Annotated in this window: 53 protein-coding genes and 1 pseudogene (1 of these 54 running past the window's edge); 35 read left to right on the forward strand and 19 right to left on the reverse strand. The window is 45.2% G+C overall.

The genetic code is table 11. The annotated features are described in order from the left end of the window. Positions 1 to 987: an IS110 family transposase gene (locus tag ACED41_RS15395; protein ID WP_371725231.1), complete on the reverse strand. Its 987-nt coding sequence runs from the start codon at positions 985 to 987 to the stop codon at positions 1 to 3. A gap of 492 nt (positions 988 to 1,479) precedes the next feature. Here ACED41_RS15395 and ACED41_RS15400 point away from each other — a divergent pair, with 492 nt between their 5' ends. The 7 genes from ACED41_RS15400 to folM all read left to right on the forward strand — a co-directional run bounded on the left by ACED41_RS15400 (position 1,480) and on the right by folM (position 5,964). After that, complete coding sequence (locus ACED41_RS15400) at positions 1,480 to 1,992, forward strand: hypothetical protein (RefSeq protein ID WP_371708895.1); 513 nt, start codon at positions 1,480 to 1,482, stop codon at positions 1,990 to 1,992. A 99-nt stretch (positions 1,993 to 2,091) separates the two neighbouring features. Further along, positions 2,092 to 2,559, forward strand: coding sequence for a hypothetical protein (locus ACED41_RS15405; protein ID WP_371725232.1), 468 nt, complete (start codon positions 2,092 to 2,094; stop codon positions 2,557 to 2,559). Between the two features lie 124 nt (positions 2,560 to 2,683). After that, on the forward strand, positions 2,684 to 3,208 hold the full coding sequence (locus ACED41_RS15410) for a hypothetical protein (RefSeq protein ID WP_371725233.1): 525 nt from the start codon (positions 2,684 to 2,686) through the stop codon (positions 3,206 to 3,208). Between the two features lie 419 nt (positions 3,209 to 3,627). Beyond that, entirely contained in the window at positions 3,628 to 4,125 is a 498-nt protein-coding gene (folK, locus tag ACED41_RS15415; protein ID WP_102320872.1) for a 2-amino-4-hydroxy-6-hydroxymethyldihydropteridine diphosphokinase, read from the forward strand. Positions 4,126 to 4,222: 97 nt separating this feature from the next. After that, positions 4,223 to 4,594, forward strand: a complete 372-nt coding sequence (folX, locus tag ACED41_RS15420; RefSeq protein ID WP_017067658.1) for a dihydroneopterin triphosphate 2'-epimerase — start codon at positions 4,223 to 4,225, stop codon at positions 4,592 to 4,594. An 18-nt stretch (positions 4,595 to 4,612) separates the two neighbouring features. Then, positions 4,613 to 5,251 (forward strand): GTP cyclohydrolase I FolE, encoded by a 639-nt coding sequence (folE, locus tag ACED41_RS15425; protein WP_048611743.1) that lies wholly within the window; start codon positions 4,613 to 4,615, stop codon positions 5,249 to 5,251. Then, positions 5,248 to 5,964: a dihydromonapterin reductase gene (gene folM / locus ACED41_RS15430; protein ID WP_371725234.1), complete on the forward strand. Its 717-nt coding sequence runs from the start codon at positions 5,248 to 5,250 to the stop codon at positions 5,962 to 5,964. The genes folE and folM overlap by 4 nt, the downstream gene beginning before the upstream one ends. Positions 5,965 to 6,068: 104 nt before the next feature. On the opposite strand, the gene ACED41_RS15435 is transcribed toward folM, so the two are convergent. Continuing rightward, on the reverse strand, positions 6,069 to 6,989 hold the full coding sequence (locus ACED41_RS15435; protein WP_017067657.1) for a helix-turn-helix domain-containing protein: 921 nt from the start codon (positions 6,987 to 6,989) through the stop codon (positions 6,069 to 6,071). A 200-nt stretch (positions 6,990 to 7,189) separates the two neighbouring features. Here ACED41_RS15435 and ACED41_RS15440 point away from each other — a divergent pair, with 200 nt between their 5' ends. Genes ACED41_RS15440 through eat form a run of 3 tightly spaced genes read left to right on the forward strand, consistent with a single transcriptional unit; the run spans position 7,190 to position 10,886 of the window. Then, positions 7,190 to 8,602 carry an ethanolamine ammonia-lyase subunit EutB gene (locus tag ACED41_RS15440; protein ID WP_017061645.1) on the forward strand — a complete coding sequence of 471 codons (1,413 nt, stop codon included), beginning with the start codon at positions 7,190 to 7,192 and terminating at the stop codon, positions 8,600 to 8,602. Next, on the forward strand, positions 8,595 to 9,464 hold the full coding sequence (gene eutC / locus ACED41_RS15445) for an ethanolamine ammonia-lyase subunit EutC (protein ID WP_017067008.1): 870 nt from the start codon (positions 8,595 to 8,597) through the stop codon (positions 9,462 to 9,464). Before ACED41_RS15440 ends, eutC begins: the two co-directional genes overlap by 8 nt. Positions 9,465 to 9,488: 24 nt before the next feature. Continuing rightward, positions 9,489 to 10,886 (forward strand): ethanolamine permease, encoded by a 1,398-nt coding sequence (eat, locus tag ACED41_RS15450; RefSeq protein ID WP_017061647.1) that lies wholly within the window; start codon positions 9,489 to 9,491, stop codon positions 10,884 to 10,886. 408 nt (positions 10,887 to 11,294) lie between these two features. On the opposite strand, the gene mpaA is transcribed toward eat, so the two are convergent. After that, complete coding sequence (mpaA, locus tag ACED41_RS15455; RefSeq protein ID WP_371725235.1) at positions 11,295 to 12,002, reverse strand: murein tripeptide amidase MpaA; 708 nt, start codon at positions 12,000 to 12,002, stop codon at positions 11,295 to 11,297. Between the two features lie 144 nt (positions 12,003 to 12,146). Between mpaA and ACED41_RS15460 the strand changes: the two genes are divergently transcribed. The 8 genes from ACED41_RS15460 (at position 12,147) to ACED41_RS15495 (ending at position 21,634) form a co-directional block, all read left to right on the forward strand. Then, a complete protein-coding gene (locus ACED41_RS15460; RefSeq protein ID WP_371725236.1) occupies positions 12,147 to 13,772 on the forward strand; it encodes an ABC transporter substrate-binding protein in 1,626 nt (541 codons plus the stop codon). A gap of 172 nt (positions 13,773 to 13,944) precedes the next feature. Next, the gene (locus tag ACED41_RS15465) at positions 13,945 to 14,847 is read left to right on the forward strand and encodes a LysR substrate-binding domain-containing protein (RefSeq protein ID WP_371725237.1); all 903 of its coding nucleotides are present in this window, start codon (positions 13,945 to 13,947) and stop codon (positions 14,845 to 14,847) included. Positions 14,848 to 14,931: 84 nt separating this feature from the next. Then, positions 14,932 to 15,816: a carbohydrate ABC transporter permease gene (locus ACED41_RS15470; protein ID WP_239962038.1), complete on the forward strand. Its 885-nt coding sequence runs from the start codon at positions 14,932 to 14,934 to the stop codon at positions 15,814 to 15,816. A gap of 23 nt (positions 15,817 to 15,839) precedes the next feature. After that, positions 15,840 to 16,787, forward strand: coding sequence for a carbohydrate ABC transporter permease (locus ACED41_RS15475; RefSeq protein WP_371725238.1), 948 nt, complete (start codon positions 15,840 to 15,842; stop codon positions 16,785 to 16,787). 6 nt (positions 16,788 to 16,793) lie between these two features. Continuing rightward, positions 16,794 to 18,074 carry an extracellular solute-binding protein gene (locus ACED41_RS15480; RefSeq protein WP_050653228.1) on the forward strand — a complete coding sequence of 427 codons (1,281 nt, stop codon included), beginning with the start codon at positions 16,794 to 16,796 and terminating at the stop codon, positions 18,072 to 18,074. 169 nt (positions 18,075 to 18,243) lie between these two features. Beyond that, positions 18,244 to 19,716, forward strand: a complete 1,473-nt coding sequence (locus ACED41_RS15485; RefSeq protein WP_371725239.1) for a CehA/McbA family metallohydrolase — start codon at positions 18,244 to 18,246, stop codon at positions 19,714 to 19,716. Further along, positions 19,706 to 20,440, forward strand: coding sequence for an HAD family hydrolase (locus tag ACED41_RS15490; protein WP_371725262.1), 735 nt, complete (start codon positions 19,706 to 19,708; stop codon positions 20,438 to 20,440). The genes ACED41_RS15485 and ACED41_RS15490 overlap by 11 nt, the downstream gene beginning before the upstream one ends. Before the next feature lie 57 nt (positions 20,441 to 20,497). Further along, a complete protein-coding gene (locus ACED41_RS15495; protein ID WP_017064948.1) occupies positions 20,498 to 21,634 on the forward strand; it encodes an ABC transporter ATP-binding protein in 1,137 nt (378 codons plus the stop codon). 130 nt (positions 21,635 to 21,764) lie between these two features. Here the strand turns inward: ACED41_RS15495 and ACED41_RS15500 are convergent, their stop codons facing one another. The 4 genes from ACED41_RS15500 to ACED41_RS15515 form a co-directional block, all read right to left on the reverse strand. Next, positions 21,765 to 23,189, reverse strand: a complete 1,425-nt coding sequence (locus tag ACED41_RS15500) for a fructose-specific PTS transporter subunit EIIC (RefSeq protein ID WP_371725240.1) — start codon at positions 23,187 to 23,189, stop codon at positions 21,765 to 21,767. Positions 23,190 to 23,202: 13 nt separating this feature from the next. Further along, the gene (locus ACED41_RS15505; protein WP_102421523.1) at positions 23,203 to 23,643 is read right to left on the reverse strand and encodes a PTS sugar transporter subunit IIA; all 441 of its coding nucleotides are present in this window, start codon (positions 23,641 to 23,643) and stop codon (positions 23,203 to 23,205) included. A gap of 259 nt (positions 23,644 to 23,902) precedes the next feature. After that, complete coding sequence (gene manA / locus ACED41_RS15510; RefSeq protein ID WP_371725241.1) at positions 23,903 to 25,120, reverse strand: mannose-6-phosphate isomerase, class I; 1,218 nt, start codon at positions 25,118 to 25,120, stop codon at positions 23,903 to 23,905. A gap of 93 nt (positions 25,121 to 25,213) precedes the next feature. After that, the gene (locus tag ACED41_RS15515; RefSeq protein ID WP_371725242.1) at positions 25,214 to 27,118 is read right to left on the reverse strand and encodes a fructose-specific PTS transporter subunit EIIC; all 1,905 of its coding nucleotides are present in this window, start codon (positions 27,116 to 27,118) and stop codon (positions 25,214 to 25,216) included. Positions 27,119 to 27,497: 379 nt separating this feature from the next. Here ACED41_RS15515 and ACED41_RS15520 point away from each other — a divergent pair, with 379 nt between their 5' ends. After that, positions 27,498 to 28,337 carry a helix-turn-helix transcriptional regulator gene (locus ACED41_RS15520; protein ID WP_371725243.1) on the forward strand — a complete coding sequence of 280 codons (840 nt, stop codon included), beginning with the start codon at positions 27,498 to 27,500 and terminating at the stop codon, positions 28,335 to 28,337. 564 nt (positions 28,338 to 28,901) lie between these two features. Beyond that, positions 28,902 to 30,680, forward strand: a complete 1,779-nt coding sequence (locus tag ACED41_RS15525) for a transporter (protein WP_371725244.1) — start codon at positions 28,902 to 28,904, stop codon at positions 30,678 to 30,680. Positions 30,681 to 30,829: 149 nt separating this feature from the next. Here ACED41_RS15525 and ACED41_RS15530 read toward each other — a convergent pair whose 3' ends face one another. Next, entirely contained in the window at positions 30,830 to 31,603 is a 774-nt protein-coding gene (locus ACED41_RS15530; protein ID WP_371725263.1) for a PTS sugar transporter subunit IIA, read from the reverse strand. A 7-nt stretch (positions 31,604 to 31,610) separates the two neighbouring features. After that, positions 31,611 to 31,913, reverse strand: coding sequence for a PTS fructose transporter subunit IIB (locus ACED41_RS15535; protein ID WP_371725245.1), 303 nt, complete (start codon positions 31,911 to 31,913; stop codon positions 31,611 to 31,613). Between the two features lie 366 nt (positions 31,914 to 32,279). Here ACED41_RS15535 and ACED41_RS15540 point away from each other — a divergent pair, with 366 nt between their 5' ends. After that, positions 32,280 to 34,145 (forward strand): fructose-specific PTS transporter subunit EIIC, encoded by a 1,866-nt coding sequence (locus ACED41_RS15540; protein ID WP_371725246.1) that lies wholly within the window; start codon positions 32,280 to 32,282, stop codon positions 34,143 to 34,145. Between the two features lie 125 nt (positions 34,146 to 34,270). On the opposite strand, the gene ACED41_RS15545 is transcribed toward ACED41_RS15540, so the two are convergent. Together ACED41_RS15545 and ACED41_RS15550 are read right to left on the reverse strand one after the other, a co-directional pair. Beyond that, positions 34,271 to 34,855 (reverse strand): TetR/AcrR family transcriptional regulator, encoded by a 585-nt coding sequence (locus ACED41_RS15545; RefSeq protein ID WP_017064940.1) that lies wholly within the window; start codon positions 34,853 to 34,855, stop codon positions 34,271 to 34,273. 139 nt (positions 34,856 to 34,994) lie between these two features. Continuing rightward, a complete protein-coding gene (locus ACED41_RS15550) occupies positions 34,995 to 35,168 on the reverse strand; it encodes a hypothetical protein (RefSeq protein WP_017061661.1) in 174 nt (57 codons plus the stop codon). A 495-nt stretch (positions 35,169 to 35,663) separates the two neighbouring features. Here ACED41_RS15550 and ACED41_RS15555 point away from each other — a divergent pair, with 495 nt between their 5' ends. Next, on the forward strand, positions 35,664 to 37,643 hold the full coding sequence (locus ACED41_RS15555; protein WP_017061662.1) for a methyl-accepting chemotaxis protein: 1,980 nt from the start codon (positions 35,664 to 35,666) through the stop codon (positions 37,641 to 37,643). 120 nt (positions 37,644 to 37,763) lie between these two features. On the opposite strand, the gene ACED41_RS15560 is transcribed toward ACED41_RS15555, so the two are convergent. Next, the gene (locus ACED41_RS15560; RefSeq protein ID WP_371725265.1) at positions 37,764 to 38,927 is read right to left on the reverse strand and encodes an amino acid permease; all 1,164 of its coding nucleotides are present in this window, start codon (positions 38,925 to 38,927) and stop codon (positions 37,764 to 37,766) included. Between the two features lie 490 nt (positions 38,928 to 39,417). On the opposite strand from ACED41_RS15560, the gene ACED41_RS15565 reads away from it, so the two are divergent. From ACED41_RS15565 to ACED41_RS15575, 3 genes are all read left to right on the forward strand, one after another. Further along, positions 39,418 to 40,653 carry a MerR family transcriptional regulator gene (locus tag ACED41_RS15565; protein WP_371725247.1) on the forward strand — a complete coding sequence of 412 codons (1,236 nt, stop codon included), beginning with the start codon at positions 39,418 to 39,420 and terminating at the stop codon, positions 40,651 to 40,653. Next, positions 40,654 to 41,223 carry a GNAT family N-acetyltransferase gene (locus tag ACED41_RS15570; RefSeq protein ID WP_371725248.1) on the forward strand — a complete coding sequence of 190 codons (570 nt, stop codon included), beginning with the start codon at positions 40,654 to 40,656 and terminating at the stop codon, positions 41,221 to 41,223. Positions 41,224 to 41,459: 236 nt separating this feature from the next. Further along, positions 41,460 to 42,008, forward strand: a complete 549-nt coding sequence (locus ACED41_RS15575; RefSeq protein ID WP_371725249.1) for a carboxymuconolactone decarboxylase family protein — start codon at positions 41,460 to 41,462, stop codon at positions 42,006 to 42,008. A 114-nt stretch (positions 42,009 to 42,122) separates the two neighbouring features. Here ACED41_RS15575 and ACED41_RS15580 read toward each other — a convergent pair whose 3' ends face one another. Further along, the gene (locus ACED41_RS15580) at positions 42,123 to 43,550 is read right to left on the reverse strand and encodes an aminotransferase class I/II-fold pyridoxal phosphate-dependent enzyme (RefSeq protein WP_171732861.1); all 1,428 of its coding nucleotides are present in this window, start codon (positions 43,548 to 43,550) and stop codon (positions 42,123 to 42,125) included. Between the two features lie 124 nt (positions 43,551 to 43,674). On the opposite strand from ACED41_RS15580, the gene ACED41_RS15585 reads away from it, so the two are divergent. Then, positions 43,675 to 44,574 carry a DMT family transporter gene (locus ACED41_RS15585; RefSeq protein WP_371725250.1) on the forward strand — a complete coding sequence of 300 codons (900 nt, stop codon included), beginning with the start codon at positions 43,675 to 43,677 and terminating at the stop codon, positions 44,572 to 44,574. 104 nt (positions 44,575 to 44,678) lie between these two features. Here the strand turns inward: ACED41_RS15585 and ACED41_RS15590 are convergent, their stop codons facing one another. Continuing rightward, entirely contained in the window at positions 44,679 to 45,104 is a 426-nt protein-coding gene (locus ACED41_RS15590) for a DUF3010 family protein (RefSeq protein WP_017061669.1), read from the reverse strand. 260 nt (positions 45,105 to 45,364) lie between these two features. Between ACED41_RS15590 and ACED41_RS15595 the strand changes: the two genes are divergently transcribed. After that, a complete protein-coding gene (locus ACED41_RS15595; protein WP_371725251.1) occupies positions 45,365 to 47,002 on the forward strand; it encodes a methyl-accepting chemotaxis protein in 1,638 nt (545 codons plus the stop codon). 173 nt (positions 47,003 to 47,175) lie between these two features. Here the strand turns inward: ACED41_RS15595 and ACED41_RS15600 are convergent, their stop codons facing one another. After that, positions 47,176 to 47,523 carry a DUF3316 domain-containing protein gene (locus ACED41_RS15600; protein WP_371725252.1) on the reverse strand — a complete coding sequence of 116 codons (348 nt, stop codon included), beginning with the start codon at positions 47,521 to 47,523 and terminating at the stop codon, positions 47,176 to 47,178. 209 nt (positions 47,524 to 47,732) lie between these two features. On the opposite strand from ACED41_RS15600, the gene ACED41_RS15605 reads away from it, so the two are divergent. Beyond that, positions 47,733 to 48,602 carry a LysR family transcriptional regulator gene (locus ACED41_RS15605; protein WP_017064933.1) on the forward strand — a complete coding sequence of 290 codons (870 nt, stop codon included), beginning with the start codon at positions 47,733 to 47,735 and terminating at the stop codon, positions 48,600 to 48,602. Positions 48,603 to 48,716: 114 nt separating this feature from the next. Here the strand turns inward: ACED41_RS15605 and ACED41_RS15610 are convergent, their stop codons facing one another. Next, a complete protein-coding gene (locus tag ACED41_RS15610) occupies positions 48,717 to 50,378 on the reverse strand; it encodes a methyl-accepting chemotaxis protein (protein ID WP_371725253.1) in 1,662 nt (553 codons plus the stop codon). A gap of 275 nt (positions 50,379 to 50,653) precedes the next feature. Here ACED41_RS15610 and ACED41_RS15615 point away from each other — a divergent pair, with 275 nt between their 5' ends. The 5 genes from ACED41_RS15615 (at position 50,654) to dgcA (ending at position 55,219) form a co-directional block, all read left to right on the forward strand. Then, the gene (locus tag ACED41_RS15615; RefSeq protein ID WP_017061674.1) at positions 50,654 to 51,166 is read left to right on the forward strand and encodes an RNA methyltransferase; all 513 of its coding nucleotides are present in this window, start codon (positions 50,654 to 50,656) and stop codon (positions 51,164 to 51,166) included. Positions 51,167 to 51,253: 87 nt separating this feature from the next. Further along, positions 51,254 to 52,090 carry an SGNH/GDSL hydrolase family protein gene (locus ACED41_RS15620; protein WP_371725254.1) on the forward strand — a complete coding sequence of 279 codons (837 nt, stop codon included), beginning with the start codon at positions 51,254 to 51,256 and terminating at the stop codon, positions 52,088 to 52,090. A 95-nt stretch (positions 52,091 to 52,185) separates the two neighbouring features. Further along, on the forward strand, positions 52,186 to 53,076 hold the full coding sequence (locus tag ACED41_RS15625) for a LysR family transcriptional regulator (protein ID WP_371725255.1): 891 nt from the start codon (positions 52,186 to 52,188) through the stop codon (positions 53,074 to 53,076). Between the two features lie 91 nt (positions 53,077 to 53,167). After that, complete coding sequence (gene dgcN, locus ACED41_RS15630; protein WP_017061677.1) at positions 53,168 to 54,175, forward strand: N-acetyltransferase DgcN; 1,008 nt, start codon at positions 53,168 to 53,170, stop codon at positions 54,173 to 54,175. A gap of 57 nt (positions 54,176 to 54,232) precedes the next feature. Continuing rightward, positions 54,233 to 55,219: an N-acetyl-D-Glu racemase DgcA gene (dgcA, locus tag ACED41_RS15635; protein ID WP_371725256.1), complete on the forward strand. Its 987-nt coding sequence runs from the start codon at positions 54,233 to 54,235 to the stop codon at positions 55,217 to 55,219. Between the two features lie 162 nt (positions 55,220 to 55,381). Here dgcA and ACED41_RS15640 read toward each other — a convergent pair whose 3' ends face one another. The 3 genes from ACED41_RS15640 to ACED41_RS15650 form a co-directional block, all read right to left on the reverse strand. Then, entirely contained in the window at positions 55,382 to 55,537 is a 156-nt protein-coding gene (locus ACED41_RS15640) for a DUF3012 domain-containing protein (protein WP_017061679.1), read from the reverse strand. A 240-nt stretch (positions 55,538 to 55,777) separates the two neighbouring features. Further along, positions 55,778 to 56,134, reverse strand: coding sequence for a ribosome hibernation-promoting factor, HPF/YfiA family (gene hpf / locus ACED41_RS15645; protein ID WP_017061680.1), 357 nt, complete (start codon positions 56,132 to 56,134; stop codon positions 55,778 to 55,780). Positions 56,135 to 56,471: 337 nt separating this feature from the next. After that, positions 56,472 to 56,729 (reverse strand): hypothetical protein, encoded by a 258-nt coding sequence (locus ACED41_RS15650; RefSeq protein ID WP_229648214.1) that lies wholly within the window; start codon positions 56,727 to 56,729, stop codon positions 56,472 to 56,474. Positions 56,730 to 56,786: 57 nt separating this feature from the next. Between ACED41_RS15650 and ACED41_RS15655 the strand changes: the two are divergent. Together ACED41_RS15655 and ACED41_RS15660 are read left to right on the forward strand one after the other, a co-directional pair. Next, positions 56,787 to 57,014: pseudogene (locus tag ACED41_RS15655) on the forward strand (hypothetical protein); the annotation flags it as partial. 414 nt (positions 57,015 to 57,428) lie between these two features. Continuing rightward, a protein-coding gene (locus ACED41_RS15660) for a YfcC family protein (RefSeq protein WP_102320897.1) crosses the window boundary here: on the forward strand, positions 57,429 to 57,671 show its beginning. Its footprint extends 1,188 nt past the window's final position; 243 of the gene's 1,431 nt are visible here — the first part of the coding sequence; the start codon lies at positions 57,429 to 57,431; the stop codon falls past the right edge of the window.

Raw genomic sequence — 57,671 nt, forward strand, 5'->3', positions numbered from 1 at the left:
TCACTTACTACCGTTTTTGTTTTTAGTTCCCGCTAATCCGCGATGAACCTTTTTAAAACCAATACGTTCAATTATTTTTTTAAGCCAAGCATCTTTTTGAGTTATCGGTATTTCAGGCAACCTTCCAACATAAGACATGGCACCGAGATAAAGTAGAGAGCGTAGCTCTTTGACGCCACCACACTTATCAATGCCGATCATGAACACTTTGCCACCAGAACTATGTTGTTTAGGAGTGAGACCAACGAATGCAGAAGCTTGTCTACCGTTCTTGAACTGCTTTCCATCACCAAGGGTTGTATAAAGCATTGCAGCTGTAACTTCGCCAACTCCTTCGATTGCCATCAATCTCTGGCATGGCTCTATTTGGCGAGTTAACGCATTCTTTTCTTTTTCGAATGCTATGAGCTTCGATTTTAGCTGTTTGTACTGCTCCCACAGCATAGATAAAACAGACACTACATTAGCGGGTATTTCTGTCTCTCCATCTAAAACAGTTTGAACAGAAGCCTTCAAACCTTTTTCACCTTTTGGATTAGCAACACCGTATCCTAAAATTGTTCCTCTAATGTGCTGTCCTAAAGAAACAACACTGCGAGATAAGAAACGACGACTACTCTCTAAAGATTGCATAGATTGTTGTTCAAGCGATTTTGGGCGACTGCATTTGATACCTATTTGTATCGCGGCATTAGCAATGGCCAGAGCGTCGTTGTGATCAGTTTTATGACCTTCAAGGTATCCTTTTACTTTTTTGGGATTGATGATCCGTACTTCATGTCCAAATCTTTCAGCTAACTGTCCCCAATAATGACAACCACAACAACCTTCCATGGCGACAATAGAAGGTTTTGCCTTAGCAAGAAATTCCTTCATTTTTTGTCGGCTTAGCGGTTTGTTGGAAAGCAATTCACCATGAACACTGATATGGCAGGCTTGAAGCACATTTTTTGCTAGGTCGATAGCGATAACATTCTTAGTCAGCATATTGGAATCCTCGTTTAGGGTCTCACTTTGCTAAGTGTAGATTGGCAAAGGAGGGAGTGGATTCCATACATCAAGTTAGAAATGCTTATTTCGTTAAAGTGTCCTGACTCTGTTAGCCCTACTTTTGCTTATGCCAGTAATCGTGATGAAGCTCTTGATATCCGTACCTAGCTAGGTACTGATTTTACGTGCAGCTTATTGAGCTGCGAGGAGCGAAAAACGATGAAAATGAGTGTAATCGAGGTATTCAAGAGAGCTCGGCTTGTCAGAGAATCAACACTATGTGACCAAAATCAATGTGTTATCAATAGCAATGGCTCGGTCTTGTGGGCACGGTATATTGAAAATCCGAGCCGACTCGTTTTATCGATAGTTTTGAATGGCCTAATCTTTTTTTCTGTGTGATTATTTAGCTACTTACAAAGGTTTATGGCCGGTAGGGCGCGTCTAGAAAAATGAGCCCGCCTACTAATAAAATGTTAGAGGTTTTCTATGGATTTCGACTTCGACTCAATGGATCGAATAGAAAAGGATTTTTCAGGTCTATTCGTAACTCTCTCCATGACTCAGACAAAAATCAGAGAACTGCTTGCTGAGCACGCTGATGGGAAAGTGCTCAAAGGAGATGAGCTAGTCGGATGGCTAGGTGAAATCTATACGAAAATTGCTGTAGGCGGTTACCTTGTAGATGACAGCTTCGAGCATGATGTTGAGACAACTACTGGAATGGCCATCTCGGTTAAAACTCGCCGTGGTACAAATAGTGGATGGACTCGAACTAGCGCAATCCCAAAAATTGAAGGAGAGGAAGTCCCTACGCACTTGATGTTTGTGCATCTTAATGGGGATTATGTTGTTTCTGAAATGTGGCTATATCCGTGGCAAGATTTGATCGAGCAAGAGCGTTTTAGGAAGCACATAGTTCGTGGGAATTTCCGGTCTTACTATATGTCGGTAAATCCAACCAAGGATCAGAGGTACAAGGTCTATACCAGCAACCTCTAACAAGCGCATTTTTTCGGACTGGTTTTCCGCTGAGCTACAAGCCAGTTGCAAATGCAGACTTTATTCTAAGTATATGATTTGCTGAAGGAATGTTGAATTATGTTAATTGTAGATGTGCTTGAGAAAGTTCAGAAAAAGCAACTCTCAAATACACGATTTTATGATAAGGACTGGAAACCTGATCGTACATCCGAAGTTCCGGTTAGAACTCAAAGCTATGAAAACCACAAACGATTTGATTTGTATTGTGAAATATTCGAAGCAGTGGGAGATGGTTACTTACAAGGTGAAAAGGTGATTGTCGACGAGTCAACCCATTACGATGATCTACGATTGACTAAAGAAGGCAAAGAATATCTAAAACTAATGAATACTCCTATAAATAACATACTAAAGCCGTCACTCGCTGAAGTTGTTACGAAGAGTGTTCTTGGACGTCTTATAGCCGTATTACTAGTGCCGGTTATCATCTATTCTTTTAGTTATCTATTTCCGGACTTTAGTGAGTCGGCATGGAGTTGTTTAAATGCGACTCTTAGCTATATAAAAAACAACTGGCAGTCATAACTTGAACACAACAAAAACATCAAGGTGACTCATTACACTCGGCGGTTTTGTATGGCACCCGGTGCACTTGGTGAGTTTACCGTGGCGCACCTTATGTTCGGCGTTAGGCATTTCGAGGATTATTGTGGAATATTGGAAAGATTTAGCTTCTATTTTGGGTGGTTTAGGGCAATTAGCACTAGGTTCGATTGCTTTGCTAATTACTATGGCAACGTTTTTTACCAAAAGGCAAGATGTCTTCAAAACTGAGTTGTCAAAGGCACAGTTTGAAGAAATCGGAAACCTAAGGATGATGCTTCAGCAGGTTTGGGTTGATCTATATTATGTGTCTCAGTTTAAAGGGCAGCTAGATGTCATAGGATGGGGCATTGAAGATATGAAAACTAACATGCCAGAAGAGTACGCACAATACGAGAGGTATAAAGCTAATTCATTTTCAGTCTATTATAAACTTGCAATGCCTACCTATTACCTTTTTCCTAAATGGTTATGTGAAAAAAAAGTTACGACGCATCATCAAGCAATGCAAAAATTTGCTCCGTTCACGTTAACATCTACAGCTCGAAATAAAGACCTCATTGAGGAGTATGCTAATCAAACTATTGAGTTTATAAAGTTTCTTGATGAGGCACTTAGAAAAAATGCCTAACACACATAAGTCCCAAGCCTGTCATTAGGGAATATCTATCCTTGGCTGCGTGTTAGCAGCCAACATAATCGAACAACAAAGCTGAATACTTCACGCTGTCGATGGGGTCGTTAATCGTTAATTACGACTATAGTGGATAAGTTGATTTGGCCAAGCGGTACGAGGTTTTGCAATACCTCAGATTATCCGTCAAATGCTAATTTAGCACTTTCACTAACTCGAAATTGTCCAGAACCTTCATAAGCTGAATTTTCGCCCGTGGCATTTTCTAGTTCAAAAGTCCTCCTTTCCGACTCAGAACCGAACTCTATATGAGTTGTCGGGAGATTTTCATTTACCCTCCCGACATCAAACGGATACATAGCTGATCTTCCTAGCGACTTACAACGTAAGAGGTTAGCTAAAAGGGAGAAAACAATATGTCCACCGTCTATGTCAGCATCGGAAGCAACATTAACCGCGAACATCACATCACAGAATCTCTCAAAGCGTTGAATAGTCACTTTGCACCTCTGAACATTTCTAATTTCTACGATTGTGAGCCTGTTGGTTTTGAAGGGGACAACTTCCTAAACCTAGTCGCAGGGTTTGAATGTGACCTTTCTATCGCTGAACTGGCTAAGGTTCTGCATCAAATCGAATTAGAAAATGACCGCAAGCGAGAAACTAAAGAATATGCCTCGCGCACGATGGATATCGATATCCTTCTTTACGGTAACGAAGTAGGCATTATTGATGGAGTAGAGCTGCCTCGAGGTGAAATCACCGAGTACGCTTTTGTGCTTCGACCGTTAGTTGATGTTGCCGCGCAAGAACTTCATCCCACTCTAGATATCTCTTTTCAGCATCTCTGGAACAACTTCGATCAGCTGAGTCAGAAAACCGAACTTATACCGTTCGAGGTCAGCTTCACTTAGTCCCTGTAACTGCTTTAAACAGAACGCTTGAGCTTTATTGATCTTTTCTTCTAACAGGCACGTAACTCACTCTACCTTCTAAGGTTCGGAAACTGTTATGAATCACAATGCGATTATCACCATCACAAATCTCAGATTAAGAACCTTCATCGGCTTCAACGAAGAAGAAAAAACCAAGCAGCAAGACATCGTCATAAATGCGGAGATCCATTATCCCGCGAACAACCTTTGCCTCTCTGATGATGTGGAGAACGCACTTAACTACAAAAATATCTGCAAAAAAATTATTGAACATGTTGAATCTGGACGGTTTCTGCTTTTAGAAAAGTTAACCAGCGACGTACTCGGTATTTGTATCGACCATTCATGGGTTCGATACGCTCAGGTGAGAATTGACAAGCCTCATGCTCTACGTTTCGCCGATTCCGTCTCGCTCACCCTGAGCTATGAAGCAGAACTTGAAGATTAACTCATAAGGAGCGACTCAATGCTAACCACAGAAGCTGAAAAAGTAAGAGAAGCTTTGCTCGAAAAGGGGCTTGAAACCCCGATGACATCGAGCGAAATGAACCCCGACCAGAAGTACAACCGCATCAAAGGGCTTTTGACGGAAGTTGTCAGTACGCTCGGGCTGGATTTAACCGATGACAGTCTCGCTGAAACACCTCATCGCATTGCAAAGATGTACGTTCACGAGATATTTTCAGGGCTCGACTACAATAACTTCCCCAAAATTAGTGTTATCGACAACAAAATGTCAGTTGATGAAATGGTTAAGGTATCGGATATAGATTTAACTTCGACGTGCGAACATCACTTCATCACCATCGATGGTTTAGCACAAGTGGCTTATATCCCAGAATCCAAGATTCTTGGGCTATCTAAAATAAACCGTATTGTTCGATTCTTTGCTCAGCGTCCGCAGGTTCAAGAACGCCTTACACAGCAAATCCTGGTCGCGATACAGGCTCTGGTTGAAACAGAAAATGTGGCTGTGACGATTAAAGCAACTCACTACTGCGTTAAATCGAGAGGCGTTATGGACGCTAACTCTGAAACCACCACAACCGCGCTTGGTGGCAGTTTCAAAACTAACCCTCAAACTAGAGCTGAGTTTTTACGATGAGTGAAACGATTCTAATAACTGGAGTGGGGAAGCGTTTAGGATTCGCTCTGGCGCAGCAACTTATATCTGACGGATACAAAGTCGTTGGCACTTACCGAAGCGACTATCCCCAGCTGAAAATACTGCGCGACAGTGGAGCCGACTTACAACAGGTAGACTTTTATCAACAAAGCAGCCTAGAGGGCTTTCTTCATTACGTTGGTCAAGAATATAAGACACTTCGTGCCATCATACATAACGCTTCCGACTGGAAGCCTGAGAACAAGACAAACCCCAGTGAAAATGCATCACAAATCATGCACCAGATGATGACGATTCACGCCACCGTGCCTTATCTGGTTAATTTAATGCTCAAAGACCAACTAATGTCTGGCGATAAAACGTCGGACATCATCCACATCAGTGATTACGTTGCGGAAAAAGGCAGTAAAAAACACATCGCTTACGCGGCCAGTAAAGCCGCACTCAACAACTTGACGCTGTCGTTCTCAGCGATGCTGGCTCCCAAGGTGAAAGTCAATACTCTCTCTCCTGCCATGATCAAATTCAACGAACATGACGACGAGGCGTACAAAACTAAAGCTCTTAAAAAAGCACTGATTCCCGCAGAGGCAGGCTTTGAAGAAGTGATAGATGGCATTAAGTTTGTTTTGGCTAGTCACTATATGACAGGAAGGACTTTGCACCTTGATGGCGGCAGGCACTTGAAGTGAAGTTCATGTGTTGTGATCTTGAGGCAGGATAGTCAACTAATCTATTCGTCTTTCATATCGTCTAACTACATTTTTTTAAGTTGTCCCTCGACACTTTTTGGGTTTTAGACATTAGAACGTGTTTGCATGGGCGACTCACCAAACAACTGCTTGTAGCTTTGGCAAAAATATCCCAGATGAAAAAAACCAAAGTCAAAGGCGATTTCATTGATGCACCGTTGTTCGCTCGGATTTTGCAGAATGCGCCGTACCTGGTTGAGACGTACATTTTGTATAAATTGTTTTGGTGATATGTCACAACAGGACTCAAAGGTGTATTGCAGCGTACGGCGACTGACATAAACCGCATCGCACAGTTCAGACACGGTGACGGGTTTACGGTACTGCGAGTTATCTAGGTACTGCCTAATTCGACGCATTGTGTTCTCACGCTGTGAGGCATTGGTTTTTTGCATATTTTGATTAGACGATTGAGCGAACAATTCGACCAACATATCTTGAACAATGGATTGATGAGTTTGAAAAGACCAGCGAGATTGACTCGGGGAGAGTAGTAAGCTCAAGTAAGCTTTTATTTGTTGGGTGTAGTGTTGAGAGCAACCAAGAAAGTGGCTCTTGCTGTTTAATGATTCAATCTCTAGCTGTTGCTGAATCATTTCAACCAGTGAAGGGCTTATGACTAACCCATAAATAGAAAAGGTTTCTGGCGTAAGTAGCTCAAAATCCGCCCCAGCCTCACGGATCAAAATACTATCAGGATTACCTTGTGCGTAATTGATGTGTAAAGGTCTATCGTTAGCACTGATCCCTAACCAAATCCCTTCATTAATACGACATTGCTGCTTGAGTTTTCGGTTGCTGTCTTCTCGAAATAGGTGCACGTGAGAAAATTTTCGTTCACGGATCTGACCTAGAAAACTTCCTTGACTCAGTTGGTCATATTCTTGCTGCCAGTTAAAGAGGCTGGCTGCCTGCTGATTTGCATCAAATGTGTTGAATGTGCACAAATTAGGTGCATAACGCATCAATTCTTCATCCTTTCTCATCATTCCATGACCTACCCATGTGACCCATATTAGTACAGTGTGTCTTTAAGTTTATGTTTATTAATGCTTTTTTATGTTTGCCGATTCTTGATATTCATTCGGTTCAAAAATCGCTTAATTACTCATATATACAAAAGGTTATTGAGCAAGAACTGAACCAGTTTATGAAGAGGGAATTTATGACAGCAGCTTATCGCCGACAACAAGGGCACCTGGTTTTTAACTTTGAGTCGTTAGCAGATCTGATGGCAAAGGCTACGCCAGAGCGTTCAGGGGATGTTTTGGCTGGTGTATCTGCGACTTCTGCTGCAGAGCGTGTTGTAGCTCAGATGACACTGGCAGACTTGCCCCTAAAGACGTTTTTAAATGAAGCGGTGATCCCTTATGAAAGTGATGAAGTTACTCGTTTAATCATTGATAGCCATGATAGAGAGGCGTTTAAAGCGATTGATCACCTTACAGTGGGAGACTTTCGGAACTGGCTGCTAAGTGATGAAGCCGATAGTCTCACGCTTGCAAAGCTGCGTCCTGGTTTAACTCCAGAAATGGTGGCTGCAGTGAGTAAGATCATGCGTAATCAGGATTTGATCCAAGTCGCCAAAAAATGTCGGGTAGTGACTGCGTTTCGTAACACCATTGGCTTGCCTAGTCGTTTATCCACCCGTTTACAGCCCAATCATCCAACCGATTCTCTCAATGGCATTGCCGCCAGTATTTTTGATGGTTTGATGTATGGCAATGGTGATGCTGTGATCGGCATTAATCCCGCAACAGATAATGTACCACAGGCAATTAAGTTGATGAATCTGATGGAAGAGGTCATTCAACACTACCAGATCCCGACCCAATCTTGCGTATTAACCCATGTTACAAACACGATTGAAGCGATTGAGATGGGCGCTCCGGTGGATCTCGTCTTTCAATCTATTGGTGGCACTCAAGGTACGAACGACACCTTTGGTATTAACCTTTCGATCCTTAAAGAAGCAAACGAAGCGGCGCTTTCGCTGAACCGAGGCACCGTTGGAAGTAACGTCATGTACTTTGAGACAGGGCAAGGAACATCTCTCTCTGCCAATGCTTTTCATGGTGTGGACCAACAAACTTGTGAGACACGGGCTTATGCCGTAGCGCGTCATTTTAATCCATTGTTGGTTAATACCGTGGTCGGCTTTATCGGCCCTGAATATCTCTTTGATGGAAAACAGATTATTCGAGCAGGGCTTGAGGACCATTTTTGTGGCAAATTGCTTGGCCTGCCGATGGGGTGTGATATCTGCTATACCAACCATGCCTATGCCGATCAAAATGATATGGATAACTTACTGACATTGCTCGGTGTCGCTGAGTGCTCGTTCATTATGGGGATTCCGGGTTCCGATGACATCATGCTCAATTATCAAACAACCTCGTTTCATGATGCACTTTATGCACGCAAGGTGTTGGGTTTAAAACCTGCGCCGGAGTTTGAGGAGTGGCTAACTCAGATGCAGATTTTTGATGATGTAAAAGATGTGCGCCTAAATGAACGACTCTCCGGCTCATTTGCTGGCGCTCTAGCACAACTTAATGGAGGCCCCGCACATGGGTAAGGTGGTCTCTATGGCAAAACATTCTGCTTCTAAGTTGGTAACTCAAAACCCTTGGCACGAGCTTAAAGGTTTTACATCGGCACGTATTGCACTGGGTCGAAGTGGAAATAGCGTTCCAACTAAAGAGTTGCTTTCATTTCAACTCGACCATGCACAGGCGATGGATGCCGTTCATTGTGCTTTAGATGTGGATTCATTGGTTGAGCTCATCGCTCAATCAAACTCGGTCATTCAACACACTTCTCAGGCACCAATTAAGGCGCACAGCAAAGCGACAGACAGATTCATGTATTTGCAAAGGCCGGATCTTGGTCGTGAGCTTGATGACGTCTGTTGGAATCAGTTGCAAGCCGTTCTTCATTCAGAGTCTCCCCCGTTTGATCTCGCGATAGTAGTGGCTGATGGCTTGTCTTCAATTGCCATTCAAAATCATGCAAATCCAGTCATTGAGCATCTGCTTTCTTTATTAGGGGAAGACGAAGTGCCGTGGCATGTTGCTCCTATTACTGTTGTGAGGCAGGGCCGAGTGGCAATAGGAGATGATGTTTGCGAGTGCTTACAAGCCAAGATGGTGGTGGTTTTGATTGGTGAACGCCCGGGACTGACCTCTCCAGATAGCATGGGTATGTACCTGACTTGGCAGGCAAGAAGAGGAGCAAAAGACTCTGATAGGAACTGCATTTCTAATATTCGCCCACAGGGGTTGGCTTATGAAGATGCGTGTAAGCGAGCGGTATACCTATTGAAGGAAGCTCGTCGGCTAGAGCTTTCTGGGGTCAACCTTAAAGACCGTTCGAGTATCGAGGAAGAAGGTGGTGAGCAGTTAGAAGACAAGCACACAGGCAATTTTTTAATTGGATAAAAGACAAAAATAGAGGGATTTACAATGTCAGAACATCAGGAATATTTGGCGCAAAGACAACTTAAAAGGGGCACTGCTGGGTGGATTTTGCTAGCAGGGTTAGGCGTTTCATACGTGATCTCTGGTGACTTTGCAGGCTGGAACTTTGGTATCGGTCAAGCTGGTTGGGGAGGCTTTCTTATTGCAGCAATTGCTATGGCGGTGATGTACTTCACCCTTGTCCTTTCTTTGGCGGAGATGTCTGCGGCTATTCCCGCTGCAGGAGGTGGCTATAGTTTTGCTCGACAAGCCATGGGACCAACGGGGGGATTTTTTACCGGCTTATCCGTCTTAATTGAGTATGCCCTTGCACCTGCCGCGATTGTCATTTTTATTGGCTCAGCGGTGAATGAACTAATGGGTATCGATGGTCCTCTTGTTTACGCGATCTTTTATGCCATCTTTATCGGTATTCATATGGCAGGGGTAGGAGAAGCTCTGAAAGTCATGATGGTCATCAGTGGGTTAGCCGTACTAGCAATTCTTATGACAGCAGGCGTATTGGTTAGTGAGTTTGATGCTAATAATCTGTTTGATATCGCTCCGGCAACCGCACAAGCCACAGAACTACTTCCTTTTGGTTGGTATGGTGTATGGGCGGCACTACCGTTTGCAATGTGGCTTTTTCTTGCGGTAGAAGGGGTTCCATTGGCTGCTGAAGAGGCGAAAAACCCGGCCAAGGATGTACCCAAAGGCATTATCGGCGCAATGTTATTCTTACTGGTCACCGCTACCTTAGTCGTTCTGCTGCTTGCGGGCGCTGTGGGTTCTGAAGCGATTGCGAATAGTGCCGTTCCTCTAGTCGATGCCTTGAAGTTGACCGGTAATCCAACCGTTGCAACGGCTGTTAATATACTAGGACTTGCAGGACTTATTGCTTCATTCTTCTCGATTATCTACGGTTATAGCCGCTTAGTGTTTGCATTGTCTCGTGCGGGTTACTTGCCTCAAAGCTTGTCGCTTACAAACAAAAACAAAGTGCCTGCTCGTGCTTTAGTGGTGCCGGGTGTGTTTGGTTTTGCTGTGTCATTGACCGGAGAAGGCGACCTGATCTTGGCGATGGCGGTAGTGGGGGCGACAGTGTCTTATGCATTAATGTCGCTTAGTCATATATTGTTGCGTATCAAGCAACCAGAGCTTCACCGTCCATACAAAACACCGGGTGGCATGCTGACTTCCGGCACTTCACTAGTGCTGTCGCTTATTGCAATGACGGGTGTTTATGCTTTTGACCCATCTGCATTCTTTATGACTATGGGACTCTTTGTGATTGGTGGTGCTTATTATGGCCTATATAGCCGTAATAAATTGGTCGCATCGACCGCTGAGGAAGAGTTTGAGATGCTGTCGGTTGCAGAGAAAGAGCTTGAGGCTACTAATTAGATCCAATTTCTAATGGTATTTAAGGCTCTAGTGCTTTGCTGGAGCCTTTATTACACTACTTGTAGTAACTTGCGTGTAAACCCCAATCGCGATCACCTCTAACGATAAATATTAATTTAGAAATAGTGCTGTTTTAGGATCATTTTCTTGGAACGTTTTTGTCCAGACACTTGTCATGATTTTTTATAACGAGTTAGATTCATAGCGACGAGCCCCGAAGTTCATTGATAGTGAAGTTTTCATCGCGCTAATCATGTCGATTGCCTTTCTCTAAAGATAAGTTGAAATGATGCAAAGGAAGAATTCGGCATAGATTATGAATGGGATTGATTCAGTAGACGGAATATATGATTCACTAGTAATTAGGATGAATTACTGTTCGCATGTGTATATGTAGCCTACTCCAGACTAACTTCCCTCACACCCCAACACTGCCACAAACGCATCCAAATACTTTTCTATAGTTAAATCCGCAGAAACGGGCGGTAGTTCTACAGTAATGCACGGTAGGTTTCTTTCCTGACACCATGTACCGAATGAGCCTGGGGTTTCGTAATCGACGTCTTCAACGAGCGGCAGGTTGAATTGCTTACCTAGCCAAGTGGTGAGTTCTGATCGATCGGGGTCATCGACCATGGCGAGTGGTTCGTGAAAAGAGATGACGAATTTAGGTTGGCGCTGTTCGATGAGGTTTATGAGCGATTGCACTTCAGGTTCAAGTTGTTCGGCTTGCCCGGTTTTCACTTTTACATCTCTGACTGGGGTGTGAGAACTCCAGCGATAGACGGTGCCGTTTTCTGTCCAGTTTTGAGTTGGAAAGGCGCGGTTCAGATCGACTTGGTTTGCGTTGGCACGTGTTCCTAATTGATTGCCATCTGGGTTCATAGACAGAATCACATCGTGTCGCAAGTTGGCGGCTGGCAAACTTCTTAGTGCACAAGACAAACCTGCGATAGAAGCGGTTTCGTCACCGTGCGTGCCTGCTAAGATTAGACCTCGAGATTCGCTTTCTACTTGCGCGGGGAAATAGAGCAAGGGTGCGCCCAATACTGACTTTCCATATGTTAGCGGCTTTATTGAAAATGCAGCTCTTTCTGTTCTTGGAATTAAACTCACCTTTATCTCCTGATTGATCAAGTACTATCAAGTATTAACGATTACACAAACTTACTTAAATAAACTAAAGCGTTAAAACTCGTCAACAGTCGCATTGTTAATTTTATTACTTGCTTCAAAGATAGGCTAGGAGAGCAAAAACATATGGATTTTAAGAAACATTCAACGGCTTTACTCATTTCATCTCTATTGACCCCTTTTATCTCAGTAACTGCCGTTGCTGACACATTGCCTGCGGGAACTTCTCTGGCGAAAGAACAACATTTAGTTCGTGCTAACGATGCAGAAGCGGCGACGCTTGACCCTGCGAAAGCAGAAGGCCTGCCAGAAATGCACATTCTACGTGACCTATTTGAAGGTTTAGTGATTCAAGATCGCGATGGCAATATCACCCCAGGTGTTGCACAGTCTTGGGAAACCGAAGACAACCAGACGTTTGTATTCCACCTACGTAAAGACGCGAAATGGTCGAATGGCGATCCGGTGACGGCCGATGATTTCGTGTATGCGATAAGACGCGCGGTCGATCCTAAAACGGCATCGCCGAATGTTTGGTATCTCAAGCTTACTCAAATCAACAACATTGCTGACGTAGCCGAAGGCAAAAAGCCCGTTGAAGAGTTAGGTATCTCTGCAGTCGATAAACACACGGTGAAATTCGAACTCGATAGTAAAGTGCCTTACTTTGTGGCGATGACAGGCCACACATCCATGATGCCAGTGCACAAAGCAACCCTAGAAAGTAGTGACAAGCCGTGGAGCGATCCTAAGCAATTTGTTGGTAATGGTGCATTCGTACTAGATGAGTGGGTGGTGAACGAGCGCATTGAGCTTAAGAAGAACCCGACGTACTGGGACAGTTCAGATACCCACTTAACCGAAGTAACTTATATTCCGTTTGAGAATCAGAATGCCTCGATTAACCGTTATGCGGTGGGCGAGGTCGATATTACTTCGGACGTGCCTACACACATGGCGCAGCAGCTTAAAAGCAAATATCAAGATGCGTTTACCACAGTGCCTCTGTTGTGTACTTACTACTACGCATTCAATACTACGCGACCACCTTTTGATGATGCGCGAGTACGTAAAGCTGTCTCTTATTCTATGATGCGTGACGTTATCACCAATGGTGTGACTCAGGTGGGCAACTTACCGGCTTATACCTTTGCTCATGAGTACACGGCTGGTTTTGATGCAACACAACCTGAATACAGCACGTGGACTCAGAAAGAACGCGATCAAAAGGCCAAAGAACTATTGCAAGAATCGGGCTACGATGCGTCTAACCCATTGGATTTCAAACTGCTTTACAATACCAGTGAATCGAACAAGTCGATTGCAGTGGCGATTGCATCAATGCTGAAAGGCAACTTAGGCGCACAAGTTGAACTAGAAAACCAAGAGTGGAAGTCTTACTTGGTATCGCGTCGCCAAGGTGATTTTGATGTGATGCGCGCCTCTTGGTGTGGTGACTACAATGAAGCATCAACCTTCTTGAGCCTGTTGCGTTCTGGCTCTTCAGGTAACTTTGCTCGCTACAACAATGAAAAGTACGACGCAGCAATGGATAGCGCACTAGCTGCAACCAGTGAACAAGATCGCCAAGGTTTCTATGATCAAGCAGAACAGTTGTTGGCAGAAGATATGCCGATCGCACCAATTTACTACTACATGCAGGCTCGTCTAGTACGACCAAGTGTTGGTGGGTTTGCCAAGAACAACGTAGAAGGACGAATCTATTCTAAGGACCTCTATATCAAAGAATAGATAGGCTAAACGCGAGTTCAGGCCTAACGCATAGAAATAAGAGATAGAAGAAAAGGGACGTTGATCATAAATATCTGATCAACGTCCCTTCGTCATTAATCTGTAACGGTAAGCGCAAAAAACTGAAACCTGATTGAAGTATTTTTCACTTTTATTTCAATCAGGTGAAGCCATGTTACCCCCTCTACGTGCCCTTGTTGCGTTCGAAGCTGTTGCCCGCCTCGGTTCTATTGGCGCTGCTGCGCGCGAGCTTTGTGTTACCCAAGCTGCGGTGAGTCAGCAGCTTAAAAGTTTAGAAACCTTTCTCGATACCACATTGTTTGAGCGAAGCTCCAAAGGCGTAAAGCTGACGTCAGCTGCCCAGCACTATCAACCGATTGTTGCGGGTTCATTAGCACACCTGAAATTACAGACTCAAATCCTCTTCGGGGAAAAAGAAACCGACGTGTTGAGCCTGCGCGTTAATCACACCTTTTGCCATAACTGGCTGCTGCCTCGCTTGCCATCTTTTTATCAAAAATACCCTTTTATCAGGCTCGATATTCAGCTGGTGGACTGGCCATCAACCAACCCTTGTCAGAATGTCGATATTGAACTGACCAATGGCAAGGTCGAAAGCGAAGACACTCATAGTGAGCGACTCTTTCAAGAGCATTGGCAGTTGGTGTGTAGCCCAGACTTTAAAAACCAATATCAAGACTCCTTGGTTGAGCATGATTTTTCTGCTCTGCCGACCGTGCAAGTAAAAGGTTACCGAGAGAACTGGCTGCAATGGTTGAGTCACAACCAATTCGAGATGACCCTACCGAAGGTGTTATTGGAGGTGAGTAATTCTTTGCACGCCTTAGAAGCGGTCAAACATGGCATTGGCGAGTTGTTGGTGCGTTCGCTTGCGGTGTCTGAGCTGTTAGAGAAAAACGATCTGGTTCTGGCGACAGAGTCCTCAATGCCTGCTGAATCTGCCCACTATTTGATTACTAAACACCGACGCAGTGCCAAGGTGAATTTCTTTTGTGATTGGCTTTATCACCAGATGGAAGACGGTGAACTGGAAGAAAGATTTTCTAATGGGTAGCCATAAAAAAAATGAAGGGCGCTCTTACTAACCTGTCACACAAACCCCTTAATTTAACCGCATACAAATAAGGACGAGGTCACCATGAGTGCTTTCTCAGAACCAATGAAAAACCGCTTAAAGGTACTGTTATTTACCGCACCGTTGTTGGTGCCACTGTTTACTTTTTGGCTCGTACCATTTGGTTATTCAATTTATATCAGCTTCACCGATTGGGATTACATCTCGCCAGATTATTCGTTCATCGGTTTAGAAAATTACGAGTACATGGTTGAGGACTATGAGTTCATTCAAGCAGTACTCAACACGTTTTGGTTCTCTGTCGGAGTGGTGATTCCAACCATCATTCTTGGGCTTGTGTTTGCGATGTTGTTGCACAAAAACTTCAAGGGCAGCCAGTTCTATCGTGCGGTGATCTTCTCTCCTTGGATCACGCCAACGGTCGCGGTGTCGATTGTGTGGTCTTGGGTGTTCGAGACGAAGTCAGGCTTGGCCAACCACTTATTAGAGTCGGCAGGGTTTAGCGCAATTCCATGGTTAGAGAACGGAAACACAGCCTTGATTGCGGTGATTATCGTGACGGTTTGGCAGGCGATTGGTTGGACAATGCTGTTTTACATCAGTGCGCTCAACAAGATTCCAGAGTCACTGTATGAGGCTTCTTTGATCGATGGTTGCAGCAGCTTAACGCGCTTTTTGAAGATAACGCTGCCGCTGATTTCCCCAACTACATTCTTCTTGGTGGTGGTCAACATTATTACGGCAATGCAGGCATTCGATCAGTTCCAGATATTAACGCAAGGCGGCCCAGGCGGAGAGACTCGTACCTTGTTGTACTTGTTCTACCAACAAGCGTTTGAGCGTTACGAAATGGGACCTGCGGCCGCAACATCGTTAGTGATATTCCTGATTACTGGATTGTTGGCACTTATTAATACCTACATCGGCAAGCGCTGGGTGTACTACTAGTCGATTTTTGAAAGGACAGAATTATGACCACGCAAGTATTGGATGCCAATCAAGTATTGAATCAGAGTGCAGCGAAAACCAAAGTCACAGCTCAAACGAAAGCGACCAAATCAGAGGTTGTGTCAAAGAAAAACTCAGTGGATCGCCGTTCGTTTATCGCACTGGCTAAGCACCTTTTCTTAGCGACCTGCGGAACCATTATGGTGTTTCCGTTTTTATGGATGCTGTCAGGTTCGCTGAAAACCAATGATGAGATTTTTGCTAGCCCGTTGAATTTGATTCCAGAGCAGTTTCGCTGGGAAACCTTTGTCGAAACCTTTCACAGCGCGCCGTTTGGCTTGTACATCTTCAACAGTTTTAGTGTGGCCTTGTTTACTACGCTGTTGGTGATTGTTAACTCGGCGATGTTTGCATACGCATTAACGCAGTTGAAGTTTCGCTCGAAAACCGTGCTCTATTTTATCGTGATGGGCTGTTACATGCTGCCGGGCGCAGTGACGTACATTCCGTCTTACATCACTTTGGCAAGGCTGGGTTTGTTGGATTCTCACATGGGATTGGTTGCGTCGAACGCGGCGTCGGTTTTCGGTGTGTTTTATCTACGCCAAGTGTTTATCAAGGTGCATCCGTCGCTGATTGAAGCGGCACGAATTGATGGTGCAGGTGAGCTCAAGATCTTATGGGCAATCATCTTACCGCAATGCCGAGCAGCAGTCGCAACATTGTTCCTCATCACTTTTATTACCAATTACAACAGCTACATGTGGCCAAGCTTGGTTATTACCACTCAGGAACTTAACCTGATTGCGACCGGGATTCGTCACTACTTTATTGCCGAAGGTAACTATGGATTGAACTGGTCGCAAATCATGGCGGCGAGCACCATTGCAGTATTGCCTTTGTTAATTCTATTCGTCATTTGTCAAAAGACGATTCTTTCAGGTATCGCCGATAACGGCGTAAAAGAGTAAACGGAAATGAAATTAAAAACTCTCGCACTAGTGTGTGCTGGCGCAGCAAGCGCGTCTATGTTCTCTAGCAGTGTTCTTGCCGCAACCGAAGTCAACTTTTGGTATTCCGGTGGTACTAAGCCACAGCAAATGATGACTAAGCTCATCGAAGAGTTCAACGCGAGCCAAGATGAGTATGTGGTGAAGCCAGCATTGCAAGGCAACTACACGGAAACCTACCAGAAGCTGCAAGCAGGTCTAGCGTCTAGAACGGCACCTGAACTTGTGCTACTAGATTCAGGTCGTGCGGAAGCGATGCATGGGCGTGGTTTAAGCCGTGACCTAACGCCGTTCATGGATGAAGAGTTTAACTTCTCTGATTTCATTGGCGCGTTTAAAGACCAAGTGACGGCAGACGACGGTACCATCATTGGCTTGCCTGCTTATGGCACAACTCAAGTGTTTTACTACAACAAGCAAGTGTTGGCAGACAACGGTTTTACTGAGCAAGACCTAAACACATGGCAAGGCGTGGCTAAGGTCGCGGAGAAAGTTACCCAACGTGATGACAAAGGCAACGTGACCTTTTACGGCTGGGAGCCAATGTGGGGCCAAGACAACATGATTGACGCGGCTTTCTCTAACGGCGCGAAGATCATCAGTGATGATGGCAAAACAGTGTTAATCGACTCGGCTGAATGGGTTGAGGTGTGGGACAGCTTCCGTAAGTGGATCCACGATGATCAAATCATGCGTATTCACTACGGCGGTCAAGGTTGGGAATACTGGTACAAAACCATTGATGACGTAATGAAAGACAACGCGTTGGGTTACACCGGTTCATCGGGCGACCAAGGTGATTTGGACTTCACTAAGCTTTCAGCAACCACACAGCCAGGTTGGGGTTCAAACCCTTCTGCGCCACAAGCGGGTGCGCTGGTTTACGTGATGCCAAAAGGCACCGACGAAGCAGCAGCAAAAGGTGCATTCGAGTTTGTTGAGTTCTACACCAATGCGAAGAACACGGCGGCATGGTCAATGTTCACGGGTTACATCCCAGTGCGTAACAGCGTTTCTGAAGTACCAGAATACCAAGCGTTCACTAAAGATAACCCGCAAGCTCTGATTCCTTTGAAGCAAGCGAACACGGCGACCAAAGACTTCCTAGACCCTACCAACGGTAAGATCATGGACGCTCTGAAAGTGGCAGCGGATCAGATTCAAATCCAAAACGTGCCAGCTGACCAAGCGCTAAAACAAGCGGCGAAGAAAGCACAACGCGCACTAGACCGAGCGAATCGTTCTTAATCAGTAAAGTTATTAGCTCTTATTTATTAAAAACAAAGAGTTATTAGCAATGAATAGTTGTTAACAGCGAATAGCTATTAATAGCGAACGATGAACTAACAAAGGCCCATCTATTCGGGTGGGCCTCTTTTTACCCAGTCCTTCAATTAGGACGAATTTGGTGAAGACAATGACCCAATTTCAAGGTGAACTGCCGTTTGGCAGAGTACGTATCCCCTTTGATGTACCAGCAGGTTCTCACTGCGTAACCATTACTGGTACGACGGTGAAAAAAGGATTCTTATACGCTGCGGCATACGATGCCAACCAAGCATTTCGTGGCAAGGTGTTGTTTGAAAAGGCGCACAAGTCACTCACTATCCAACCGGAAAACTCTGGCTTAGGCGCGATTGATGGTGTGACCCCGCCGGGCGAGTGGTTCTTAGAACTTTATAACCTTGAAGGTGAGTTTCGCACTGAGCGCGCGATGCAGTATCAAGTGGATGTGCTTTGCTCTGATGAGTTAGTGAATAACGATATTGAGCTAGAACTGAACCCAACGGTGACAAGTGAACACGATATCGAGTTCGATTACAGCCACATGCTGAGTTCTGATTCTCGCTGGTATCGTGGCGACTTACACGCTCACACTCAGCTTTCTGATGGTCACAATACCTTGGCTGCAGCTAAAGATATTGTTGAATCACAAGTGCTCGATTTCTTCTTCTTCACTGAGCACAACATTTGCCAGCCTAAGCTGCCCGTTTCAACACAGTGTTTGTTCTTACCAGCGTTAGAAGTCACAACCGATCTCGGACACTTTAATGTACATGGCCCAGTTAAGTCTTTAGACCTGAGAGACGTTGAACACAGCAGCCAAGCGACCATGGAAGCGGGATTGAGTTTAGCTAAAAGTGGACACAGTTCCCTTGGCATTAATCACCCGATGATGAAGCCGTGGCATTGGCATTACGATCAAGTGGATCTCAGCCAAGTGTCTACGTTTGAAGTGTGCTGCGACCCAACGTGGTCGACCTCGCCAAAAGCGACCGAAGAGGCGTTATTGGTTCTCAATGACATGTGGAATTGTGGCCAACGCATTACGGCGATTGGCGGCAGTGATTCACACCTTGAACCCCATGAACGCAATCCAAAATCGGATGAACCTTCTATCTACGGTGACCCATCAACTTTCGTTTACAGCCATGGTTTGAGCGGCGAAGGCATCTTGTCTGGTTTGCGTAATGGGCAAGTTTACCTAGAGCGACGTTGCGGCTTGAAGTTTGACATCAACTTAGGTGATTTGCTGCCGGGTAACGATTCTCAAGGGCAGGCGCTTAGTTATCGTATCGCAGTCACCGATTCAGAAAACCCTTACTACGCGGAATGCGTGGTGGATGGCGAGATTGTCGATCGAATCGGTTTGAGTGATGAGCTGCAAAGTATCCATATTGATGAAGGGTACCGTTGGTGCCGTGTCGATATTCGTCGTGGAGACCTTCCATTCTCAACAGGAGCGAACAGCACTCAATCTTCATCTATTAATAATGAATTTGAAGGCTGCATCAATGCCGTATTCGACGGCAAACAACCAGAATTTAACCAACCCCTAGTGCGTACTTGGGGAGAACTAATGGAGCGAATGAGCCGTGATGAAGTTTAAGGCGATGTTATTTGATAAAGACGGCACATTGTTAGAGTTCCACAAGATGTGGCTTAACGTTTCTCGTGGTGCTTGTGAGCGTGTGAAATCTTACAGTGACCAGCACCAAGGTAATCAAACTGTCACAGCTGCTGAGTTACTCTTGGCCATCGGTGTTGAAGGTGATGTGGTTGATAACTATGGGTTATTAGCTTCAAACCCAGTGGAAGATACCGCAATAGCGTGGTTCAAAATGCTGCAACCCAATGTCTCGCTCGCTGAGTTTACTAAGGTGACCAAAGCAGCGTTCAATGACGAAGTCGAAGAAAACCCAAGCTGGATTGAAGCCCTACCGGGTGTGACCGAAAAGCTCGGTCTGTTCAAGCAGCAAGGCATGATTTTAGGCATCGCGACCGCAGACACCAAAGACTCAACCATCTACACACTAGAGCAATCGGGTTTGAGCGAGATGTTTGATTATGTCGGTTACTCAGATGGTGATATCGAACCTAAACCAGCGCCAGCTCTGCTCAATGCCTTCTGTGAACAATGCGGTATTGAGCCTCATGAGGTGATCATGTTTGGTGACACGGTTTCGGATATGGAATTTGGCCGCAATGCAGGCGCAAGCAATGTCGGTGTTCTGACGGGGACTGCACAACACAGCGAGTTAGAGCCAGTGGCGGATCTGGTTATCGCATCGGTTGCCCATTTTGAGCTCAATCAACTGCAAGAACGTGGCTAAAACGTTTAACGACAGATTCCAAAGATAGTATTTAACGAATTGATTTAAGGACAGGTTATGGCTGAAGTCACACTGAGAGGGGTAGAGAAAACCTACCCAAATGGTTTTAAGGCTGTGCACGGTGTCGATCTTAATATTCGCGAAGGCGAGTTTATGGTGTTTGTAGGGCCGTCTGGCTGCGCAAAATCTACGACACTTCGCATGATCGCAGGCCTTGAAGATATCTCAGAAGGCGATGTCTACATTGGCGATAAGCGTGTAAACGAATTGCCACCTAAAGATCGTGGTATCTCGATGGTGTTTCAGAACTACGCGCTTTATCCGCACATGTCGGTGTACGAAAACATGGCTTTTGGCCTGAAGCAACAGAAGCTGCCAAAGCATGAAATCAATGAGCGAATTGAAGATGCAGCCAAGACTCTCGATATCGAACACCTGCTAAATAATAAGCCGGGTGAAATGTCGGGTGGTCAAAGGCAGCGTGTGGCGCTTGGCCGTGCGATGGTGCGTAAGCCAGATGTGTTTTTGTTTGACGAGCCCTTGTCTAACTTGGATGCCAAGCTGCGTGTTTCGACTCGTGTCAGCATTGCACAGCTGCACAATAACCTGAAGCAAGAAGGGCAGAACGCCACCATGATCTATGTGACACACGATCAGGTGGAAGCCATGACCCTTGGCGATCGCATCTGTGTGTTGAATCAAGGTGAGATTATGCAAGTCGATACGCCAATGAACCTTTATCAGTACCCAGCAAACAAGTTTGTCGCAGGCTTTATTGGTTCGCCAGCGATGAATCTTCTCAAGGTGAGATTGGATGAGATTGATGGCGTGATGAACGTGGTCTCTGAAAGTGGGACTCGTTGGACACTGCCACAAGACAAGCAGATTATCGCTCGTGAAAAGATGGGTGAGTGGGTATGGTTTGGTGTTCGTCCAGAGCACATTCAACTGGCTAATCACGATGCGCCGCTGGCGGAAGTGAATACTCAAACGCACAGGCTTGATGTGGTTGAGTCGATGGGTAATGAGCTGTATCTCTACTTTAAACTCGGTGCAGATAAGCTGGTGGCTCGCGTGCCTTTTGATGCGGATCGCACGGCAAACAGTGGTGAAGAAACGGTGCTGCATTTCAACACCAGCCAATGTCACCTGTTCGATTTAGAAACCGAAGAGACGCTCGACCCTAAGAGCTGATCTTGCCTCACCAATTAGGTGAGAGCTGAATAAAGAAATCCCCATTCTTTGACTAGACGAATGGGGATTTTAGTTACTAGGGGGTAGTTACTTTATCAATAGTGAGCAATCACTAATCCATTGATTTGTTTTAGATAGTCACCATGTCTGCGGCTTTCTTCATCGCTTCTTTGGTTGAACACTCAATCACATTTGCATTGGCAAAGCGGTGAGCGTCTTTTACTTGAATATCGTGAGCCAAGATAACCAGTTTCGCATTTGCTACATCTAGGTCGGTGATGCGGTTTTGAATACCGTTTTGACCTTGTGTTTCTACCTTAATCTTAAGGCCTGCGGCTAAGCCTGCTTTCTCTAGTGCTTTCGCCGCCATGAAGGTGTGTGCAACACCAGAAGGGCAACATGTTACTGCGACGATGTCGTACTCGCCTTCGCCTGCTACAGGCGCCGCTTGAGCTTGTGCTGGCGCTTCAACCATGTCTTCTTCGGTTTCTACCGCTACAGGTTTCCAGAAGCCTACGATAACGGCTGTGGTTAGCGAGCCAAGCGCAATACCGACGACGTACATTGGAATGTTGCTTGATACTGGCGCAGTGATTAGGCCGCCCCACGGTGCGTGCAGTAGAACGTCTGTCATGAAGCCGAATACACAGCCCACGATACCACCGGCAACGATTGAAGGAAGTACGCGCATTGGGTCGTTCGCTGCAAATGGGATCGCACCCTCAGAGATACCGATTGAGCCCATGATTGCAGCCGCTTTACCTGCTTCTTGCTCTTGTTTAGAGAACTTGTTTTTGAATAGGAACGTTGCTAGAGCCATACCTAGAGGTGGTGTACAAATCGCGATGCCTACGCCACCCATTAGCCAAGGTTGCGTATCTACTTGAGTTTGAGCGAATAGGGTCGCTACTTTGTTTATAGGGCCGCCCATATCAAACGCCGTCATACCGCCAAGGATTGTACCCAGAACCATCTTAGATGCGCCAGCCATTGAAGCTAGGAACTCGTTCATAGAAGACATGAACAGTTTGATTGGTTCACCGATGCCCCACAATACGATACCTGCAGAGATTAACGTGCCTAGAAGCGGGTAGATGAAGTAAGCACCTAGCGCTGTCATGTTCGCAGAAAGCGGGATCTTCTTAAGCTGGAACACCACGCCACCGGCGATAAAGCCCGCCACGATACAGCCAAGGAAGCCGCCGCCCATGTCAGCCATGATGCCAGAAGAGATCATCGCTGGCGCTAGTGCTGGTTTGTCTGCAATTGAGTAACCAATAAAGCCGCCAAGAATGATTGGGAAAAGAACAAGGCCCTTGATACCGATATTAGAGATGTCTGCCAGCAGGCCGTCGGCCGGAACCGCACCTTTGCCTGATGCCATGACCGCTAAAGCCAGCAGAACACCACCGGCTACGATAAAAGGCAGCATGTGTGAGGTTCCGAAAAGCAGGTGACCTTTCATGGTACTAAGGATTTTTTTATAGTCGCTACTACTATTCTTATTATTAGAATTGCTACTGGTATTCGTAGCTTGATTTGCTAGGGTGCTCATAATTTTCTACGCCTTATGAATTAATTAAAATATTAAGGATTTGATGTTCATCTTTTGCGTTATGGATATTTTGAATAAATTCATCACTGAACTTTCCAAATAGTTCTTGTAGTACATAAATATGATGGTCAGCACCGTTGTCGGGTGAGGCAATCATAAAAAATACGGTTGGATTGATGTCGTCTTCATCGCCATAATCAATACCTTTACGCTTAACACCGACAGCGATTGCTGGCTCAGTTACCGCCTTGCTTTTTGAGTGTGGGTAAGCGATGCCGTCCATTGAGGTAATGCTTTGAGATTCACGAATTTCAATGTCTGCCAAGAAGGCTTCTTTATTACTGATTCGGTTGTTTTCAAATAACATGCTTGCCAATTCTTCAAACAGTTCTTTTTTATTATTCGCTTGAAGGTTGTTATTAATTAAGTTGACGTTAGTTAGCTGTGTGACCATTTATTAACTCATTCACTATTGAAGTTCTTGAATTAAAATTAATGGATTAACGGCATTCGCGAAATAGCAAATAAAGGCCCTTCACTGTACATTTGTACCAAGCAAAATTAAGTGTGATTTGCATCATTCATCCAGTGTGAGATGGGTCATATTTGATGGTGTTTTTGATTATGTTTTTGACACGCCGAGCGGCCTCATCAGCAACAAAAATGCCCCGCATGAGCAGGGCAGTAAGACTTTGTACTGAGTTCTAAGGGAGCTAGCTGTAAGCACGCGCTACTCGGCCAACGCAGTCCAGTTTGTAGCTCTCAGCATAAGCAGGAATGAATACCGATTGGCCTTTCTCTATCACGCAGGTTTCGCCGCACTGGTGAGTAAGCACCATAGATTCGTCGAGAGGTAGTAGGATCTCGGCACCTTCGGTAGTGATCCGTCGCTGATGTGAGTTTTGCACGATAGAGAACTTAAAATCCTCGACTGGAATTTGGTATTCCATCACATCACCTTGCTCTATCGGGCTGAGCAGTAACCTATCCGCAGGCTTTTCATTGAATTGAGTACAAGAGACTAATTCATTGATATCCATGTACTTAGGCGTCAACCCTGCGCGGAGTACGTTGTCTGAATTCGCCATCACTTCTAAGCCCGTACCTTTGATGTAAGCGTGGGGTGTCTCGGCATCCAGATACATGGCTTGCCCCGGCTTTAAGGTGATCACGTTCAACAGTAGCGGAGCAAACAGGCCTACATCACCCGGATATTGTTGTTCTAGCTCTGAAATCAACTGGAACACAGGGGCATCAGAAAGCTTCGCCTTCATCAACAACATGGTCAGCGCCATGCCTTTTTGTTCACCTTGCAAAGACAATAAGCTCGCGAAGAAGCTGGCTAATCCATTAGGCGTTTGATCGCCCGCGAGATCGTTGACCATCGAATGAAGCTCTGGAATGTCGAGATAATGGAAGTGCTCTAGGATCTCGCTGATCGACCTAAAGCCATTCATCGCGGTGTAGTCGGTTAGGGCATAAACCAGTTCTGGCTTGTGATTGGGATCCTTGTAGTTGCGGTTCCCCGCTGTCATCGGAATGCCTTGCTGCTCTTCTAGTGCATAGCCAGATTCGGCTTGTTGCTTGTTTGGGTGAACTTGAACAGACAGCGCTTTCTCAGCCGCTAACACCTTGAATAGGTAAGGCAGTTCGCCAAAACGACTCGCTACTTTCTCGCTTAAAAACAGGTTTAGGTTCTTAGAAATCAAGCTCGATAATGTGGTCTGCTGTCCGTTATCAGTCACCATTGAGCAACCATTCGGGTGAGCACCCATCCAGATCTCCGCTTGCGGCTCACCAGACTGGTTATCAATACCAAACAACTGGTTGAACGAAGAAGGGCTACCCCATGCGTAGTTTTGAATCACGTTGGTCATAGGGTAGAAAAAGCGTTGTACGAACGAGTCGTTCGCTAAAGAAAAATCAGACATCGAGATCACCATGAAGGGAAACATGGCTTGAGCTCTACTCGATTTACTAAAATACGAGAGTAGAGGGACTCAAGCCATTGGAGTTGAAATGGCTTAAGCCGCTGCTGTTGCTAGCTTGGCTTTGCGTAGATTTTTAAGCGCGATACAAGTAACCGCAGTCACACCTGCACCTGATGCCATGCACAGCAGTGCCAGCATTGGGTAGTTCATTGCGCCGAGCAGAGCCACAACAGGGCCACCGTGAGCAACGCTGTTGGTGATACCAAATGAGAACGCCATAACAGCTGCAGTCATTGAGCCAAGCACGTTGGCAGGGATAACCGACATTGGATCTTGCGCTGCGAAAGGAATCGCACCCTCAGAGATACCTACTAAGCCCATCGCACCTGCTGCTTTGCCTGCTTCAATTTCAGAAGATTCAAACAGGTCGAACTTGCGGCCCAATCTGGTTGCGATAGCCATGCCTAATGGAGCGACAGGGATTGCGCACGCCATCGCACCCATGAATTGAGTTTGACCGCTGGCAATCATGCCGACCGAGAAAAGGAACGCTACTTTGTTGAACGGACCGCCCATATCGAAACCGGCCATGCCACCAAGGACGATGCCAAGCAGAACCACGTTGCCTGTGCTCATGCTCGTTAGTAGTGCAGTAAGAGCATCCATCAGCCCAGCGATAGGTGCGCCGATAACAAAAATGAACAGACCTGCGATGAACAAAGAGCCAGTGATCGGAGCGATCATGATAGGCACAAGCGGTTGAACGAATTTGTGGTAGTTAAACGAAGTAATCCATTTAACGAAGTAACCCACTAATAAACCCGCGATGATTGCGCCAATGAAGCCAGTACCTGCGTCAGCGCCATAGAAAGAACCGTTGTTGGCAATCCAGCCGCCAATTAAGCCAGGGGTTAGGGCAGGGCGGTCAGCAATCGCATAAGCAATGTAGCCAGCCAAGATTGGGATCATCAATGTGAAGGCAACCACGCCCACTTCTAGGATTTGGTTCCACATGCTGCCAGCAGGAATCGCCATGCCAGATTCACTTGGCTCGCCGCCAATCGCCAGTGCAAGGGCTATCAATAGGCCACCAGTCACGACGAATGGGATCATGTGAGATACGCCATTCATCAAGTAACGGTAAAGGTCTGAACGTGCTTGTGAGGCTTTTTCTACAACAGATTGGTTGGTCGGCGTTTGTTCAGCTTGGTAACTAGGTGCGTTGAGCGCTTGCTTAATCAAGCCTTGTGCGTCTTTGATTGGTGCTTTTACGTTGGTGCTGATGACGCGTTTTCCGGCAAAGCGAGCCATGTCGACCTGTTTATCACAAGCCACGACAATCGCGTCGGCGCGTTCGATCTCTTCTCGAGTTGGGCTGTTCTTAACGCCAATAGAACCGTTGGTTTCGACCTTGATGTCGTAGCCAAGAGCCGCCGCGCCTTTTTCTAGTGCTTCGGCTGCTAAATATGTGTGTGCGACGCCAGCTGGGCAGCCTGTCACACCAATGATGAAGCCTTGCTTCTCAACATTGGTTTCTGTCTCAGCAGGTTCAGGTTTGGTAAGCAGTAGCTCTAATGCCGCTTGTTCAGATTGAGCATTCATGAAGTTTTCAATGAAACCTTCTTCAATCAATTTTGAAGAAAGCTCTGCCAGTACTTCGATGTGGTGATTATCGCCGCCATCAGGAGAGGCAATCATGAAGAACAGTTTTGATGGCTGGCCGTCATCGGCGCCGTACTCGATACCCTGTTGATGGACACCGATAACAACCGCGGGTTTGATGACCGCAGCGCTTTTCGCGTGTGGCAGAGCAATACCTTCTTCAAATCCGGTATTACCTTGTTCTTCACGAGCTTTAATGTCGGTAAGGAACTGTGCTTTGTCTGAAATTCGACCTTGTGCGTACAGCACCTCGATCAGCTCTTTAAATACGTCTTCTTTTGAATTAGCGCTAAGCGAAAGCTTAATCAAATTTTGGTTGATCAATGTCGTGATCATAATGAACCCCTACTCTGTTTTTATTTTGTTAGGGGTATTCTGGAATCTACGGCTTGCCTTCTGTAGTGAAGAAAAAATGCATTTACTGGATGATTGTTGCCTTATAAATGGAGTGTGATTTTGATCGGTTAGGAGTGCCTGTTTGGGGGAGTGTTGACAGCTTTTATGAGGTTATAACGCTTTTATTGATAAGGGCTTAGATTGATTTTTCTATCATGATAACAGTGTTCTAAATCTGGCCTTAGACTGGAGATTTATTTCCACTACTGGATTTTTGTAACCTAGATCTCAAATTGTGATTTTGCTCAATAGCGCTATGTTTCACTAAGGAGTATATCTATTCCCGTAGCCTTATTGCTGCTTATAAGAGTTCGAAACAATGATATTTCATGACCTAATCTCGTCGGTATTAAACGAGCGAGAACCGTTTCATAACATCTGGTTTGCGGGAGATTTTCACACGCCTTCAGCATTCAGTTATCAGGTGAACTTTCCGCGTTTAGAGCTGGTGCTCGACGGTGAGTATATTAATGAAATGGAGAGTCATGATCGCAAGATCACCAATGTTGTTGCGAAAGCAGGGGATGCGATTTTCATCCCGCCTAACTGTTGGAACAAGCCGAACTGGGATACTGATTGTTCGGTACTGAGTATGTTGTTTGGGCGTCGTCAGCTTGGTTTAAGCTTGGTGAGCAAGCGCAAAGGGGAAGAGAGCTTCTACGATATCCAAAAGCATAGTATTCAGACTCGCTCTGGCTTTGCCATTGACAATATTCTTGAGGCGCTCAGCTCATTAGCGCGCGAGAGCAACAAGCAGCCGATGGATGAGTTATTGCTGCAAGCGTTGCTTCAATACAGCAAGACGATGTTGGATGCGCCTGTCGAGAAGTCTCACAGCCGCGTGCAGGATGTGTATCAAGGGATTTGTATCTACATTCAAGAGAATTTCCACCGTCAAATCACCCGAGACAGCATTGCCTCACGCTTTAGTATTTCATCCAACCATTTGTCGCGAATGTTCCGTCAGCAAGGCCACATGACGCTAGCAGAGTACATTACCCGCGTGCGGGTCGATCGCGCTAAGTTTATGCTTAAGAAGTACAACTTCAAACTCAATGAAGTGGCACTACGTTGTGGCTTTAAAGATGTGAACTACTTCTGCCGCGTGTTTAAGAATCGCACCGGTAGAACGCCGACCGAATATCGTGGCTCTATCTAATATCCCTTCAAATGACCTTTTCTGACCAGAGCTTATACGACCGAAATTTGTATGACTAGATCACCACAGTGGACTCTGTGGTGTGGTGATCAATTTGCTTTGTGTTCTCCTCTTCCGTTTATTTCTACACCTTATTTCGAAACCTATCTTTAGGCACGTTCTCTATTTATCCCGTTTCACTAAATAACCCCAATTAATAATATTAAGGGTTCGATTTACGAGTTGCTTATTATTTTTCGTTGCCTATTTATTGAATTAAACGTGTGAGAGTTGATTTATTAATGCGATGCATTTAATGAATGCTAAGTAAATTAAAAACCACTTATCGAGACGATAAAATCTTGTTATTGTTGTCCAGTTTACTGATTGAAATGTTTTTAAGTTATTGATTTTAAATGTTTACTTTTCGTCGGCTTGTTCTTTGTTTACTAACGTGTAATTCATGCCTCGAAATCAAATATTCAGGTTTATACGCCCCATCACAACCTTGACTTATAATACTACAAATTAAAAATTCAATATATAATATGCTCTTCAGATATTCATCATAAAGAAGACTTATACATGGAACTCAATACTCTGATCGTAGGAATTTATTTCCTTTTCCTTATCGCAATAGGTTGGATGTTTAGAACGTTCACCAGTACAACCAGTGATTATTTCCGCGGGGGCGGTAACATGCTTTGGTGGATGGTTGGCGCAACTGCGTTTATGACTCAGTTCAGTGCTTGGACCTTCACTGGCGCAGCGGGTAAAGCGTATGCCGATGGTATGGCTGTCGCGGTTATCTTCCTAGCGAACGCATTTGGTTACCTGATGAACTACCTGTACTTCGCTCCGAAATTCCGTCAACTACGCGTGGTAACGCCAATTGACGCGATTCGTATGCGTTTTGGTAGCTTCAACGAGCAAGTGTTTACTTGGTCTGGCATGCCGAACAGTATTGTTTCTGCGGGTATCTGGCTTAACGGCTTGGCGATTATCGCATCGGGTATCTTTGGCTTCGATATGACAACCACCATCGTTCTAACTGGTCTTGTTGTACTAGTGATGTCGGTAACGGGCGGTTCATGGGCGGTTATTGCGTCTGACTTCATGCAGATGGTTATCATCATGGCAGTAACCGTGACGTGTGCAGCCGTGGCTATCGTGCAAGGTGGCGGCGTTACTGAAATCATCAACGATTTCCCTGTAGCAGAAGGCGCATCATTTGTTTCTGGTAACAACCTGAACTATGTAAGCATCTTCGGAATCTGGGCATTCTTCATCTTCTTCAAGCAGTTCAGTATCACCAACAATATGTTGAACTCTTACCGTTACCTAGCGGCAAAAGACTCTAAGAACGCGAAGAAAGCGGCGCTGTTGGCGTGTATTCTGATGACAATTGGTCCAATCATTTGGTTCATGCCACCTTGGTTTGTAGCAGGACAAGGCGTTGACCTTGCAGCACATTACCCAGACGCAGGTTCTAAAGCAGGCGACTTTGCTTACCTTTACTTCGTAGAGCAATACATGCCAGCGGGTATGGTGGGGCTTCTAATCGCAGCGATGTTTGCGGCAACTATGTCTTCTATGGACTCAGGCTTAAACCGTAACTCTGGAATCTTTGTAATCAACTTCTATCAACCGATTCTTCGTCCAAACGCGACAGAGAAAGAGCTGATGATTGTGTCTAAGTTGATGTCTTCGGTTTTCGGTGTCGCTATCATCCTTATCGCACTGTTTATTAACTCACTGAAAGGCTTGAGTCTGTTCGACACCATGATGTACGTGGGTGCATTAATCGGTTTCCCAATGACGATTCCAGCATTCTGTGGCTTCTTCATTAAGAAGACTCCGGACTGGGCAGGTTGGGGCACGTTAGTGGTTGGCGCGATTGTGTCTTACATCGTAGGCTTCGTGATTACCGCTGAAATGCTACAAAATTGGTTCAACCTAGAGCCGCTAACAGGCCGTGAATGGTCTGATTTGAAAGTAGCGGTAGGCCTGATTGCTCATTTAACGTTTACAGGCGGCTTCTTTATTCTTTCGACTTTGTTCTATAAACCATTAGAAGCGTCTCGTCAGAAAGATGTTGATACCTTCTTCACTAACCTATCGACGCCTTTGGTCTCTGAATCAACCGCGCAGAAGAAACTGGATAACAAACAACGTCACATGCTAGGTTCATTGATCGCAGTGTCTGGTGTAGCTGTGATGGCGATGTTTGCTCTACCAAATCCATTCTGGGGAAGAATGATGTTTGTACTGTGTGGTGGTATCGTGTTTATCGTTGGTCTACTGTTAGTGAAAGCTGTAGACGACTCGGTTGAGGATGCGAAACAAGCGAAAAAAACAGCTTAAGTAACTAAACCTACAAGATAAGCCATTTAGAATAGAACGGCTGAGCGTTATTGCTCAGCCGTTTTTTATTGTGTGAGCAATTGGGATTATAACCAATGGAGTGAGTAACTTAGCTGATTAAGAAATTGAACTTAAAAGGGTGAGATGAATTAAATCAGACGTGAAGATATATACATCAGAAGAGCTTGTAGGTCGACACTGCTTCGAGTCTTTTGCAGACGTTCATTGACCTGATCGTGAAGCAGGTTTCGAGTTAGGTTGGTCGCCGCGACAATGTGCTCACGCTGTGGCTTGGTTGGCAGAACAAGAGCAATGGCCACATGCACTTCGCCGATACGTGATGCCCAGTCAATTGGGTCGTCACTGACGATAACCGCAATCGAGAGATCTTGAGTCGATTCAAACATTACATGCGGCAGTGCAATACCCGGTGACACGCAGGTTGAAGAGCGTTCCTCCCGCTTAATAAATGCCAGAATCAATTCATCTGGGTCTTCTGGGTAAACAAGGTGAGCGAGCCCTTTCAAGCACTCAAATTTGCTCAGTTGGGTTTGCGCCTTAGCGTGGTGCCATTTGATATCACAAGGTGGGCATATTTGTGGCATTCGCTGAATTAGATCGCTAGAGAACTCATGGCTCACCTGTGAGCCAACCATGTCGTAATGCTCTGCAATTATGTCTTTGAGAACGAAACAGGCAAGCTCCGCATCAATACCGACCGCGGTTATCTGGCACAAATCACCACGAAGTAGACCTACTTGTAGCATCGCGACGGATTTGGAGAGATCAGCGGTTCGATTTTGAGTGATGTTGATAATGCGGATGTTGCTTTTGAACTTCTTCGCTAAGCGAGTCAGCGGCTGTGCGACATGTGAGTTCGCGGCAGGATCGTTAACGAAGAAGGTGATCTGGTATTCGTTCATCAAAAGCTTAAGTTCGACAATGCTTAATAAAAACTTTATCGACACTCAACAACACCTCTTCCATTGGAACAAATACGGTTTTAGCTGGGTCAAATCGGCTTAGTTGTTCGATGTCGATATCAGATACGATCAACACTTTGTCTGCGAGGGTAATATCTTGGGCGGTCAGTAAGTTTTCAATACCCATAGCGCCTTGCGTCTCAACCTTGATTGAAACGTTGAACTTAGGGGCTGTTTTATTTAGAGCATCAGCTGCCATATAAGTATGCGCAATGCCTGTAGGGCACGCAGTTACCGCTACAATTCTCATTATTATTCTCGGCTTAATCTCGTCCCTGTTACGTTACATAAGCTACCTTTCAGAAGCTACCTTTCAGAAGCTACCTTTCACAAGCTACCTTGCAAAAGCTATCTTGTATGGGAACTTCAGTATAGAAAGCTCGCATAGAGGAGGGACGATATGTTTATGGGTTCTGGGGATTTTATGGATTGCCGTTTTTTATTCCAAGGTGAAAGTCACACTCTGAGCTCTTGGTTACAATAATCCAGTTAATGCACCTTTCGTCCTATATATTGAGTGCCTTCACACCGTTAATCTTTTCATCTTATTAACCTTATTCCTAGGTTAACAGACACTAATTACTTCAGTCTGAATGCAGGCGAGGCAGAGCAACATATGGATATCACCAATATTATCGAGCCCGAGATTATCTGCTTGGAACTACAAGCAGACTCAAAACAGGCGGTATTTGAAGAGCTTGTTGAACTGCTCGACCGTGCCGGTAAGCTCTCCAATAAACGTGAATTCCTTGATGATATCTGGAAACGTGAAGCCATCGGTAATACAGGCTTTGACGATGGCATTGCGATTCCACACGCGAAAAGCACTGTCGTAGCTAAACCTGCTGTCGCAGTAGGCATTAGCCGAACGGGCATTGATTATGGTGCTGATGGCGGTGAACTCTCCGATGTGTTCTTTATGCTCGCTTCACCAGACAACAACGACGACCATCATATCGAGGTACTGGCTCAGATCTCGACCAAACTGATCGAAGATGGCTTTGTTACAAAATTAAAGGCAGTCGAGTCGGTCGAAGAGGCTCAAGAGCTGTTTCTCGAAGCCAATTCAGATTCCTTCGACAGCTACGCTTCTAGCCATCATGAAGTGTATGTCGAGCCGCTCAGTCCTTGGGCACAATCTCTCAATAGACTCAAAGAACACTTATTATACGGCACCTCACACATGATTCCTTTCGTGGTTGCAGGTGGTGTGCTTTTGTCTTTGTCGGTGATGATGTCGGGTCATGGTGCAGTACCTGAAAGCGGTGTGTTAGCAGATATCGCACAGATGGGCATCGCGGGGTTAACCCTGTTTACAGCGGTGCTCGGTGGTTACATCGCGTATTCAATGGCCGACAAACCGGGTTTAGCGCCCGGTATGATTGGTTCTTGGGTTGCGGTCAATCAATACAATACCGGCTTTCTCGGTGCAATTGTGGTCGGTTTCTTCGCTGGTTTTGTGGTGAATCTACTTAAGAAGATCAAACTGCCAGACAGCATGATCTCGCTGAGCTCTATCTTCATCTATCCATTAGTCGGCACCTTCGTGACCTGTGGGGCGGTGATGTGGGTGATTGGCTCTCCGATAGCTCAAGTAATGCTTGAGATGAACCAAATGCTCACGGGCATGGCAGGCTCCGGAAAAATGGTATTGGGCAGTATTTTAGGTGCAATGACGGCCTTTGATATGGGCGGCCCGATCAATAAAGTAGCAACGCTGTTTGCCCAAACTCAGGTGAATACTCAACCATGGTTGATGGGCGGTGTCGGGATAGCGATTTGTACGCCACCGCTAGGTATGGCATTGGCGACTTTCTTATCGCCAAAGAAATTCAAAAGAGACGAACGTGAAGCAGGTAAAGCGGCGGGTATCATGGGTATGATTGGCATCAGTGAAGGCGCGATTCCTTTTGCTGCCGCCGATCCTGCGCGCGTTCTGCCTGCGGTTGTTGCTGGTGGCATTGTCGGTAACGTGGTTGGCTTTATGTTCCATGTAGTGAACCATGCACCATGGGGTGGATGGATAGTGTTGCCAGTGGTTGATGGCAAGATTGGCTATATCGTTGGCACACTAGCGGGGGCTCTAACGACAGCCCTGATCGTGATTCTTCTGAAGAAGAACGTGGTCGAAGGTGAAGTGAATTCTAATCAGTTGACCGGTGGTTCGGTAACGGAAGAAGGGCAAGCAGATGTATTGGCGATCACTTCTTGTCCATCTGGTGTTGCCCACACTTTCTTAGCGGCGAAGTCTTTAGAAAAGGCGGCGCATCATCTTGGGGTTCGGATTAAAGTCGAAACCCAAGGTGCCAACGGAATAGGTAATCGCATTACCCAGAAAGACATTGAAAGGGCGAGGTTGGTGATCTTTGCTCACGATGTGGCGATTAAAGAAGTTGAACGCTTTGCGAACGTGAAAACCTTGGATGTCAGTACTAAGGAAGCAATGCTTAATGCTCAGGCGTTGATCATGAGAAAGGTGTAACTCTTTAAACCGCAAAGTTTATCATCTATAAAGTTAACTAGATCAAAACTAAAAAGACTCCGCTCAGACCTGTTAAGGCGAAAGTGGAGTCTTTTTGTATTGTGCCCAATCAGTCAGGTCAAACGCTAAAAAGGGTGGTACTTAAATACGTCTTCAACCATTGAGTTGAGTAAATCGATATCGTCACAGGTTTTGGCGTAGGTACGCAGGCCTGCGATTTGAACCTGAACATGACGAGCAAGCTGAGTCGGTTCACGCTCTTTGCTTATCTCACCCAATTCTTGTGATTCTGCGATCAGCTTAGCGAACTCACCTTCCATGATTTTGAGTGATTTCTTTGCTTCTTCTAATAATTCGGCGTGTTCATCAGTCAGTTCTGCTACCGTTTTTGCCAGCATACACATGCCATTTGGCGAACTTTGTTTTGATTCGACCACAGCACGTTTGACGAAGCTTTCGAGCGCTTTGATTGGAGAGTCTGTTTCACTGCGGAAGCGGTTCAGATTCAGGATGCCAAGTTCGGTATAGCGAGCAAGCGTCTCTTTAAACAAACCTTCTTTGCTGCCGAACGTCGCGTAGATGCTGCCCGGACGCATATCAATCACGTCTTGCAGGTTGCGCATAGAAGTCGCATGAAAGCCCTTTTCCCAATACAGGTTCGTTGCTTTATCTACTACGTCTTGTCTATCGAACTTAGCGGTCTTAGCCATAACATCTACTTCATTAATCTGAACATATGTTCAATATTTTATGCTGAACGCCCGTTCTAGTAAAGGTGTGTTTAGCTGCTTTGCGCAGGCTTAGAACATCAAAGAGTTAATAAAACATCCAGATCATCAGGAAATAATCTTAATCATCAATAACTTCTACGGTCTTGTGCTGAGCGCCGTAGTAGGTGCCTTCATCGATGGTGTACATCAATGTTGCTTCGCACTCTGGACAATCGAATTCCTCATTGGGTTCAATAGCCGCTTCTTCTACCCATTCCCAACCGATATGTTCTTCGCAAGCGGGACAATCCATACAATATCTCTCAGTTGTTGTCGCATATTTATTGCGAATCTCTACTTTGATAATTCGGCATTATACATATTTAGTTAACGAGGAATAGACAGTTAATCAGCGCAGAATAGGGAGTTGATTAGTTGTGAATCAATCGCTGGTGAGCGTTGAATCTATAGTTAGTTCTGAATATATCGTTTTCTCTGAGCACATAATTGGTGCAGGCCTACCCCTTTTGGGTAGTTAAAGTGTGTCAGATTTCAGTCGCTTACGTCAATAAAATGTTGTCGCATGTGTTTTGGGTATCGTTAGGTCGCTTAGCTAACAGTTTTATCGGTAAATCAATGAATTTTGTAAGGTTAAATGTTACCTTCATCGCATCGCGATCTGTGTAGCACGGTAATTGATGCACATTGATCAAGTTGAATAATTATACAGTCACAATTGAGGCGCATCTTATTAAGGGTGTGCGAGTTAGATGACTGAAAAGATTTGTTAGCTGCTAGGGAAATGATAATGAAATTAACCGATATGTCTTTTAAGCAAAAAATCATCGCTTTGCTTATTTTACCGATCTTGGGATTTCTATGGCTTAGCGTTTCTGCGATTTCAAAAGGCGTAGAAACCACCAGTGAATTGTCTTCATTAAACCAACTTACCCGTTTGTCGGTTGTGTACAGTGAACTTGTGCATGAGTTACAAAAAGAGCGTGGAATGACGGCTGGGTTTATCGGCTCACAGGGCACTAAGTTTGTCAGTGAACTACGTGCACAAAGAGCCAGTGCAGATAATAGACGTAATCTGAAAACCGAATACTGGCAATCTGCTGAAATCGATTTACCGCAGATCACTCGGCTGAACACTGAAATAAGCCAAAGCCTAAATCAAATTACTTCTATTCGAAATCGAGTGGATTCTCAATCGATTCCTCTGTCTGAAGCTTTGGGTTACTACACCAAACTGAATGCAAAGCTGCTGAGCGTATCGGCGTTAATTGCTGAGCTTAGCTCTGATGCTGCCATCACCACTGAAACCATCGCTTACTACAACTTTTTACAAGGTAAAGAGCGAGCGGGTATCGAGCGTGCTGTCCTAAATAATACCTTCTCTAAAAATGAATTTGGCCCAGGCATGTTGGTTAAATTCATCTCTTTGGTGACTGAGCAAAATACCTATTTCTCAAACTTTGAGGTATTGAGTAACCCAGCTAACGTTCGTTTCTTTGAACAGCAATTGAATGATCGTTCGGTGGCAGAAGTAGAAAAGCTTCGTGGTTTGGCTGAATCTAAGATGAGCGGTTTTGATGTTGATCCTGTGTACTGGTTCTCGCAATCTACCGCTCGTATTGTTCAGCTAAAGAAAACAGAAAACCGCCTAGCAGAGTCGCTTATCGCACTGACAGAGAAAAAAATGTCAGAGGCGCAGTCTGCGATGATGATGAGTATTGGTCTGTTTGCTTTGATAACCTTGTTCGCGACCTTCGTGAGCTATAAGGCGATCAGCGACCTGACGATGAGAGTAAAAGATCTTACAGTGATGTTGTCTAAGGTTCGTAATGACAACGACTTAACAGTTCGCGCTAAGTTCGTTGGCAACAGCGAGCTTGGACAGATCTCTTCGGCACTCAACGAAACGCTAGAGAAGTTTTCAAACGTTATCGACAACCTGTCTCAGTCGAGTCTGACCTTAGCTTCAGCCGCTGAAGAAACCTCACAAACCTGTCACTACAATTCGAACACGCTAGTGCAACAACAAGACCAAATTGGCTTGGTTGCGACGGCGACAGAAGAGTTATCAGCAACGGTAAATGAGGTGGCGACTAAAACTCAGCAGACAGCAAGTTCCGCTAAACTGGTCGATGAGCAGTCTCAAGAAGGTTTGAGTACGGTTCAAAACTCTTACCACTCTATCGAAAAACTGGCATCTGAAATTAATGATCTAGCGGAAAAGATCACGCACTTACACGAGAGCAGTAATAACATCAACAGTGTGATTGATGTGATTAAGTCCGTCGCTGAACAGACTAACTTGTTAGCATTGAACGCGGCAATTGAAGCGGCAAGAGCGGGTGAGCAAGGTCGTGGATTTGCGGTAGTGGCTGATGAAGTTCGCACGTTAGCACAGCGTACTCAGCAGTCGACAGCTGAAATTGAAGGTTTCATCAGCTCGTTACAGTCTGATGTGCAAACCGCGTTTAATGTGATTGATAACAGTCAGAAGATGTCGTCTAAAGCGGTTGAGGATTCAAAAGAGGTGGAACACACCTTACAAGGTATCTCAGCATCGGTGAGCGAGATCTTTAGCATGACTGAGCAGATCGCAACCGCTACCGAAGAGCAAGCGGTAGTGACTCAAGATATTGCTCAAAACGTCATGGCAGTAGAGCAGAAGTCGACAGAATCTACGACAGGTGCAACGCAAATAGCTGCAACAGCCAAAGAACAAGCTCAGTTAGCAGCTTCATTGAAAGATATTGCGAGTACGTTTAAGAGCTAACTAGCAAGCACTCCAATAAGAAGTAAAATGCCCGTTAGTCTCTACTTTTAATAGCAGGACTAACGGGCTATTTGTATCTGCTGTCTTCTAAATGGCAACAGATAGTCCATTCAATGGAATCTACCCCATAAACCAAGACACGAAAATCAACGCACCAAAACCAAATGTCGCCATTAATGCCGTGTCGCCACCGGCTGCTGTGTAGCTGCCTTCGGTTTGTAGGTGAGGGAAGTCAGGTCTGCGAACCTTAACTACCATTGCGAGTGGGCCCCAGATAGCTAGGAACACCAGGACCATGCCTGCATAGTCCAGCATGCTTACAAACTGGCTAGCGAACAGCTCAGCTAATACCAAAGGTAAGATGAAGGTTAGCGCATAAGCCAACGCTTTGTTGTTGGTCACCGCATCTTTGTTTTGGTCGTAAAGCGCCATCGACACGCCGAGGAAAGAAGTCACCAAGGCCAGAGCAGAGAACAGAGCGATCACCACTTTCAACCAAGCAGATTGGCCGCTGAACGCAGAGATCAACTCAGAGATATTGTGGAACTGGCTTATCGCGTCTGTGCCAAGGTTGCCGATAATCGCGAATAACCAAGTCAGGTAGCAAATTAATGGAATCACTGAGCCAAGCAGAATCATATTGCGGATCTGCTTTTGAGTTGCTTCACGGTTGTAGATAACCAGTGACGGGATCACCACCATAGAGGCAAAGCTAGTAAAGATAACTGCGCTGTATTGCACCACGTCGTTGGTCGTGTATTGGCTGGTTTGAGTTAGGTAATCAAGGCGAATGTTGCTAAATAATGACGCGATAACGATAAACAGCATCACGACCATCAAGATGAATAGCCCGCGATTCAGTTTGTCGATATAAGACTTGCCCGAGACGACGATAGCACCCATCAATAGGCTGAAAATGGTATACGCAACGGATGCTGATACATCGACACCAACGTCGAGCAGTAGCTTATGAATGATGTCACCGACACCCAAGATATAAGCGATCAAAATGCATACTAGCAACAGGTAAAAGAGTGCATTGATAAAGTGTTTACCTTTGCTGCCCAGAGTGAGGTAAGCAACACTGCTCATGCCACTGTTGTCTTTAGTTTTAGTGCATGCTTCTGCCAGGAGGAGTGCAGAGTATGTGGTGCCGATAAAGATAAGTAGCATCAGCACTGAGCTGATCATGAAGCCAAATTGGGCCAACACCATGGGAATAGCGAGCATGCCAGCCCCTAATGCAGTTCCTGACAGAATCAAAGAACTGCCGAATAATTTCATATTCAAGAAAAACAACCTCAAGCGATCCAATTAAATTTTGTTTGGATTGTAAATAATTGTTTCCAAGACTAACAAAATACTCAGTAAAGTTAGGGGTTAATTTCTAATAAATTTTGAATTTTTCTAAAAAATTTAAGCAGGAATTTCTGGTGTATATGTGTGGTTGATTTAAGTATTCACTCGGTGAGTTTATTTATCGTTTAGTTAACGTTCGTCCATTATTGAATGATTTAGAAATTGGCAAAATTCAGTTAAAAAGAAGTATGTTTATGAGCTAATTGTTTTCAATTCATCAAGTTTAATACTTCTCCTTTCCTGAATCCCGTTCAGGCAATGTCGATGACTAACCGTTCTATGGGTAAAAGACACGCTCAGATCGCTTTATCAATTTGAAGGTAAATAGGTAAAGAACGAGAAAAGTGTCGAAAATTCTGTTGACCTGACTACAACTTCATAGTTTATCTTTACTACTGAAATGAGGGAGAAGTGGATGTATCGCATATCTGAATTAGCGGAGCTCGTTGGCCTGAGCCGTTCAACGCTTTTGTACTATGGAAAGTTGGGTTTGATAGAAGCTCAACGCACCAGTAATGGTTATCGAAGTTATTCCGAACGCGACTTGCAGCGTGTGAAATTGTTGCAGCAGTTACAAGCGGGTGGACTGACGTTGAAAGAGTGTCAGGCGTGTTTGGATGCCAAGGTTGACCGCTCCTTGTTACAAAACCGACTCGAACAATTGGACGAAGAGATCGCTCAGAAACAGCGTTCGAGAGATCTTTTATCGGCCTTGTTAGGCGAGAGTGGTTTGCAAGATTGGCATGAATCGATGGACAAGGTGGCGCCTGATGCGCATCTCGATTGGCTCATTAAGCAAGGCTTTGATGAGAAGCAAGCACTGCGACTGAAATGGCTTTCAAAAGACATGAACGATCATGACCAGTACATGGCGGATTTTGAGGTGATCTTTGAGGGTTTACAGCGTTTAGGGCCAGGAACCGCAGAAGATACTCTAGAGGCGCTGGCACAAGTTCCAGTTTCTCCCAAACATGTGCTTGAGATCGGTTGTGGTAAAGGCATTGCCATCTCTGTGTTAGCGAAAGCCATAGTAGAACATCAAGCGGATGTGCACATAACGGCGGTAGATAATGATCAACCGAGCTTAGATATTCTGACTCAGCAAGCACAGGCTCTTGGCTTAAAAAGCAACGTCAAAACCGTGTGTGCGAGCATGATGGATCTGCCGTTTGAAGCTAAGTCGTTTGACCTAATTTGGTCGGAAGGCAGCGCTTACATCATGGGTGTTGAAAAGGCGCTAAAGCAGTGGCGAAATTTACTCAGTGATGACGGCATATTGGTCGTTAATGATTTGGTGTGGAATACCGAACAACCTAACGAATCGAGCAAAGCGTTCTGGCAGAAAGAGTACCCAGACATGACGACGGTTTCCGAGCGTATTAAACAGGCAAAAGCAGCGGGTTATGAAGTTTTGGACCACTTTGCAATGAGTGACGCTGGTTGGCTTGCGTATTACCAGCCCTTTCAAAAGCGAATAGAAGCGCTTAAAGCAACGATGCCGAACTCAAAAGCGCTCGTCGATTGCGACAATGAAGTTAAACAATTTTTCGATAGCAGCACATCAAAGAACGGTTTGGGTCAAGAGCCTTCGAAAGGTTCTGAACAACGTGATTTTGATTATCAGTTCTTTGTGCTCAAGAAATTAAAGTAAGTGAGTAACACCATGAAATTTAGACAATATGATTCAAGTGAGATCGAAACGATCACTCAGCTTTTTACTCAGACCTTTACCGATTCAGAAGGTGAGAACGAAGGTAAAACAGTAGGTAAGCTTGCCAACGATCTTTTAACGACCACAGCTCCGACAGAGCTATTTTGCTTTGTTGTTGAAGATGATTCTAGTGAGTCGGATGCGGATAGTACGATTGTAGGCTCGATTATCTTTACGTCGCTTTCATTTGACGATGAAACCAAGGCATATTTGCTTTCGCCAGTCGCGGTGAGCACTCAGGTGCAAAAGCGTGGTATTGGTCAGCGCCTGATTAACTCCGGTTTGCAGCTCCTAAAAGAGCAGGGTATTGAGCTTGCAGTGACGTACGGTGATCCTAACTACTATTCAAAAGTGGGCTTTGAGCAAATTACCGTTGAGCAAGTCCCTGCGCCCTTTGAATTGAGTTTCTCTCACGGTTGGTTGGCTCAATCGTTGACTGGTGGTGAAATTAAAGTAACAAGTGGCAAGTCGAGCTGTGTTAAAGGCTTGGCCCACGCAGAATATTGGTAGCCGCTTGCAAAAAAATTGAGAAAAAGAGAAAGCCATCAGGTGTTTGCCTGTTGGGCTTTCTTGTTATGAACGAAGACATTCTTCTGGCTTCAATGTATAAATTGAACAACTGTTCAAAATAACACTTGAACGATCGTTCTTGTTTGATCTATATTGTTTTTACACCAACGGAGAACATTCATTAATTGCTCCGTGATTGAATAACTTTAGAACCGAAAATTGATAGGGATAGAGCAATGAGCAACTTCAAAATTCACTCAGTAGAATCCGCGCCAGAGCAAAGCCAACCTATTCTTGAGGGCGCTAAAAAGCAGATGGGCAGAGTGCCGGGCTTGTTTGGTGTGTTGGCTGAATCTCCAAACACACTTAAGGCTTACACTCAGCTTCATCAGGCGTTTAGTGACTCATCTTTCGATGCTGAAGAGCTAACGGTTGTTTGGCAAACCATCAACGTTGAACACGAATGCCACTACTGCGTTCCTGCACACACTGGCATTGCACATTCAATGAAGGTTGATCCTGCAATCACCGAAGCACTGCGTAATCGCACAGTTTTACCCACTGAAAAGCTGCAAGCCCTGCATGATTTTACGCTGAGCATGGTACGTAACCGCGGCAATGTGCCTGAAAGTGAAATGGCAGCATTTTTCGAAGCGGGCTACGGTCAGCAACAAGTGCTAGAAGTGATTCTTGGCCTGTCTCAGAAAGTGATCAGTAATTACGTAAACCACGTTGCTAAAACGCCAGTCGACAAAGTTTTTGAACAGTTCGCTTGGCAAGGGTAATCGTATTTAACTAACCATCGTATTTAAGCAACTCAAGATATGATAATGATGAAAGCCCCACTCAGTTGAATGGGGCTTTGTTGTTTTGGTCTAAATGGTAATTAGAAAGGTAACCTAACGCACGTGCTTAGCGATTATCTTCGCTAGTGTCACAACCCCTTCTTTCCACTCTTTGCTCTCTTCAATGTTGGCAACAGTAAAGCGCAAGCAGTGTTTATATTGGTCGTTGGTGCCAAATACTGTTCCGGGTAAAATCCCCAACTTATGCTTTAAACAGTCTTGATAGACCGCGTAGCTATCGACCGATTCAGGCAGTGTTATCCAGTTTAAAAAAGAGCCTTCCGGTTTTGATAGGTGGTATTGCCCGACAAGGTGTGGGTGGCTATCTAGTGCTTGTATTAACAGGCTTTGGAATTGCTTTTGGTTGGTTTGGTAGAGCCGTTTCATTTTGGATAAGTGGCTGCGATATTTACCGGTAGTGAGGAATTGCCCTACCGCGGATTGCATCAGGTTTGAGCTGCCCATGTTGTCGCATAAAAGGTACTTTTCGACTAAAGGTTGGTAGCGCCCCGACAATAACCAACCGATTCGCAAGCGTGAGTCTAAGGTTTTAGACAGTGAGTTGACGTAGATGACTCTATCTTGGTCATCAAGCTCTTTGAGGCTAGCGATTGGTGTATCGAACGCCAAGCTACCGAACACATCGTCTTCGATAATTGGTAAAGATCCGGTGATCTCCAGTAATGCTTTTCGATTCGCCAATGGCATTCTTGAGCCGGTTGGGTTAGTAAAGTTTGGTGTTAGCAGTAAGGTTTTCACTTCCCATTTATCCAGTGCACTTTGTAGCGAAGGAATGTCAATACCGTGGCTAACGCTGCTTGGTATTTCAAGGGCTTGTAAGCCAAGCGATTCAAGTAAAAGTAGATTGCCGAAGTAACACGGTGACTCGACCGCCACGATGTCACCGGGCTTGGTGAGCGCACGTAAAGCCAAACTGATAGCCTGTTGAGCACCATGAGTAATCGCAATCTCTTTCGATCCCGCAGGCACACCAAGATCATGAGTGATCTTTAACAATTGCTTTACTAATTGCTCGTCGCCGGGGGGTAATTGGTAATAACCGGGAAGCTGAGTTTGTAATCGACTGTGACGGCCAATCTCGGCATACAAGCTACGAATCGCAGGATTGTTGATGTTCGGGTGCGCGGAGCCTGCCAACAGTTTCAGGCGACCTTTTGGACGAGAGAGTACCGATTTGGTGACAGACAACAGATCGACTTTTTGAGGTTGGCTTGATGCATCCCAGCTGGTGGTGTTCGGTGCTTTCACGCGATAGCCAGATTTAGGTACTGAATAAACCCAGCCTGTGGCTTCCAGTTCTTGATAGGCGCGAATTACGGTATTTTTGCTTACGCCAAGCTGTTCGCTTAACTGGCGGATCGAGGGAAGGCGATCGTCTGGATGAAAGAGCCCCTTATCGATCTGAGCCTTAATATGTTGTTCGGTAGCAAGGTATTTATTGCCGCTGAGTTCTGCTTCCACGTGTTTCTCCCTCGTTGCACACTCTCAATCTGTAACCATTTAAAGTGTTATATCTGTATCTTTATTAGTTATCTGTACCCAACTAAGGTAACAGCATTGATGAAGAGTTGACCAGAGGTTTGTAATGCTGATTAAAATGATTCCGTTTGTGTTTGTAATATTGTGGTCGTCAGGTTTTGTCGGCGCACGTCTTGGTGTTGAATATGCCGAACCCGCAACATTACTTTCATTGAGGATGGTAGCCAACGTGGCGCTGTTCTTGGTTTTGATTGCAATCCTTAAGCGTCGTATTCCTCGTGGTCGAGCATTCTTCCACGCAAGTGTGGTTGGCATCTTGATTCATGGTTTCTACCTTGGTGGCACCTATCTGGCGATTGATATAGGTATGCCCGCCGGGTTGAGTTCTCTACTTGTTGGCTTACAACCGATTCTTACCGCATTGATTATGATCAGCTGTACTTCGCAGCGTTTTAATTTTGCACAGTGGTTGGGGTTAGCGCTTGGTTTTGCGGGTATTAGTTTGGTGTTGATGGGCAATATTGAATGGCAGTCAGACGACCAAAAAGGCTTGGCAACGTTATTGTGTTTGGTTTCTTTGGTGGGTATTACCTGCGGTACTTTGTATCAGAAGCGCTTCTGTCAGGGGACAGATATGGTCGGCGGTGCGATGGTGCAATATTTGGCTTCTGCCGCGTTGTTTCTGCCGTTCGCAATGCGTTACGAAACTATGCAAGTAAACTGGACGATAGAATTCACGTTGACTCTAATTTGGCTGGTGGTCGTTCTGTCTTGTGTTGCCATCCTATTGTTGCTTTACATGGTAGAGCACGGTGCATCTTCAAGTGTGGCTTCGGTCTTTTACTTGGTGCCACCGACGACAGCAATCCAAGCGTGGCTTATTTTCGGTGAATCATTCGATATCTATGGTGCAATGGGCTTTGCGTTGTCGGCAGCTGCAGTTTATTTGGTGGTGAGGAAGCCAGAATGGATTAAGGCTCGCAGTCGAACAGTGTTAGAGCGGTAGTTTGTATACCAAAACTCATCCTACTAAAAATCGATGACTAGAAACAAAAAAGAGCCTGAATATTCAGGCTCTTTCTATATAAAATATTGGCTAGCGACTTTTGATTAGCGTTTCATCAAACAAGCGTAAGCCGTTGTAAACGGTGCTTCTTGGTATTGCTTAAGGCCGGTCTCTTTGAACTTCATCATAAGAGGGTTGCGCTTAAGGCTTTCTTTGATTTCAGCTGGAGACACAACGGTTACATCTAGGCCGTCGATTAGCTGAATTGCTGCTTCAAGTTTGAAGCCGAAACCACCGCCAGCAAATTTGCCTTTAGTCTGACGTTGGCGAATTACAACTTTTTCTACTTGGTAATCTTCCATTAACTTTGCAAAAGAGAATTGAAAGTCTTTCATATTCTGTGTGTCGTTTGCGTCGCTAATCGCAACCTTAGAAACTCGGCAATCAGGAATGTTAAATACGCCGTCTGATAGAGAAAGAAGACAGATGACTGCATCGTTACCTTTGATTTCAACACCACAAATTTTCATGTTCTTACCTACTTATTTTAGAGCCCTACATTATGGTGTTATTTCTAACACTTCTCCAGTATTTGCGCGTATCAGCAGCAAATAAGTCTAAATCAGAGAGTATTTTAGTCGCCGAAAGTTAACCTTTGATTGAAAAAAACATCACACGAATTTACGGTATCGTTTGCTATGAGATGAAGCTCACAAAAGCTTAGCGGGATTTTATATGTGTGCTGTATATTGCGCGCGCATCCCTATTTGAAGTATGGTTATTAATCCCAATGAATATCAATAATCTTTCGATTAAGAGTAAAATCGCGATCCCGCTGTTGGTGATTGTGATTGTTTTTTCTACCGTTACTGTGCTTAATGTCATTAGATCTAATGCTCAGGCTGCGATTAATAACGAGCTCAATAATGTGGTTCAGCCAGTGCTAGATAACCTAGAAGATGGCTACCGAGATATCTACCAAATTATCGCTTCGGCACAAGGTCTGTTGCTTGCGAAAGACCAAGCGGCGGTCGAGTACCAAAAGTTTGAATTTAAAGACAACGCTTACAAAGCGGTTCCTCGTTTTCAAAGTGTCGAAACCTTGTATCAAGCGGGCGTGTTGGCCCCATCTTCACGTGGCGAGTTAGCAAAGCTTGTTAACGCGATGAGCAAGTGGGTGGCACTGCACGAGCCAATGTTCGCTGATCCAGCAAACGCAGACCAATACAATATTGATTACTCGCCAGCGCTTGACGCAGAGTTTGCGATCATTCGTACTCAACTGCGCGATATCCGAACTCTGATCGAATTGAAACAGAAAGAGCTTCGCCAGCAAGCCGATGACTCTATTGAATCGAGTAAGTTGATCATTGAAGTGGGTATGGCCGTTGCTGTTTTCGCTGCACTTTTCGCTATGTGGTTATCCAATCGGTTTATCGTTCAGCCAATCCAGAACGTAGAGAAAGCGATGAATGAAATCGCATCGGGTGACGGTAACTTGTCTCAACGTATGAAGGTCGAAGGTAATGATGAGATCGCTCGTTTAAGTTCTGCTTTCAACCAGTTTGTTGGCAAGATCCATGTCACCGTCGAACAAGTTATTTTTACATCGAATGCGGTACGCGCTGAGATGGAAAACATTAAATCGTTAACGCAAAGTGTTGCTGAATTTTCATCGAACCAACAGCGTGAAAGTGAAGTAGTCGCGGCGGCGGTTCATGAGATGCAAGCAACCAGTGAAGTGGTGAGTGGTAATGCATTAGATGCGGCAACCGCCAGTAATGTTGCCAATCATGAAGTGGAATCGGCAGACACCACGCTTGGCTTGACCGTGACTTCGATTGAACGCCTTGCGCAAGATATCGAGAACGCGGGCGGTGTTGTTCAAGAGCTGGACACAGACGTGAAGAACATTGCCTCAATCCTTGGTGTGATCAAAGGCATTGCAGAGCAAACCAACCTACTTGCTTTGAATGCGGCAATTGAAGCGGCACGAGCGGGTGAACAAGGCCGTGGCTTTGCAGTTGTGGCTGATGAAGTTCGTGCGCTTGCGAGCAAAACTCAAGACAGTACAGGCGAAATCCAATCAATGATTGAACGCTTAGAAGTGGGGGCTAAACATGCGGTTGGCGTGATGACTGAAAGCAAAGTGAGTGGCGAGAAAACCATTGTTCAAGCAGGAACTGCAGCGTCTTCATTGAGTGAGATTCGAAACTCAATTGGCAAGATGAATGACATGAACACACAAATTGCTACGGCGGCTTCGCAACAGTCTCAAGTGTCTGAAGAAGTGAATAAGAATGTTCAACGCATCGCTGAAAGCACCATGCAAATGGTTGAGATGGCAAGCAGCGCAGAAAATGCATGTATGGCATTGGCTGAACAGTGTGAAGCGCTAGATAGCCTTGTGTCTCAGTTTGAAGTGTAATTTTCAAAATTAGACAGACGCATATGAGCCGATAATGGTTGCTCGTTTGAATTCCATTAATCAGCGCTGAACGAAAAAAAGCCCGTACTCTATGAGTGCGGACTTTCTTTTTGACTAGGTGATCAGTCTTTTGACTAGGTGATCAGTTTTTAGACCTGATCAATCATTCGGTGTTAGCTGCTGCGACCGTCTTTGTATGTGTAACGGTAGTCAACTTTTACGTTCGCTTGGTAATGAATGTCACCGCTCATGTTAGTGATTTTCTTCACTTCCATATTCGCGTCATCAATCTTGAACGAATCGTATTTGGTTGTCTGTTGGAACTGTGGCAGTTCTCTTGAAAGCCCAAAAGGTGTTTTTGCGCTTAACTCATCCATAAGGTTGGTGCCTGCATCGTATGCTTCCGCTTCAGTAACAAATGTATCAGATTTTAGCGTTGTTTCTTGAATTGTTGTTTTAGTTGCTGCAAACGCAGTGGTGCTGAGTACAAGAGTTGATGCAAGTATGATTAACTTCTTCAAAGGGATACCTTACTTTGTTGTACCAGTGTTTTAGAGATTCTCACCCTAGCAATAGAGGATGAGGTTAATGTTAGGACAAAAATATGGTTCTGTAAGGGAATGACTATAGGTGCCGAAGATTAATGCACAGCGCATATCAAGCAAGGTGACACTGATATCTAACTTCAATACACTGTATGGGTAACCAAAGTTCAGCATAAGGTAAAGGCATGGCCAATTGGGAAGGGGTAAGTGAGTTTGTTGCAGTGGCAGAGCGTGAAAGCTTTACTGGTGCGGCGCAGAAGCTCGCTACGTCGGTGGCTCAAATCAGTCGTAGAGTAGCAAACCTCGAAGAACGACTCGCAGTGAAACTGCTCAATCGAACGACTCGAAAGGTGTCTCTTACAGAGGCTGGGCAACTCTATTACCAACAATGTAAGTTGTTGGTCGAAGGTTTAGAAATTGCTGAGCTTGCGGTCACGCAGATGCAATCCACACCCAAAGGCTTACTGAAAGTCACCGCGCCTGTGACTTATGGTGAGCGCCAACTCGCCCCAATACTGCATCAATTCTTAAAGCTTCACCCGCAAGTAGAGCTTGAGCTGATGCTGACCAATCAAAAGCTCGATCTTATCGATTCGGGTGTTGATGTTGCGATTCGTCTTGGCCGCTTGGAAGACTCAAGCCTTGTGGCAAAGAGGCTGTCTCAACGCCAACTTTATGTATGTGCAAGCCCTGAATATATTGAACGTTATGGCGAGCCGCATACATTATCAGAATTAAATAATCACCAATGTTTAGTCGGTGGATTTGAACATTGGCGTTTCAAAGAAAATAGACGCCCTCGCTCAGTTCGTGTTAACGGACGCATTAAGTGCAACAGTGGTTTAGCCTTGTTAGACGCAGCTAAGCAGAGCATTGGCTTGGTGCAGTTGCCTGAATACTATGTGAGTGAAGACCTTGATTCTGGTGAGTTGGTTGAGGTGCTGTCCGATTATCGAGATGACAAAGAAGGGATCTGGGCGCTTTATCCTCAGAACCGCAACTTATCTTCAAAGGTTCGCCTGCTGGTGGACTTCCTTTCTGAGCAATTGGATTAGTGTATGGCTTAAAACCTCCACCGATAAAAACGGGCTTCAGAATAGAGATTCTGAAGCCCGACGTGTTTTAGGATTAATTATCGTTTGATTACGGCTTACTAGACCGAAAATGTATTAGACGGTGAAGCGATCCACCAAGTGATACAGCTCATTTGCACGACTGTTGAGGTTTTGGCTACCTGTACGGTTTTGATTCGCGAGTTCTGCCGATTGTGAGCTTTGGTCAGAAATCACCACGATGCGTTGAGATATTTCTTGTCCTACAATATTTTGCTGTTCAGTGGCTGTCGCAATAAGCGAGTTCATGTCCATGATGGTATCAATCGACGCTTGGATCTTCGCCAGTGCTTTGGCTGCGGCACTCGCTTCTTCCACGGTTTGCGCACTTCGGTTTTGACTTGAATCCATCGCTTTCACAGCAGCATCTGAGGCAGCTTTAAGTTGCTCAATCATCTTGTGAATGTCGCCAGTGCTTTCTTGAGTACGGCTTGCCAGTTTACGAACCTCGTCCGCAACCACAGCAAACCCACGACCTTGTTCGCCTGCACGTGCAGCTTCAATCGCGGCATTCAACGCGAGTAGGTTAGTTTGCTCGGCAATGTCTTGGATGACCGCCAACGAAGAGGAGATATTCTGCACATCACCTTCTAAACGAGACACGACAGTGTTGGCTTCTGATACTTCGTTCGCTAGGCCTGCCACCGAATCTGCAGCGGCGTTTACTATCTGTTGCGCTTCTTTGGCATTGCCCTCTGCAAGTTTAGCGGAATCCGCCGCTTGGCTAGCGTTGCTCGAGATCTCTTGCGCCGTTGTGGTCATTTCAGTCATCGCCGTTGCAACTTGTTCAGTCTCTTCACGTTGCCCAGTAGCAATCTCGTCGACCTGCGCAGCGCGAGAAGACATGCTAGATGTCTCGGCTACGACTTGCTGACCGACATCGCTTACGCTGCGAATGATGGTTTGCAGGCTTGCCACGAAGGCGTTGAAGTTCTCGCTGAGCTTAGTGAACTCAGGCGCTTTAAATGTTTCCATTCGAGCGGTTAAATCGGCTTCGCCACTCGCGAATGCGCTGATTGAACGATCAAACTGCTCGAGTGGTCGCATGATTGTGCGGTTGACGGCAACGGCAAACACAGCAACTACTAGGGCAATCAAACCACAGAATATAGCGATCGCCGTCAATGAGCTTTGTAACGCGACATTCGAGCTCTCTTTCATCTCTGCGATTACAGCATCGATGTCGTCAGTATAGAAACCTGTGCCTAGCATCAAGTCCCACTGGGGAACGAATATCGAGTAGCTCAGTTTCGGTAGAGCTTCTGATTGACCAAGTTTTGGAAAGTAGTAGGTGGTGAACTCACCAAGCTTTGAGTTCTTGATCAAGTCACGAATCAGGTAGTTGCCTTTTTTGTCTTGCAGGTCGTAGTAGTTTTTACCAATGCCATCGTTATTTTGCCCAACAACTACTCGAACGCCTTTAGAGTCGTAGCCAAAGATGTAGCCAGACTCGCCATATTCGAGAGTTCTTAATGTCGGTAAGGCTTCTTCTAATGTTGCACCTCTTTCCAAGAACGGGCTAATAGAAGATTGAGCCATTTGCAGATACGCTTTAAGTTCCTTTTCTTTCATCGCCATCATATTGCTACGCGTCGATTCTACTTGTTGTGCGGTTAGCTCGGTGCTCTTCATATACGTCACGCTCATCATCCCAATTGCCATCAGTAGCAGTGGAATAAAAGAGAGAATATAAAGGCGGTTTTTGATGGTTAGGGTCATGTCACGCTTCCTGTGTGATTGTCTCATGCAATTTTCAACACATTATTAATGTGGTTTCAAAATGTAAATGGGCTTGTTGTTTAATTGTTATCCTAGAGTGTTTTTGTTTTATAAATATGATGACGGTTAGGTTTTTGGGGTGAGAAGCCTTGCAACTAGAGGCTTAAGCGCGAAAAAGTGAGTTTGTATCGATGCTTTTGAATTCGACGCTGCTTTGTTAGAATGCGACGCTTTGTAGCACCCTGCTATGTCTATTCGTTAAGTGAGAAAGATTCATGAACAAAAGCCATGTGACTATTGGTTTAACTAACCCAAAGAGCCCGACAAACGTTGGTGCTGTTATGCGTGCGGCTGGTTGTTACCAAGTCGACGAAGTTAAATACACAGGGCAACGCTACGAAAAAGCCGCAAAATTCCACACCGATACTAAGAGTGCTGCGCGTACTATCCCGTTGACTGGTGTTGAGTCGTTTTTAGACAATCTTGATCCAGAAACTAAGATCGTTTGCGTAGAACTCGCAGAAGGTGCAACACCACTACCGCGTTTTAAACACCCAGAAAATGCCATTTATATCTTTGGCCCTGAAGACGGCTCTATTTCTCAAGATGTCGCCGACAGAGCCGATCATGTTGTGTACGTACCAACAGTTGGCTGCATGAACTTGGCAGCGACAGTGAATGTGCTGCTTTACGATCGTCTTGCTAAATCTGATGAAATGGATGAGAGCAACGAACTGATTAAGAAAAGCCGTGATAACCGTAACCATCTGCTAATCAAAGAAAAGTAATTCTCTGCTTCTAGTGTTATCTATCCCGTACGCAATCGGATATTATCTTGAGTTCATCATCAGATAATTGAAGGGTTAGATAACACCATGGAAGACAAGCAATTACTTGCCGCGCTACAGCAACACTCTGTCCTCGATCTCTATCAGTTATTCCAAGAAGTTGGTCAAAACCGCTCTTTGTATGCATTACTAGAGAGGTTATCTTCCCTTAAAGAACATCATCAACTGAGTACTCGTCTTAGCCCTTTTAAGCCTCATATCGAAGGATTGCTAGCTCAATTTGATAGCGCCACGCCAGATAGCGAGATCCTCAAGGCAGTCGCTCTTCAGTCTGAGATTCAGCAACGAGGCCACAGTATGAGTCGTTACATCATGACATCAGATAACCATCGCCATTTTTCCCCAAGTGTAGACCTAGTCATGTTTGGTGATTCGATCACCGAATGGGCCCCGTGGGCGGATATCTTTCGCGATGTTTCGATGGTCAACCGTGGCTTAGCGGGTGACACCACAACTGGCATGTTGCGCCGTATTGATACCACGTTGAATGTGAAGCCAAAGCTGGTGTGTTTTATGGCAGGGATAAACGATTTAGCTCAGGGTTATGATGTCGACCATATCTACCAGAACTACATTGATATGCTTAAGGTGTGGCAAGAAAATGAGATTCGCATATTGGTGCAATCAACGCTTTATGTTGGCTCTAAACTGCAAGGTTTAAATCCGTCGGTTGAACTGCTCAATAGCAAGCTAAGCGAGTACTGTACACAGCAAGGCATTGCGTTCTTAGATGTGAATTCAGTATTGTCGCCTAATAAGCTGTTGTCGAACAAGTACTCGTGTGATGATCTGCATTTGAATGCGAAGGCTTATCAAACTTGGGCTGAGATACTTCAACCTACGATAGCTGAGCTACTAAAATAGACTCACGCAAAACGCTAGCTAGACCGATAAACAGCTTAGCTAATACAAGAAAAGCCAAACCCTAGATTTGTTTCGCGAACCATAAGGACATCAATGTGAACCTAAGACAATTGGAAGTCTTTTACGCCATTATGCAGACCGGAACCGTATCTGGAGCCGCGCGCAGCTTGCATGTGTCGCAACCAAACGTGACCCGTATTTTGGCGCACACGGAGCAACAACTTGGGTTTGGCTTATTCGAACGAGTTAAAGGGCGGTTGGTGCCAACGGTTGAGGCAAAAACCTTACTGCCAGAAGCGGAAAAGGTGTATCAGCAATTGGGGCAATTTCGATCTCTGACCAACAAAGTGAAGCAAGGCCATCAGCATTTACGCATTGGTGCGCCGCCGATACTGGCGACTAAATTACTAACTCAGGTAATAGCCCAAATGTCTCGGGAACAAGAGCTATCTTTTGAGTTGCTGACTGCAAACCGTGATGAGCTGTGTGCTGGGTTATTAAAGCATGAGCTTGATATTGCTATCGCGTTTGGCGATGAAGCACCGCCTGCGATATTAAGTGAAACGCTATTAACCGAATCACTAAAGGTTTTGGTTCCTTCCAATACGGTTGATCATTTCCCCGCGGAATTAACGTTAGATGATCTGATCAATTATCCGCTGCCAATCATCGGGCTCGATAGCCGCGATCCATTAGGCCTCCTGTTACATCAACGCCTTATTGCACGTGAGCAGCATTATCACCACCCGATATCTGTACGTGGGTATAGCGCCGCTGCGGAACTGGTCAAGCACCAAGTGGGGTTTGCGATTGTTGATCCGTGGACGGCAGAGCAATATCAAAATGACGATGCGGTCTGTGTGTTGCCGCTTCAACCAGACATCCAATTTTCGGTATCGATGCTTTGCGCAGAGCACACCCCTCAGTCGATTTCCGTTAAGCAATTTATCGCTTCATTGAAAATCCATACTCACCCTATAACTTAAGGTTATAGGCTCGCCATAAATAGGCATTCGGCAGCTTCGAAGTTCTTAATTAAAGTAAACCCATACAAGGGCTTATTAATTAGGAATACTCATGTCGATCGCTCAACCTTACCTTCTTTTTCTTGGGGATGTTACTGACCCACTCGCTGCAAAAACAGCTCGCGGTATTCATCAATGGCGACCAGAAATCTGCCTAGGTCAACTGCGTTTAACGGGTGATACCGTTTCACTGGGCTTAACGGATATGACCCTGCAAGAGGCGCAAGCGCAGGGCGCGAAGACGCTAGTGATTGGTACCGCAAATCCGGGTGGTGTTATTCCTGATTCTTGGCAGTCAACCATTATGGCCGCTGCAGAAATGGGATATGAGATTGCATCTGGCATGCACCAACGATTGAGTGAATTTTCACCGCTTGCTGACATGCAGCAACAAGGATTGACTAAGCTTCATGATGTACGCCATTTTGACGGTGTTCTTAATGTTGGTAACGGTAAGCTTCGTCAAGGTAAGCGCCTGCTTACTGTCGGAACTGATTGCTCAGTAGGCAAAATGTTCTCGGCATTAGCGATTGAAAAGTCGCTTAAACAAGCGGGAACATCCGCTCAGTTTAAAGCGACAGGGCAGACAGGTATTTTGATTGAAGGCAGCGGTATTTCGATTGATGCGGTGGTTGCGGATTTTATTTCTGGCGCAGTTGAAGCGATTAGCCCTGATTTTACCGACCACGATTGGGACATCATTGAAGGGCAAGGCTCTTTGTTCAACCCTTCGTTTGCAGGCGTGAGTTTGGGTCTTTTACATGGCGCACAAGCGGATGCCTTAGTGCTGTGTCATGAAGTTGGGCGACCACATATTCGTAACCTTCCTCATGCTAAATTACCAAGCATAGAACAGACGATTGAAGCCAACTTGCAAGCGGCGCGACTGACTAATCCAGACGCGAAGCTGGTGGGTATCTGCTTGAACACGTCGGCGATTAGCATTGAAGAGGCTGAGACATTGTGCCAAGAATGGACCACACTCTATCAAGTGCCAGTGACGGACCCAGTGCGCTTTGGTGTACAACACATTACTGATCATTTGCGACATTCACTTTAACGACTTCATCATTTCTACGTTTCCATTTGTTAAAGTGAACATCAACCGAGTGAAATTATGAAGATTACAGCTGAACCCATTATTATCGCGATGCAAACGCCTTTTCGCATCTCTCGTGGCAGTCGAACTGAGTGTCACGTTGTTCGTGTTTACATTGAACATGGTGGCAAACGAGCTCAGGGCGAATGCACGCCTTACCCACGATACGGCGAGTCATCGGAGTCTGTGTTAGCGCAAATCCAACAAGCGTCTAGCGCACTTGAAGCTATGTTTGAACGAGGCGTTACTGATCCGGCAGAGCTAAGAGATCATCTTCAGTCTTTATTGACCGGAGGGGCAGCGCGCAATGCGGTCGATTGTGCGCTTTGGGATTTTGAAGCTCAGCAGAACGACCAGACGTTTCCGAATAGCTTGTTTGAGTTGCCTGCTCAAATCGTGACTGCAATGACAGTCTCGATTGGCACGCCAGAAGCCATGGCGACTCAGGCTCGAGACTATGTCGCGAATGGTGCGAAACTTCTGAAAGTGAAGCTTGACGGCGAGCAGGTGGTAGAGCGTGTTCGCGCAGTACGAGAAGCCGCGGCAGATGTTCAAATTGTATTGGATGCCAATGAAGCATGGACAGGGCTGAATCTCGAAGAGTTGTTCAATCAACTGGCAGAATTTGATATTGCGATGATCGAGCAACCGTTACCCCAACAGCACGATGCCTCATTGGCGCACATCAAGCACCCGATACCACTGTGTGCTGATGAAAGCTGTCATACCACTTCGCAACTTTCATCTTTGTTAGGCAAATATGAAATGGTCAACATCAAGCTCGATAAAACAGGTGGTTTGACCGAAGCATTGGTACTTGCTGAAGAAGCTCAAAGGCTAGGATTTACGCTGATGTCGGGTTGTATGCTCGGTACATCGCTGGCGATGCGTGCAGCTCTGCCTATCGCCGTTCAATCTGAAATCGTCGACCTCGATGGCCCAGTCTTACTTGGTCAAGATGTAGCACCATCACTGACTTATCGAGATGGGATGATTGTTCTTTAAGTTCCTAACAAATTAGCTAGGAATCTCTCCATACAAAAATCGCATAAGCGTTAACTTATGCGATTTTTTGTTTGTACCGTTTTACAGAGATAAGTAAACCATACTGCAACTACTCACTTGCTTCATTGAGTGGGGTGTACTGAACTGCTAAATACAACCCACCTAGAAAATGCAGTGCTTGGCAAAATCGCCCGCTTCATTAGCCGTCCAGTCACCTTTAGGCTTTTCTTTCATATCCGCACACCAAGCTTCACTGCCAACCTCGGTACAAGCCATTAATTGAGTAGCAAGGAAAAGTATCAACGCGATTTTCTTCATAATAAACATTCCGTTGTGGTCTAAATTTCTGCTTATAACTGTATCAAATCCCACAAGTGATTGTTATAGCTGCTAAGAACTTAAGGGCGTTAATAATGATGTGGGGTTGAGCTGAATTCGAGGGACGGTAAAGAAGCGAAGGTTTGCTTGGCTTTAAGATCGAAAAAGCCAGCAATGTATGCTGGCTTTGAAATTCTTAATAAGTTTCTATTCGTTATTTCGCTTTAACTACTTATCGATTTATACCAATTTCATCTCTTGGATGATGTCCGAAGCAATCTCTGGCTTCGTGCTTGTTGGTTTCTCGTGTAGGTCGGCTTTCAATTGTCCCTTACGGTTACTTAGGCCCGCTTCAAGTTTCTTAAGTGCTGCAGCGATAGCTGGGTACATAACATCGTCTGTCGATTTTGCTGTTACTCGTACACCTTCGTAGTTGGTGAATACTTCAACCTGATGTTGACCGTGTTCTTTAGTAATGATGATGTCGCAACTGATCAGTGATGGGAAATGGTTAGATATCTTCTCGAATTTACCTTCGATGTCTTTGCGTGACTCGTCGTTAATTGATACATGATGTGTTTGAACATTTATTTTCATAAATCATACCTTTCCAATGACTGTGTCATTTAAACGTAGCAAACATCGGATAGATTAACCAACTGAGAATTAGCACATGTGTGATTGACTTCAGTGTTATCAAATATTCTCTTGTTACTCCCTTGAAAGTCCGATGAACTGATCGCATATTATGTTTCGTGTTTTAAAGACATGTTCAAAAAAACTCCATCCTTGATAATTTGCGCTAACCTACAGCGAATTCCCAGTGAATCTCTCTTTATCGGTTTTATAATTCCGAACTTGTCACTCCATTGATTTTCTTTCCAGCTCACTCACTTTTTCTTCTTTGATTAAAAACTCAGCTTAAGTTACTAATTTATAGACACTCAACTGCCCACTCCATATTGAAGTGAAACTCTCCTGCTGTGAGTTGAGACTCGGGTATGGTAATGCGTGCTCTAATATCGACTTCTTTATTGGATGCCAGTTGATCGACAGGAAATTCGACGCCCTGACGCCAATAATTAATGTCACCTTCATAGCGAACCGGCGTTTCGACTTTGAATCGCACAAGTTCTGAAATGCGAGACTCATCAATTGAGCCTAGATCAATATGTTGCAGTTTGAGCAACAATCGAGAATCTTTGCGATTGGACTCAAGCTTAAGCGTTATCGCTCGGCCATCGTATTCTCGGCCACTGAATTTAAGCCGTTTAAGCGTATTAAAACCATCAAAGCCATTAAGATTGATGCAGAAATGCTGGAGCTGTTAGGCAGTGAAGATGGCAACACGGCGATGATCAAAGTGAGCTGGGATGAGAAGGGAATGAAGGTCTATAAGGATGGCTACTTAGCGGATTATGAGTACGGGATTGCCCCTCATGAGATGCAAGAAAACTACGAATTAGCACCTAAGTAACTCGATTCGATTGCAGAAAAGCGCCTTACTTATTAGTGGGCGCTTTTCTTTTGCTCACCAAAATATGACGAAACTCACACTTTTCTGACAATTAATGACTTGTTGTGCTAGTATGCGCCGCTTGTCTTTGTAATTGATAAAAAACGCATTACCAAAACAGACTTTTCGGTTTACCTGCTTGTAATGACCTCATTCAGTTTGGCCTGACTTGGCTGAACACCTGCATTTTGCTCGGACGCAAAGAGAGTAGTACTCACTACTTCACTATGTACATTTGAGAGCACCATCTATCAAAGGCCTTTTTGAAACAGCCTAAATTAGCGCGAACTTAGTTCAGCGTGAAGGGTTTCGTTTTTCCAAAAATCCCTCTCGGCGGCTAAGTGAACCTTAGTTGCTGACAAATAAGGAGTCTATATGACGACTACGGTATCTACATCCGTACCTACATCTCAAGCTGGTAACGCAGCGCCGACAGAGAAAGAAGTAAACCACCCGTTTCTCTCTTTGGTTATCATGGTGATCGTTGCTGCAATCGCAACTTACTTCATCCCTGCTGGTGAATTCGAGCGAGTGGTCATGAATGGCCGCACGGTTATCGACCCAGACAGCTACACACAATTGACCAGCAACCCAACAACATTAGCCTCTTTTTTCGAA

Origin of the sequence: Vibrio sp. 1F255, from assembly GCF_041439145.1 — a bacterium.
Lineage (GTDB): Bacteria > Pseudomonadota > Gammaproteobacteria > Enterobacterales > Vibrionaceae > Vibrio > Vibrio crassostreae_C.

Excerpts from the sequence above, each read along its gene's own strand:
- ACED41_RS15395 (WP_371725231.1), bottom strand. The coding sequence starts at position 987 with ATGCTGACTAAGAATGTTATCGCTATCGACCTAGCAAAAAATGTGCTT.
- ACED41_RS15400 (WP_371708895.1), top strand. The coding sequence starts at position 1,480 with ATGGATTTCGACTTCGACTCAATGGATCGAATAGAAAAGGATTTTTCA.
- ACED41_RS15405 (WP_371725232.1), top strand. The coding sequence starts at position 2,092 with ATGTTAATTGTAGATGTGCTTGAGAAAGTTCAGAAAAAGCAACTCTCA.
- folK (WP_102320872.1), top strand. The coding sequence starts at position 3,628 with ATGTCCACCGTCTATGTCAGCATCGGAAGCAACATTAACCGCGAACAT.
- folX (WP_017067658.1), top strand. The coding sequence starts at position 4,223 with ATGAATCACAATGCGATTATCACCATCACAAATCTCAGATTAAGAACC.
- folE (WP_048611743.1), top strand. The coding sequence starts at position 4,613 with ATGCTAACCACAGAAGCTGAAAAAGTAAGAGAAGCTTTGCTCGAAAAG.
- folM (WP_371725234.1), top strand. The coding sequence starts at position 5,248 with ATGAGTGAAACGATTCTAATAACTGGAGTGGGGAAGCGTTTAGGATTC.
- ACED41_RS15435 (WP_017067657.1), bottom strand. The coding sequence starts at position 6,989 with ATGCGTTATGCACCTAATTTGTGCACATTCAACACATTTGATGCAAAT.
- ACED41_RS15440 (WP_017061645.1), top strand. The coding sequence starts at position 7,190 with ATGACAGCAGCTTATCGCCGACAACAAGGGCACCTGGTTTTTAACTTT.
- eutC (WP_017067008.1), top strand. The coding sequence starts at position 8,595 with ATGGGTAAGGTGGTCTCTATGGCAAAACATTCTGCTTCTAAGTTGGTA.
- eat (WP_017061647.1), top strand. The coding sequence starts at position 9,489 with ATGTCAGAACATCAGGAATATTTGGCGCAAAGACAACTTAAAAGGGGC.
- ACED41_RS15460 (WP_371725236.1), top strand. The coding sequence starts at position 12,147 with ATGGATTTTAAGAAACATTCAACGGCTTTACTCATTTCATCTCTATTG.
- ACED41_RS15465 (WP_371725237.1), top strand. The coding sequence starts at position 13,945 with ATGTTACCCCCTCTACGTGCCCTTGTTGCGTTCGAAGCTGTTGCCCGC.
- ACED41_RS15470 (WP_239962038.1), top strand. The coding sequence starts at position 14,932 with ATGAGTGCTTTCTCAGAACCAATGAAAAACCGCTTAAAGGTACTGTTA.
- ACED41_RS15475 (WP_371725238.1), top strand. The coding sequence starts at position 15,840 with ATGACCACGCAAGTATTGGATGCCAATCAAGTATTGAATCAGAGTGCA.
- ACED41_RS15480 (WP_050653228.1), top strand. The coding sequence starts at position 16,794 with ATGAAATTAAAAACTCTCGCACTAGTGTGTGCTGGCGCAGCAAGCGCG.
- ACED41_RS15485 (WP_371725239.1), top strand. The coding sequence starts at position 18,244 with ATGACCCAATTTCAAGGTGAACTGCCGTTTGGCAGAGTACGTATCCCC.
- ACED41_RS15490 (WP_371725262.1), top strand. The coding sequence starts at position 19,706 with ATGAAGTTTAAGGCGATGTTATTTGATAAAGACGGCACATTGTTAGAG.
- ACED41_RS15495 (WP_017064948.1), top strand. The coding sequence starts at position 20,498 with ATGGCTGAAGTCACACTGAGAGGGGTAGAGAAAACCTACCCAAATGGT.
- ACED41_RS15500 (WP_371725240.1), bottom strand. The coding sequence starts at position 23,189 with ATGAGCACCCTAGCAAATCAAGCTACGAATACCAGTAGCAATTCTAAT.
- ACED41_RS15505 (WP_102421523.1), bottom strand. The coding sequence starts at position 23,643 with ATGGTCACACAGCTAACTAACGTCAACTTAATTAATAACAACCTTCAA.
- manA (WP_371725241.1), bottom strand. The coding sequence starts at position 25,120 with ATGTCTGATTTTTCTTTAGCGAACGACTCGTTCGTACAACGCTTTTTC.
- ACED41_RS15515 (WP_371725242.1), bottom strand. The coding sequence starts at position 27,118 with ATGATCACGACATTGATCAACCAAAATTTGATTAAGCTTTCGCTTAGC.
- ACED41_RS15520 (WP_371725243.1), top strand. The coding sequence starts at position 27,498 with ATGATATTTCATGACCTAATCTCGTCGGTATTAAACGAGCGAGAACCG.
- ACED41_RS15525 (WP_371725244.1), top strand. The coding sequence starts at position 28,902 with ATGGAACTCAATACTCTGATCGTAGGAATTTATTTCCTTTTCCTTATC.
- ACED41_RS15530 (WP_371725263.1), bottom strand. The coding sequence starts at position 31,603 with ATGAACGAATACCAGATCACCTTCTTCGTTAACGATCCTGCCGCGAAC.
- ACED41_RS15535 (WP_371725245.1), bottom strand. The coding sequence starts at position 31,913 with ATGAGAATTGTAGCGGTAACTGCGTGCCCTACAGGCATTGCGCATACT.
- ACED41_RS15540 (WP_371725246.1), top strand. The coding sequence starts at position 32,280 with ATGGATATCACCAATATTATCGAGCCCGAGATTATCTGCTTGGAACTA.
- ACED41_RS15545 (WP_017064940.1), bottom strand. The coding sequence starts at position 34,855 with ATGGCTAAGACCGCTAAGTTCGATAGACAAGACGTAGTAGATAAAGCA.
- ACED41_RS15550 (WP_017061661.1), bottom strand. The coding sequence starts at position 35,168 with ATGGATTGTCCCGCTTGCGAAGAACATATCGGTTGGGAATGGGTAGAA.
- ACED41_RS15555 (WP_017061662.1), top strand. The coding sequence starts at position 35,664 with ATGAAATTAACCGATATGTCTTTTAAGCAAAAAATCATCGCTTTGCTT.
- ACED41_RS15560 (WP_371725265.1), bottom strand. The coding sequence starts at position 38,927 with ATGAAATTATTCGGCAGTTCTTTGATTCTGTCAGGAACTGCATTAGGG.
- ACED41_RS15565 (WP_371725247.1), top strand. The coding sequence starts at position 39,418 with ATGTATCGCATATCTGAATTAGCGGAGCTCGTTGGCCTGAGCCGTTCA.
- ACED41_RS15575 (WP_371725249.1), top strand. The coding sequence starts at position 41,460 with ATGAGCAACTTCAAAATTCACTCAGTAGAATCCGCGCCAGAGCAAAGC.
- ACED41_RS15585 (WP_371725250.1), top strand. The coding sequence starts at position 43,675 with ATGCTGATTAAAATGATTCCGTTTGTGTTTGTAATATTGTGGTCGTCA.
- ACED41_RS15590 (WP_017061669.1), bottom strand. The coding sequence starts at position 45,104 with ATGAAAATTTGTGGTGTTGAAATCAAAGGTAACGATGCAGTCATCTGT.
- ACED41_RS15595 (WP_371725251.1), top strand. The coding sequence starts at position 45,365 with ATGAATATCAATAATCTTTCGATTAAGAGTAAAATCGCGATCCCGCTG.
- ACED41_RS15605 (WP_017064933.1), top strand. The coding sequence starts at position 47,733 with ATGGCCAATTGGGAAGGGGTAAGTGAGTTTGTTGCAGTGGCAGAGCGT.
- ACED41_RS15610 (WP_371725253.1), bottom strand. The coding sequence starts at position 50,378 with ATGACCCTAACCATCAAAAACCGCCTTTATATTCTCTCTTTTATTCCA.
- ACED41_RS15615 (WP_017061674.1), top strand. The coding sequence starts at position 50,654 with ATGAACAAAAGCCATGTGACTATTGGTTTAACTAACCCAAAGAGCCCG.
- ACED41_RS15620 (WP_371725254.1), top strand. The coding sequence starts at position 51,254 with ATGGAAGACAAGCAATTACTTGCCGCGCTACAGCAACACTCTGTCCTC.
- dgcN (WP_017061677.1), top strand. The coding sequence starts at position 53,168 with ATGTCGATCGCTCAACCTTACCTTCTTTTTCTTGGGGATGTTACTGAC.
- dgcA (WP_371725256.1), top strand. The coding sequence starts at position 54,233 with ATGAAGATTACAGCTGAACCCATTATTATCGCGATGCAAACGCCTTTT.
- ACED41_RS15640 (WP_017061679.1), bottom strand. The coding sequence starts at position 55,537 with ATGAAGAAAATCGCGTTGATACTTTTCCTTGCTACTCAATTAATGGCT.
- hpf (WP_017061680.1), bottom strand. The coding sequence starts at position 56,134 with ATGAAAATAAATGTTCAAACACATCATGTATCAATTAACGACGAGTCA.